Source organism: Maridesulfovibrio pacificus (SeqCode) (assembly GCF_048612815.1).
Classification (GTDB): domain Bacteria; phylum Desulfobacterota; class Desulfovibrionia; order Desulfovibrionales; family Desulfovibrionaceae; genus Maridesulfovibrio; species Maridesulfovibrio pacificus.
On record NZ_JBLZNE010000001.1, the window covers coordinates 1,259,457 to 1,317,127 of the forward strand.

Genomic DNA, 57,671 nt, shown 5'->3' on the forward strand with positions numbered 1-57,671 from the left:
CTTCATTCTGACCTTCGTGAGCATTATCAGCCGCAGCTGTGGCATTATCCGCGGCATCAACAGCGTTCCGGGCCACTTCAAGGGTTGTACTGTTCATTTCTTCCATGGCGGAAGCTGTTTCAGTTATTCGATCGGACTGCAAAGCCGCGCCCTTAGCCGCTTCTTCAATCTGGGAAGCGATCACACTGGCAGCGGTATTAACCTGCCCGGTAATATCCACAAGCTCAGCCGCAACATTAGCGACTCTTTCGGCATTTTCCTGAATTTCACGCTGCTGCTGTTTGACTTCGGTAAGGTCGAAATAAATGGTCAAAGCACCGCACAGTTCATTGTCGAGATCGTAAAAGGGTTCGCCTGAAAACTGTAATTCATGAAGACCGCCATCTCCCTCAAATGAAGTCTCCCCTTCAATCCGGATGCCCTCGCTCACAACACGGTCGGTCCTTGTTTTACGTGAGTTGTCGCCGTAGACATACCCACCGGTAGTTAAACCGTAATAATCTTCGGGCTTCCCGGTTTTACCGGAGATTTTGAAAAGTCTGCTACCGACAAAGTTCACCTTTGCCTCGGCATCACAGGTCATAAAAGGATAAGCCTCAGCTATGGCATTCAGAACCCCTTCTGAAAAACCGATCCTTTTTTTCAATGCATCAATGGTGATGCACACCTGTTCACCAAGTTGGCCGAGATCCCCCTCACAGGATTCAGGCCTATTAGAAACAAAATCCCCTTCTTCAACTCCCTTCAGATACATGGCAATAGCATCCGATTTTTTCGCAGCCCCTCTGCTTACCATCAGGACAGTAACTGTTCCTCCCAACAGAACAATCGTAAAAACAGCCACAGCTGCAATCTGTAACATAAATTTCAAATCAGTTCCGAATTCCGCAGCAGCAAACACTGACAACGCACTCAGAACAGCACACACACCAACCCCAATCAGCAATTTGATCTTCATAGCACCCCCTGCCTCAAAAGGTTCAAAAGAAAATAAATCCACCCCGATAGAATCTGCTTTCAGATGAACATTTATGAACGGCAACGAACACCAAATAAGCGATTCCGAAAAAGTTATTTTCGAAATTACTCAAAGAGACCACTTGAGTCAATAGATTGTGACAATTTTAGCTATCAGAATGTTGCATTGAGAAAAACAAATGAAATTTAAATGTTGCAAAGAACATCAATCACAACAGCAGCCAAAAGGCCAATTAAACCTCAACTAACACAAAACAATGGAATTCTTCCCAAAACTTACAAATAGATCACGAAATATAGGAGTTTTTTCTTGACAGATGAGCACAGTGATGGATAGTAAAACGTTCTGCGCGGGCAATTAGCTCAGTTGGATAGAGTGTCAGCCTCCGGAGCTGAAGGTCACAAGTTCGAATCTTGTATTGCCCGCCAATTATTTCATATAAGAAAAGCCCCTTACACATTTGTGTGAGGGGCTTTTTGTTTTCAGCTGTAAACATCTCCCCCTTTTCTTTTTGGCTTAGCGCGCAAGAATGCAATTGAAATTCATAATCAGCAACAAACAGTTCACCAGATGTTAGAACCAACAAATGAGATTTGCCTATATAAGAACGCGATTTTCAATATATTCTTAATGCTCGAATGTCAGGAGACTCTATGCATAAAATCATCTTTCTTTCTTTTATTGTACAGCTACTGGTGACTGCCCCGGCTATAGGCAGTACGCAGGTTAAAGCTGTACACGAACAAGCCTCCAAAGCTGTGGCAATAGAGGCAAAAGCACAAAAAAAATATCAGGACTGGGCTGACCTCAAGGAACAGAAATCGGATGAGATTCGCGAGATGAAAGCCACAGAAGCTTGGCTGGAATTTCAAAACAGGAAATACATCAGATACGTCAAAAAACAAGAAGGAGTAATCGCAGAACTAAAACGTCGCAAGGAAGAAGCAAAATTAATCAAGATGGAGCTGGAGCCGTTTCTGGAAACTGTTGTCGATCAGCTGGAGCTCTTCGTAAAATCGGACCTACCCTTCCTAAGCGATGAGAGAACTCAGCGTATTCAATTCCTGCGAGAATCTCTGGATGACTATCATTTACAACTCAGCGAAAAACTACGCCGGGTATTCGAAGCTCTGCTTGTTGAAACTGAATACGGCCAAAATGTATCCACTTCCACACAGGAATTAATGATTAACGGGACACATACTCAGGTCACTATCTTCCGCCTCGGACGGGCGGCTCTTTATTATCAGACAACGGACGGCTCAGAAGTCGGAATCTGGGATAAAAACTCAAACAGCTGGAAAACTCTAGCCCCCACATATGCTTTGACCCTGCACCGCGCTAAAGACATGGCGGAACGAAAACGCGCTGTTGAATTATTGGAACTTCCGCTGGGAGTGGCGAAATGAAAATAGTCGTATATTGTCTTTTACTTTGCTTATCGATTCCTTTCTATGCAAGCGCGCAGAGCTGGACTGACACCGCCAAAGCCGTTGACAGCGTTGTTACTGAAGCCAAACAAAACGCCCAAACAACCAAGGGACTCATTGCAAAAGAACGAAGTGAGCTGAAAACTGAAAAACAGCAACTCGACACGAGTATCAACTCTAAACAAAATAAATTTGATGCACTCAAAGCCAGATATGAAGAACTGCTCAAGGAAGAGAAACAGCTCAATAAAGAATTAGCCGAGCAGGCTCAGGAAATACAAACCATCGACGGAACTATTCGAACATCAGCCAAGCAGGCCCGGGATTATTTTCATGAAAGCCTGACCACTCCAGAACACCCGGAAAGATCTGAAGTAATAAAAGAAGTATTGAAAGCTGACACGTTTGCCGGCTTAAGCGGCATCCAAAATCTGCTACGCCTATTTATGGATGAAATGGTTGCATCCGGCGAAATTGACCTACGCAATGGAAAATTCACCGGAACTGACGGAACAGAAAAATCAGGAGAAGTACTCCGCATCGGCTCATTCACCTCGGCCTACCGCCAGCCTGATGGAACTCTTGGTTTTCTGCGCCCTTCTCCAGACGGTGACAGGCTTATAGCGGTAAAGGGTGAGCCGGGTTGGTCCATATCAAAAACCATGAACAGCTTTCTCGATAACAACGGCATTGCTTTTCCTGTGGATATCTCAAACGGAGCATCTTTTGCCCGACTGGCGCAGCAGCAGAAAAGTATACAGGAATGGCTGAGTGCCGGGGGACTACTGGTCTGGCCCATTATTCTTGTCGGAATAGCAGCAATTCTTCTGGTAATCGAACGATTCTATACCCTTAGCAGAATCCGCAGCAACTCAGACCGCAACATGGGAACTATCCTGAAGATGGTTGCCAACAACGAATGGGATCAATGCCGCGCTTTCTGCAATGAACAATCGCAGTACCCCACCTGCCGGATCATCGGACACACTCTGAATTACATGGGACAGGCTCGGGAAATTATTGAAAATGCATTTCAGGAAGGCTTGCTCAAAGAACTCCCGATTCTGGAACGTTCACTGCCTACGCTGAATGTTCTGGCAGCAGTTGCTCCTCTACTGGGTCTGCTGGGTACAGTTACCGGCATGATCAGCACTTTCCAGATCATAACCCTATACGGCACAGGTGATCCCCGGATGATGTCCGGCGGGATATCCGAAGCACTGGTCACCACCCAGTTAGGGCTGGCTGTAGCAGTCCCGATTATGATTCTGCATCATATTCTGGATCGTCGCGTTGATAAGATCATCAGTGACATGGAAGAAAAAGGTGCCGGATTCGCTGTTGCCCTGATGAAAAAAGGAAAACTCAAAAGCAGGGATGAATAATATGCAGCAGTATAACATCATGGAACTTCTGACTGAGCATTTTCAAGCCGGCGGCGACATTATGATTGCGCTTCTGATCCTCTCACTCATCATGTGGACTCTAGCCATTTACAAGAGTCTCCGTTTTTTCCGTGAAAGCAACAAGGAGCTCTCTCCGGCTAAATGCCTGGAAATGTATAAGCGCGAACCGCAATCGTGCAAAATGAAACTCCCTGTATGGCAATTCGATATTCTTTCGGAACATATGGATACGAGCGGCAATGATCCTGACTTAAACAGGGAATTGCTGAAATCAATACGTGTGCGCCATGAATTCACCACCATGTGTAACATCGGTACGATTCTGATTCTTGCGGCTGCAGCTCCACTGCTCGGTCTTCTGGGGACAGTAACCGGTATGATTTCCACCTTTGACGTAATTGCCCAATTCGGGACCGGAAATGCACGCGCGCTGGCTTCGGGTATATCCGAAGCTTTGGTTACCACTCAAAGCGGTCTGGTGGCCGCTGTTCCGGGCCTAATTATCGGGGGCATACTTCTGCGCAAAGGAGAAAAGCTAAAATCCCGCATGGAACTATTTTGCATTTGCCTTCAAGAACAGACCGACAGCCTGAGTACTCAGAAAGGATAGCCAGATGAGAAGTATCCGTCATTCACGCACAAGACGGGGGGGAGGCAGTGAAATCAATATGACTCCCCTCATTGATATGGTTTTCATTTTACTCATCTTTTTCATTGTCACCACTAGCTTCGTACGCGAAGCGGGAGTTGATGTGCAGCGCCCTTCCGCGCAAAGCGCGGAAACCAAGGAAAAGGCCAATGTTATTTTAGGCCTGACCGCGGAGGGACAGATTTTCATTGAAGGAAGACCTTTAGATATCCGTTCGGTTCGGGCTTATATGGAACGTTTTCTTGCAGAAACGCCTGAAGGAGCGGTTGTAATTGTCGCAGACAAAGACAGCATGACCGGGGCTACGGTACAGGTTCTTGATCAATGCCGCCTTGCCGGAGTGCAGAACATCAGTCTCGCGGCGAGGAAAAAATAATGCTCCGGCACACAAGAGGGACTGGAGACTTTGTTGCAGCCTGCCTTGGCTCGGTCATGATTGCAGGGCTGATATATATCGGAGTTGTTCTACTCAACACTGCGGAAAAACCGTCCGTTAATCCGGTAGTTGATGGAGCAATCCGTATTGCACAAGCTCAAAAGGATGATCCGGTAGAACCGCTTGAACGCAAAAAGCTGGAAGATCCTAAGCCACCGAAGCAATTACATAAGACATTCGCATCCAAAACCAACCGTCCCAAAAACATTAAACCCAGAATGGATATCAACACTCCTAATTTCAAGGCCGACATGCATCCCGGCCTGAAAGGAGGAATTTCCATTCCGCGCATGAAATTGGGCGGAGTCGGGTTTGAAATAGATGAAGTCGATGAAGTACCTCAAATCATAAGAAATTATCCTCCGGAATATCCCTATGGCGCAAAACGAAAGAGGATTGAAGGAGATGTAGTGGTACGCATGTTGGTTAACAGCAAAGGAAATCCTGTAAATCTTTCCATATATTCCGCCAGCCCCTCCGGTATTTTTGAGCAGGCAGCTCTCAAGGCTGCAAAGCGGTGGCGATTCAGACCCGGAAAATATCATGGAGAAGATGTGGACACATGGGTCCTTCTTCCATTCAAATTTGAGCTGACACGATGAAAACAATATCCATTTTTACAATTACGCTGCTGGCGATACTCTGCTTTGCCGGAACCAGCTTTGCAAAACTCCCACCGCAAGCCCGTCAGAATCTGTACAAGGCTCAATTGCTTTTGGATGAGGAGAAATATGCTGAAGCTGCCTCCCTGATAAAGCAATATATAGACTCCACCACCGAACCTGTGGATGCACAAGTTTTTCTAGTACTTGGCGGAGCGCATCTGCAAACAGGAGACGATAAACAGGCATACGACATTTTCAAGCAAGGCTTCTCTCTCCACCCGGACAACGTCCACCTCTGCCGCAATACCGCAGTCACTGCGTATAAGCTGGAACGTTACAATGAAGCGGGCAAATTTCTGGAAAAGACCTATGCTCTGCAAAAGCCCGCTGATCCCAAAACATTGTTTCAAGCAGGATCAATGTACTATAAAGGAGACAACTTCAAATCTTCAATCAGCGTATTGCAAAAACTCATAGCCCTGACAAAAACTCCAGATAAGGAATGGATATCTCTAACCGTTCATGCTTTTCTGGAAAATGGACAGCCTGACAAAGCAATATCCATGCTGTTGAAATACTTGGAGCAAGCTCCTGGTGACTCGGCTTATTGGAAGCTTCTTGCCAAACTTCATATGGACAAAGAACAGCTCGAAAAGACGGCAGCAGCACTGGAAATCGCCTATCGCCTAAAACAGCCTTCACAACAGGAACTGGAAAACCTTTCATCTATCTATAGATACAAGGAAACCCCCCTGTTAGCTGCGGCGACATTGGAACGAGCCTACGGATCATCAGTCAACGCCGAGCAGGCCCTCAAGATTGCAGCTCTGTATGCATCCGCCGGTCGAGTAAGTAAAGCGGTGAGCTATATGGACCGCTATTCCAAGAACAATTCTACCGGCTTAAAGAAAGGACTACTCCTCTTTAAAGCCAGACGATTTAATGATGCACACGAAGCTTTTCTACCTGCGCTGGAAACAAAGGATGCGGGCGAAGCACGATTTTATATGGCTCTTTGCGCATGGGAATTAAAAGACTGGCAAAAAGCCAAGCAGGAGCTGAAACAGATCACCGGCGGCAACTTCAAAAAACGCGCTTCCGGCTATCTGGAAGTTCTTGTTGATATCGAGACAGCGCAAATGGAAAGTACAGAATAAACAAAACTAGAATTTTACCCCTGAAAGGCAAAAAGCCCGCGAGTAACTGCCGAATTCCTATATAGGAATCCGGCAGTTACTCGTTCAAGTCCGCAAAGCCCAAAGAACAACACCACCTATTCTAAATATTAAATGACCATCTAATTTCATTAGAAAAGCACATTAACTTTCCCATATGTCCCTGCAAAGACGAACAATTCTCAAGTTGAAAATAAATAATCAGCAGATGTTAGAAATCATGCGTGTAATTACCGTAAACACATCTTGTATAAGTAAAATTCGTCATTTTATATTTTTAGCAAAGGATTGAAAATGAAAATTAAAGGCATTCTCGTAGGATTGTTTATTCTGCTGATGAGTTCACAAGCCTACGCACATTCGCTGTTTATGTCCTTGACCGACATCGACGAAAACACGATTGAGGTTGAAGGAATGTATTCCACAGGAGAAACGGCCGTCAAAACCCCTATAAAAATATACAGAACCAAAGATAACACTTTGCTCTGGCAGGGTGAAACCGATGAACTTGGGACCTGTACTTTTGCACGCCCCACTGAACCGTATGAAGTGGAGCTGGACGCAGGACCGGGACATCAGGTCAGAGAAGACGGAATATAGTTTTTAATAATTACAACGCTTAGGAGAAATAATCTTGTTTAAAAACAAACTCTACACCATGGTCCTCTGCCTATGTGCGCTGATACTTCCTGCACACGCCGCCCACGCTCATTCCTTATGGGTAAACCTGTTTGAATCACATCTGCACGCACCGGGACATGTGCTCACAAGCATAGGATGGGGACATTTTGCTCCCATCGACGACCTGCTATCCACTCCTTCTGCTTCAGCAAATATCGCCAGGTATTACATTACTGCCCCGGATGGAACCGAAGTAGTACTTCCGCTTCCGGAATCAACAGTAAAGACCACATCTGAAACTCCCTATGCGGACATAATCACCGGCGATATAGGAATAAGAAAGATTGCTCTGAAAAAAGACTCTCCCCAAGGCACCTATCAGGTAGCTGCGAGCAGCAAAGTCAGCTTCTTTTCCCGCTACAAAGATAAAAACGGAAAGATGCGCATGGCGGCAAAACCAATGGACCAACTTAAAGATGTTGGAGAAGTGCTGGAAAGCTTCCGCTACTCCCTGAACGCAAAAGCCTTCTACAGCATAGGTAAATGGACCAAACCCAAACCGGCCGGATTTGATCTGGAAATTACTCCCGAAAGTAATCTCTCCAATATGCGCAAGGGAGACATGGTTTCCTTTGATGTTTCTTTCATGGGTAAACCCGTTAACACCGACAGCAACGCAATTAACTACATGACTCTCACTAGTGACACCTTCGGTGGCCCGGACGGTTACTTCCTTTCAGCGTACATCATGAACGGAAAAGCCAAATTCCGGATCCCAACAGCAGGTCACTGGGTAGCCAATGTCTACGTTACACAGCAGACCTCACCCAAAGGCCCCCTATCCAACCTAGCGAAAAAATGCAGCAAAGTTTTCTCGTGTGCAACAGTCAGCTTCACAGCTAAACCTTAAAAACAATATCCCCGCGTAAGCGGGGATATACTTATTCAGGTACCCAGTATGCTTAAAATACAAGAATTAGATGGATTTAATTACGATAACGTTTCCGACTGGCTACTCAAGCAGACACAAGAACAAACTTCGGGAACAATCTGCCCTCGGACTCCTTTGGCTGATCAAGGCTTATCTTCGCTTGAACTATCCAATCTTGCCGCCAAGACCTCGCAGAAATATTCAGTTGAAATTACTACTGCCGATATTTTTTCAAATCCTACTATTCAAGATTTCTCCAAACTGGTTTTGAATCGCAGAACAAATTCTTACATGCCGCCAAAACAACCTCAAAACAACCAATCAGAGGGGCGTATCGCTATTATTGGTATGTCATGCTCATTTCCGGGATGCGGCAGCTCACTCGAAAACTACTGGGATCTAATGAACAGCGGAAATCACGGACTGAGCATCATACCGAATAACCGCTGGAATAAAGGTCTGTTTTACTCTCCTGATTCCGAGAAAGGGAAAAGTTACGTAAACGAAGGCGGATTTATAGATGATATAGAAGCCTTTGATGCAGAGCTGTTCGGTATTTCACCACGAGAAGCAATGGTTATGGACCCACAGCACCGCCTGCTGCTGCAAGCGGCATGGAGAGCCCTTGAACATGCGGGAATGACTCCGCGCAGTCTGGCGAAATCCAATACCGGTGTTTTCATAGGTATTTTCAATAGCGACTACGCAAGCCGGGTAAAGCATTATCGTCAGGATCTTGATATGCACTCGGCTACCGGGATGTTCGGCAGCATGGCCGCCCACAGAATTTCCTACCACCTTGACCTGACCGGCCCCAGCATAGCGGTAGATACAGCATCTTCAGCTTCCCTATCCGCGATCCATATGGCTGTAAAATCTCTAACTGCCGGAGAATGCGATATGGCCCTAGCCGGAGGGGTTAACGTAATACTCTCCCCTGAAATGCATATCATCTGCTCGCAAGCTGGACTTATGGCTCGTGATGCACGGTGCAAAACTTTTGATGATTCCGCTGACGGCTACATCAGATCGGAAGGGCTAGGGATTGTAGCATTAAAACCACTTGATAAAGCAATCAAAGACGGTGATCCCATTCAGGCTATAATCGCCGGAACAGCAGCCAATCAGGATGGTCGAAGCAACGGTATTACGGCTCCCAACGGAGAAGCACAGCAAAGCCTTCTAAAACAGGCATTGGACAACGCAGGCTTAAAGCAGGAACAGATTCAATATATTGAGACACACGGCACCGGAACTCCGCTTGGCGATCCCATTGAAGTCGAGGCAATTTCAGAGGTCTATCAGCGTGAACAGCGTCAGCAGCCGATAATTCTTGGTTCTGTGAAACCTTGCATCGGCCATGCGGAATCTGCAGCAGGTGTAGCCGGACTAATCAAGACAGTCCTATGCATGCAACATGAAGAAATCCCTGCACAGTACGGCTTCGAAAAGCTCAACCATCGTCTGGAAAAATTTAAATCTACATTTTCGTTACCCCGGACCAACACCAGATGGCCTGAAACTGGAAATCAACCCAAGAGGGCCGGAGTCAGCAGTTTCAGCATAGGTGGAGCAAACGCGCATGTACTTCTGGAAGAGCCTCCAAAAACTGAAGGAACAGTCTTCTTCCGAAATAACAATGGGGAATACATACTACCCATCGGTGCTGATACCCCTGAACGTTTGCGAGATAAAACCCTCGCTTATGCGGATTTTCTGGAACAGCAAGGTCCTCAGTTTTTTGAAAATACAGCCTATACAAGTGGACGGGCAGCCAACCATGAACAGGTTGGAACTGTATTCTCCGACCACGATTATGTCGGGCTGATTAAACAGCTGCGAGAATTTTCTGAATCAGAAAATTCCGGTTTAATAAAAAGTAAACCGAGCAAAACCGCGTTCCTTTTTACCGGACAAGGCTCCCAGCATCCGGGCATGGGGCTTAAGCTTTACAATTCCTTTCCCTTTTTCAAGGAACAGATAGATCGTTGCAGTGACATCGCATCTTCTGAGTTGGACGTGAACCTGAAAAACCTTCTTTTCGAATCATCACAGGCAAAACTCAACCAGACCAATTATACCCAGCCCGCTTTATTTGCATATGAATATTCTCTGGCCCGCCTCTGGATGAACTGGGGCATAGAACCGTCAATCATGATGGGCCACAGTGTCGGAGAATATGTCGCCGCCTGCCTTGCCGGAGTATTTTCCCTTGAAGACGGACTCAGATTAGTCATCAAAAGGGGGCAAGCCATACAGAAACTACCTGTTTCAGGCTCTTCTGCCGGAGGCATGTACGCTGTTCTCGCTCCTCAAGAACAAATTCATAACATTCTTAATGAGTATAAAGACCTCGTGGACATTGCCGCGATAAATGGGCCGGAAAACATTGTCATCAGCGGTAATCTGGAACAACTTAAACCTGTAATTTCTAAACTTGAATCGCAAAAAATCAAAACCGTACAGCTTTCGGTCTCCCATGCTTTCCACTCCAAGTTGCTGGAACCTGCCCTAGCGGAGTTTCACAATACTGCGCAGAAAGTATCTTACTCGCCTCCTTCCATTCCCGTAATTTCAAATGTCACAGGTAAAATAGCCAGCGGCTACATGCTGCAAAGTGCTGACTACTGGTGCGCACATATGCGCAAGGGAGTGCAATTTCAAGAGGGCGTAAAAAGTCTGGAAAATTTTGGTGTGGACTGCTTTGCCGAAGCAGGACCTAAACCGATTTTAACAGCAATGGCTAAACGAATCATCCCCGGATTTTCCGGCTCATGGGTCGCTGCTAAACAACTTTCTGATGTAAAAAAGACCGCAACTGAAACGCAGCTATATCCGGCCTCCTTCAGGCAGGACATGCCATTAAATGGAATAAGGTCTTTCCCGAAGGAAGAATTGTTTCGCTTCCTCCCACAAAGTTTAATAAAACAAAATTTCTTTTACCTCCGACGGATTCTGCAAACAAAACACAGCATGGGCAAACAAGTCTTAAGAGACTGCTGAAAGGAACTCAGACCGTAACTTCCAAGCAAAAGAAAAGCGCGGAGCTGTCCGGAAGCGCAAAACTCCTTCTTGGATGGATTGCAGATGAGATGTGGACCAAACCGGAAAACATTCTCATGAACGTCCCGCTTACTTCGCAAGGTATGGATTCCCTGATGGCCTTCCGCATGGTGGAAACCATTGCTTCTAAAACAGGATATAAAATAACTCTGGCCGAAGTCATGCAGGGATCACCCGCTGCTATTCTGGAAAAACTGCCCTCCGTTATCTCCGAAGAATCAGAAAGACAGAAAGAACAGATAAAGTCCGTCCAACTAAAAAGTGATCCTAAAAACCAGAACACCCCTTTCCCTCTTACCGACATCCAGCACGCATACTGGGTTGGACGGGGAGATATGGAATCCGGCGGAGTATCCTGCCACCTCTATCTGGAGCTGGACCTGAACTCCTTTGATAAAGAAAAAGCCGAACTGGCTGTCAATGCGCTGATTGAACGCCATCCTATGCTTCGGACCATCATCAATAAGGACGGACAACAGCAGGTTCTCGAAGAAATCCCAAGATATTCGATAGCCACTGAAGACCTGAGTTCAATGGGTGAAGAACAAGTGGCCGTTGAGCTGGAAACGATCCGCGAATCGATGTCACACGCGGTTCATTCAAGCGACACATGGCCTCTGTTTGCCCTTCGCGCATCCCAAAAACCGGATAAATCCACCCGACTGCACATCAGCTTCGATCTCCTCATCGGCGATGGGATGACCCTACTCATTCTGGCACGAGAACTATCCGCCCTTTACTGCGTTGTTCCTGACCCTTCGCAAAATCTGGAGTATGCAATTAAGCAAACAGCCGCAGGATTCCCGACTCTAAGCCTTACATTCCGCGACTGCGTAATGCATGAGAAACAGGCTGAGAATTCAGAGAATTACAAAGCTGCCAAAGCATATTGGTCTGACAAATTAACTGCCATTGCTCCTGCGCCGGAACTACCTACTGCCTCCCACCAAAATGCAACCGGACGCTTTGTCCGCCGTAGCGCCAAACTTACAGCAGCTCACTGGCGCAATCTCAAGACAATCGCCTCTGAGCACAACCTGACACCCTCCGGGCTGCTTCTGGCGGCTTTTTCAGAAGTGATCGGAACATGGAGTAAATCACCTGATTTCACCCTCACTCTGACTATGTTTAATAGACCTGCGGGACACGATGATATACCCCATCTGGCCGGGGACTTTACCTCCTCCATGCCGCACTCTGTCTCACTAAGGCGTGATACTTTCCTGCAACGTTCACAATCAATTCAGGAAGACCTTTGGCAAAACCTCGAACACCGCTCATACTCCGGTGTAAAAATCCTGAGAAAACTGCGCGCTGCCGGATTGCCTTCCACTATGCCCGTGGTATTCACCAGCCTGCTGCCCATTACCAGAAATGAACCGCAAGGTTTTTTCCCTGAATCCCTACCTGAAGGATTTATTCGCGAAGTACCCTATGGAATCTTCCAGACTCCGCAGGTCCATCTCGACCATCAGGCGTGGGAAGATGCAGGCGACTTGAAATGGAACTGGGATTTCGTGGAAGACCGTTTTCCAGAAGGCATGATTGAGGCCATGTTTGAGAGCTACAGCAAACTGCTGGTAGACCTCGCTGATAGCAGATCAATATGGAATGCTCAAATCGCGGTACGCCTGCCTGAATCACAGCACAGAAGACGCATTGCATCAAATGATACTACCGCCTATCTGCCCTCCGGCCTGCTGCATTCCCCGGTCATGGAAATGATCCTTACTAACCCGGAAAGAACCGCCATCATCAGCGGCAGTGAAAAAATCAGTTATAAACGCCTTGGTGAAGCTGTCGATTCCATCGCCGCGACACTGACAGAGTCAGGTGTAGAGCAAGCGGAACCGGTTGCGGTTCTCATACCTAAGCACTGGCTGCAAACAGCTTCTACCATCGGCATTCTCCAAGCCGGAGGAGCTTACCTGCCTATAGACCCGGATCTGCCCAAAGAAAGAATCTCAGCAATTATTAAGCAGGCTGATCTACGCTCGGTTCTGACATTATCGGAACAGAAAGTAGAATTGCCGAAACATGTGCAGCGAATTGACGTGGACAGGATTTTAGAAGCCGGACCAAAGATATTTTCCGGAACTGAAAGCCCCTGCTCCTCGAAACAGCTGGCCTACATAATCTTTACTTCCGGCTCTACCGGAACACCCAAAGGCGTGGCAATTTCACATGCTGCAGCAAGAAACACCTGCGAAGACATCAACCGCCGCTTCAGGGTTACTTCCGAAGACCGGATTATGGGACTGGCCCGCCTGAACTTCGACTTATCGGTTTATGATATTTTCGGAATTCTCGGAGTCGGGGCGACACTGGTCCTGCCGGCACAGGATGAACTGCGAAACCCGGAAACATGGTTGCAGATCATAGCCGAGCACCGAGTAACCCTTTGGAACTCCGTGCCCGCACAGCTTGAAATGCTGGTAACCACCATAGAAAGCAGACAAAGCCTCAACGAAGCCCCTTCATTGCGACTTGCCATGATCAGTGGAGACTGGATTCCGGTCACCCTGCCGGAGAGAGGCAGGCAGGTTATTCCAGTCATGGAACTTCACAGCCTCGGCGGAGCTACGGAAGCTTCAATCTGGTCTATTCATTATCCGGTAGAACAGGTTAAGCCTGACTGGAAAAGCATTCCATACGGCAAAGCAATGACCAACCAGACCTTCCATGTTCTTTCCCACAATGGAGGAAGCAGACCGGACTGGGCTGTCGGCGATTTATACATCGGCGGTAAAGGACTTGCGGACGGATACTACAATGATCCCGAAAAAACCGCTGCGGCATTCATATCTCATCCCATAACCGGCGAAACCTTGTACAAGACAGGAGACTTGGGACGCTGGCTCCCCTGCGGAAATATTGAATTTCTCGGACGTGACGACTTTCAGGTCAAAATCAGGGGGCACCGCATTGAATTAGGTGAAATTGAAGCCGCAGCCACGAGTGCGCGCGATGTAATTGACGCGGTCGCCGTTGCTGCGACCCGCACCTCGGGTGGCAAGGCATTAGCCCTATTCTTTAGAACCGATTCAGATTCAGGGAAGACTTCGGAAAGAATCATTGAAGCTTGCCAGAAAAGGCTTCCGGACTATATGCACCCGGATGAAATTATTGCAGTGCAGGAATGGCCGACATCCCCCAGTGGAAAAATAGACCGTAAGAAACTGATTATCCCGGAAAGAGCCCTTGATCCTCAGCAAGCAGCAGAACAACAGCATCGCACCACAGAAGAAAAGGTTCTTCAGGAAATCTGGAGCGGTATTCTTGGTACAGCTGCTCCGGCACCAGATTCAGACTTCTTTGCCCTTGGCGGAGATTCCCTGCTGGCTATCAGACTGGCTGCCGCAATCCGCGAAAAAATGGGCAAAGAATTGCCACTGGGTAAAGTTTTTGAACTTTCAACCCTTCGCAAACAGGCGAAATGGATTGAAGAGCAAGCAAAACAACGTCAAGAATTGCCGACACTTATTTCCAGCCGTAAAGAAGCCTACGTCCCCTTCCCCTTGTCTGACATCCAGCAGGCATATTGGATCGGACGCGGGAACCTTTACGCCTTGGGCGGCATTTCTACTCATATCTATCTGGAAATAGGCAGCTGGCTGACTGATGCCGAACGGCTGGAATCAACATGGAACGAGTTGATTAAACGTCACCCCATGTTGCGCGCTATTGTGGATGATGACGGCAGACAGCAGGTACTTGCTGAAACGGACTGGTTAAAATTTCCTTACTCTGATTTACGCAAAGTTTCTGAGCAGGAAAAGCAGGCGCAGCTTGAAATAATCCGCGCTGAGCTTTCACATCAGGTTCTTAATCCGGCTCAGTGGCCCCTGTTTGATATTCGCCTAAACAGAACCGATGACAAGAACATGCGCATCCACATGAGCTTTGATGCTCTTTGTGTGGATATATGGAGCCTGTTTCTGGTTATGGAGGAATGGAAAAAACTATATGACGCGGCAAAGGAAAACAATGAGGCGACCCTCCCCGTACTGGATGTAACTTTCCGTGATTACATCATGGCTGAACGCGAGTTCAGAAAAAGCAAATCCTATGCTCAGGCAAAAGAGTATTGGATGGATAGACTGGAAAACCTGCCAGCAGGCCCCGAACTCCCTCTTGCAAAAAGACCCGAAGAAATTTGGGTGCCCCATTTCTCAAGGCTTGAACACAGTCTCGAACCGCAAATCTGGCAGACAATCAAGCAAAAGGCATCGAACTCAAATATCACTCCATCATCGCTGCTTTGCGCCGCTTATACCAAAATAATCGCCGCATGGAGTAAATCATCAAGATTTTCCATCAACCTGACTCTGTTCAACAGGGCCCCGATCCATAAGGATATCAACAGCATTGTCGGAGACTTTACCTCCCTGACCCTGCTTGAAACACCGGATCACGCTGCAAAGTCACTAGCCGACAATTTCACTGAATACGCAGGTCTTCTTCAGCGCAGACTTTGGAAAGACCTTGACCACCGCCACTTCGGCGGAGTTGAGGTAATGCGCGAAATGGCCCGGATTTCCGGGGATGACCATGCCGTAGTGCCTGTGGTTTTTACCAGCGCTATCGGTTCGGAAGCCCTTGGCAGGGATGCTTCAGTCATAGACACATTCGGTGTCCAGAAATACTGCCTGACCCAGACCCCGCAGATCTGGCTGGACCATCAGGTTTATGAGAACGAGGACACTTTGGTCTTTAACTGGGACTACGTAGCGGAACTATTCCCGCAAGGAATGATTGAAGACATGTTCTCAGCCTATAAAGACCTGCTCTATAGACTAGCGGAGTCTGACGACTGGACTTTTATCGAAGCAGTGCGTCTGCCACAGCCACAGGCAGACAGACGCAAGTCATTTAACAATACGGCAGAGAAGCCCGGTTCCATGCCGGATCAGTCTGCCCCGCAAGGATTCAGGCTCCTCACTGACGGATTCATGCACCATGTTGACCGCCAGCCGGAAGCTCCGGCCCTGACAACCCCTGAAACAACTCTCAATTACGGAGAGCTGTACACAAAAGCCGCAGCAATCGCTTCGGAAATTCAAAAACGGGGTATTGCTCCCGCAAGTGCGGTGGCGGTAATCCTGCCCCGAGGAATTCGTCAGGTTACAGCTGTTCTGGGGACTCTTCTGGCTGACTGCCACTACATCCCCATCTCACCGGAAAGTCCGGCACTGCGCACCTGCAAGATACTCGATAACGCAAACTGCAAGCTAATTATCACCGGACCGGAAGCTGCCGAAAATCTACCAGATTACTATGATTTGCTGACCGAGGAACCGGGAATGCTGGACTACTTTGACTGGGAACGGAAAAGCGCACCATCAGACACAGCCTACTGCATTTATACATCCGGCTCTACTGGTGATCCCAAAGGGGTGGTCTTGAATCACCAAGGCCCCTGCAACACCTTCGATGATTTGAAAACCCGTTTTCAAATCACCCCGAATGATTCGGTTTTAGGACTGGCCAACCTCACCTTCGACCTTTCCGTCTTTGATATTTTCGGAATCCTCGATGCTGGAGGAACACTGGTCATGCCCGAACCGGAAAGGGAAAAAGATCCGTTGCGCTGGCTGGAATTGTTGGAGCAGCAGCAAATAACCATCTGGAACACTGTCCCCATGCTTATGGAAATGCTTGTGGAGTATTGCGAAGCCACGGGCAAAAGACTTCCTTCCTCATTACGCCTGTGCATGATGAGCGGCGATTGGATTCCCCTGACCCTGCCGGACAGAATCCGGGCATTAAGTGCCTGCCAAATTGTTTCACTTGGCGGAGCGACCGAAGCATCAATCTGGTCCATCCTCTACCCGGTCAATAAGCTGGGCAAGCAATGGCAGAGCATCCCCTACGGTTATCCCATGTATAAACAGCAATTCCACGTACTTTCTCATGACCTGTCTCCCAAACCGGAATGGGCTGTGGGTGAATTATATATCGGCGGAGACGGTCTGGCTCTCGAATATCTCGGAGACAAAGGGAAGACTGCTGCCCATTTCATCAGACACCCCCGCAGTGGAGAACGTTTATACCGCACCGGGGACCTCGGCTACTTCCACCCGGACGGAACTATCCGTTTTGTCGGCAGAAATGACAGCCAGATCAAACTGCGCGGTCATCGCATTGAATTAGGTGAGATAGAATCAGCCGCAATCCGCACTCCGCAGGTGATCAATGCCGCAGCGTCCATCATCGGCGAAGGTACTGAAAAACGTCTGGTCATCTATTGTCAGGGTGAAAATGGAAAGAAACAAAACTTAGAAGAAAGCATTGCCGCCAACCTTACCGAGGCTTTGCCCCCGTATATGCTTCCCGATTATCTGGTCCTGCTGGACAAACTGCCGCTGACAGCCAACGGCAAAGTCAACCGCAAAGCACTGCCTAAACCGACAGCTGAGCATTCGATGGCTAAGGCCGCTCCCAGTCGCGATATCGAACCGGCTGAAAAGCCGGCCGCTTCCGTTGCAGAGGATGCAAAGACAACCCGGTCCATAAAAAGAATTGCCGAAACAATTGAAGAAAAGCTCAATGAACTCACCGGAGGAGACTGCTCCGACCACGGTGCCAGCTTCTTTGATCTCGGCGCGAACTCCCTGCACCTGATCCGCTTGCAAAACAGCCTGACCCGAGAACTGGGGCTCTCCCTTGATGCAGTAACAATCTTCGCCAACCCAAGTATTGGCAAGCTTGCTGAAGCACTGCAATCCATGCTCGGTCAACCTTCTGAGAATCAGGAATCAACCGAAGCTTTGGATCAGGACACAACCAGACAGAATACTACCCGAAACAGAAGACGCAACCGCCGAAAAGCCCGCGTCTAACAGAAGAATGGATAAAACGATGAGCGAATACAACACAGCTGACTTTATAGCCATTATTGGCATTGGATGCCGTTTCCCGGGCGCAAAAGATAAAGACGCCTTCTGGAACAACCTTAGAAACGGCGTAGATGTTCTGGTCGACTACACTGATAACGAACTCATGGCCAACGGAGTCCTCCCGAGGACTCTTTCCGATCCTGACTATGTAAAACGAGGCTATCCAATTGATGAGATAGAAAGTTTTGACGCAGACTTCTTCGGCTATTCAGCAGCCGAGGCCCTTCGCATGGACCCACAGCAAAGGATTTTTCTGCAATGCGCATGGGCAGCCCTCGAAGACGGCGGTTTAGCCGGAATTAAGAACACACGAACCGGGGTCTTTGCCGGAGCCAAAATGAGCTCCTACCTTGATACCATGGTCGATCCCAACACAACCGGAACCAGTGCCGCCTTCGGAGCACTCATCGGTAATGACAAAGACTACATTGCAACCCGGACATCCTTTAAACTGAGCCTTACCGGGCCTAGCCTAACCGTCCAGTCGGCCTGCTCAAGTTCCTTTGCTGCGGTTCATTTGGCAGTACAAAGCCTGCTCGCCGGAGAGTGCGACACAGCTCTCGCTGGCGGAGCATCCATCACAGTTCCCCAGCGTATCGGCTATATTTACGAAGAAGGTATGATCTGCTCCCCGGACGCCAAATGCAGGGCATTTGACGAAAATGCGCAGGGCATTTGCGCCGGAAACGGAGTCGGTGTGGTACTCTTAAAACCACTGGAAGATGCCCTGCGCGATAAGGATAACATTTACGCGGTAATACGCGGTTCCGCCATGAATAATGACGGCTCCGACAAAGCCGGATTCACAGCACCCAGCGTATCAGGACAATCCGAAGTTATTCAGGACGCCCTTTCCCTAGCTGACATTTCAGCACGCGATATCAGCTACCTCGAAGCGCACGGAACCGGGACGGCCCTCGGTGATCCCATCGAGATACAGGCCCTGACCAATGCCTATCGCAAACACACCAAAGATTGCGGATATTGCGCTATCGCTTCGGTCAAAACCAACGTGGGACACCTTGATACCGCTGCGGGAGTATGCAGCTTAATCAAAACTGCATTAGCTCTTAAGCACGCTGAAATGCCGCCTTCTCTGCATTTCAGCAAACCGAACCCGCGCATCCCGTTCGAGACCACGCCTTTCCAGCCCATAGCTGAACTGCGCACATGGGATACCGATGATGGCAAAAGATTTGCTGGAGTGAGTTCTTTCGGCGTGGGCGGCTCCAATGTGCATATGATCCTTGAAGGTCCTCCAGCGGAATCCGCCCCCCAACTGACAAAAGAAGACCAATATATCTTGCCTGTCTCCGCTAAAAACGAAGAAAGCCTGTCCGAATTGTGCTCTTCTTTAGCACAGAACCTGAAAGAGAATCCTTCCAGTTCTCCGGCATCCGTCATGCGCACCCTCTGCAAAGGACGTAGACACTTTAATTGTCGAACCGCCGTATTCGGAGAAAATTGTCATGATCTGGCAGCAAAACTTGAATCCCCGGCCATAAATGTCACCACAGGAAAAAATCCAAAAATCGGATTCATGTTCACCGGTCAGGGCAGCCAATATACATGCATGGGGAAAGAGTTATATCAAAGCTCAAAAGTCTTTCGCAAAGCGGTGGATAAAGTAGGGGAAACCATGCAGGACCATCTGGACACTCCCCTTTTCAATATCCTTTTTGATGAAAATGCTGACTATCTTGGAGACACAAAATACGCCCAGCCCGCAATTTTCGCCATTGAATACGGACTATACAAATACTGGTTCTCGCTTGGGATAACTCCGCATGCTGTAATGGGACACAGCATCGGAGAATATGTAGCCGCCTGCGCGGCAGATGTCATGCCGCTTCAAACCGCAGCACGCCTTATCTGCCTAAGGGGTTCTCTGTGCTCCTCACTGCCCGCTGGTGGAGGAATGACGGCCTTCTTTGCTGACCAAAAAGCTCTGGAAAAACTGATCAATAAGAATTCATTCAATGATCTGGATGTAGCGGCTATAAACGGCCCGGAACATACTGTGCTGGCAGGACCGCTTGAGTCTCTCAAGAAATTCGAAAGCATTGCGGAAGAACAGGATGTAATATTCCGACCTCTGGACGTATCCCATGCTTTTCATTCCCACCAGCTGGCCCCGATTATTTCCGATTTTGAACGGGAAGTAAGCACAGTTAACCTCAATACTCCAATCATAAAATTTATTTCCTGCGTTACAGGACAGCAAGAATCAAAACTTGTCACCAATTCCGAATACTGGGCCGACCACCTGCGACAGCCCGTACAATTTACCACGGGGGCCAAAGCTCTTCTGGAAACCGGATGCGACATCGTTCTCGAAGTCGGTCCCCATACAATCCTTGAAGGAATGGCAAAACGCTTTCTGAAACAGGGCACACAGATTCTTAGCAGCATGCGCAAAGGAATCGATCCGAAAACCAGCATCGCCGCCGCAACAGCTGAACTCTATAAACTCGGCTCCACAATCAACTGGACTCCCCTGGTTTCTGAAGATGTGCAGATGCTTTCGCTGCCCACATACGCCTTTAAAAAAGATGTATACTGGGCACCCAGACCCTTGGGAAACAAGGCCCAACAGTCTGGAAAGTTTTCTTCTCAAGAAAATTCAAACCCGGATATATTGAACCACCCTCTGCAATTACGCCGTGAGAATCATCCCCTTCCGACATTCAAGGCAACCATTGACGTTCAACGTATTCCGGCCCTGCAAAATCACATCATCAATGGAAAGCATATGGCTCCCCTAGGAGTGCTGGCAACTCTCATGTCTGATGTCTGGAAGGATTTCAAAAAAGATGGAAAAGCAATAAGCCTTGAGAACATAGAGTTCAAATCCCCGGTGCTGCTTTCCAATGTCACCCCGATATCCGTGCATATTTTTCCCGATGAAAGTGGTGAGATTAAAATCCTTCAGGAAAATGACGGACTATGGCTCACCTGCACAACAGCTGAAATCGGTGCAAGCACCCCGAGCCATGACACCCCTGATGAGATGGAATTGGAGAGTGCTTCATTCTCGCCTGATATGTTTCCGCTCGCTTTGCAGTCCATGAGCAAAGATGCTGAAGGAGCTCCATTGTGGCGGTTTGAAAATATCCGTGTGACTGAAAGTGCTGTTCACGCCGATATCATTCTGGAAAAAGAATTACTTGCTGGCGGTGGGGGTCTGGATGTGCATCCTTCACTTATTGATCCCGGTATCCAGCTATTAGGAGCCTTCCCGGGATTATTCAGTCCGCCCTGCATTCTGGCACCTATCACAGCCCAATCTGTCTCCTTCCATAATTCTCACGGAGAAAGGTTGAAATGCTCTGTGCAATTACATGAAAACAATCCTGAATCCGTACTTTGTGAGATAAGCATGTGGAATCCTGATAAACAGAGAGTCCTGACCATTTCCGGAATGGAGCTGATCAGAATTCCTGAAAATACTGAATTCAGCGACCATGCTTCCCCACGCACACCAAAGCTGACTTTCTTGGACTGGCAGCCGTTTGAAGCGACAACAACAACCCTTAAGACACTTAATAACAAACGACCATTTGCGCTTATCCATTCAGGATTATCTGATTCCTTTTCGCTTGATTCAATCGGATCACACCCGGTCAGAACGATTAAAGCCGAAAACATGACAACTGAAACTCTGGAAAACCTTGAGGAGGAACTTTCCACAGCAGGAAGCAGTTCACACGAACCGCAGTTAGATATTATCTACGTAGCTAAAGCCCCTGATCTGGGCGAGCACGTGCGCTTCTTTTCCGATCTGTCAAAATTCGACAGTGTGCGTTCCATCATTCTTGCGGTATCGGGGGCGGTTTCAGTTGCGGGAGAAAGTACAATACCGGAACAGAGAGCAATCTGGGAACTTGGGCGGGTGTTTGCCGCTGAGAATCCGCAAACCGCTGTTACCTGCATAGACCTGAATAATTGGAACGTCTTTCAAGAGGCTGTTCTAAGTGTACTGGACCAGTCTATCACTTGCGGTCAGTATTCCTACCGGCGCGGCCAACTGCTGACTCCGGTTTTGAAAAGCCTTGATGCTGAAAAATCCATTTCCAAATTCCGCAGCAATATGCTTGCCGTTCCCAAAGGCAAAACCGCATTAATAAGTGGAGCCACAGGCGGACTAGGCCGCTCCCTTATTAAACGGCTTGTACAGAACGGTTGCCGCCATTTCCTGCTGACCTCCAGAAATGAACCGAAATATCCCGTACAGAAAGAATGGGATGACTTGCAAAATCAAAACCTCCAAATCCTTTTTCACGCTACGGACATATCTAACTATGAGGATGTAAACCGATTGCTTGAAAACTGCGGCAAAGCTATCCCTAAGCTTGGCGCAGTTTACCATCTGGCAGGGGAAAGCAGTCACAGCCCGCTGGATACCCTCTCCCCTGCGGAATACCAACGCCGGACCTCAGCGAAAATCAAGGGTGCAAGCCTGCTTCATGAAATGACCAGATCAATGGAACCGGACATTTTCGTGATGTTTTCATCAATTTCCACCCTGCACGGGATTACAAACGCAGGGGCATACAGTGCTGCGAACGGTTACCTTGAAGCCCTTAGTGAGATGCGCCAATCCAAAGGACTGCCATCCACCTGCATAAGCTGGGGACCTTTCAGTGACTGCGGCATGCTCAAGGACGATGTGCAAGGTCATGAACAGCGCGAATCTATAGGCATTCATGCCTTAAATGCTGATAGCGCTCTCAACGTGCTGGAATCAATTCCACAATCAGCGCCGGTGCTGCATGCTACAGCCAATGACTGGCCTTTGTTTTATGACAGAATGAGCATGACAGGTAATGAACCGTGGTTTTCAATCAGCGAACAGATTGCCGCCCAAGAGAACTCAAAGCAACCCTTCGTTAAGGAAGGTTCAGCTAAGACTCCTGATGCTTCCGTAAGCAACGACCTTGAAGCATTCCTCAGGAAATCCGTAACGGATCTTCTTAAGTCGAACAGTTTACCGTCCATAGAAGAAAACCTGCTCATGTCCGGTCTGGACTCTCTACTCTTTCTGCAACTATCTCAAAAGCTTCGTAAAAAACTGGGAGTAAAACTCAGTCCGGCTGAAGTCTTCGCCGAGCCGACCATTAAGAATATCTGCGAACTGGTGCGCAAAAAAACAGGTATCGCGGAAACAGCCAGCCCTGTTCCGCAAAACATAGCTGAAGAACAAACTAAGGACTTCGAACTGACCGATACCCAGTATGCATACTGGGCGGGAAGCAGCAGCAGCCTGCCCTTGGGGGATGTCTCCTGCCACAGCTACGCTGAGTACGATTTTGAAAATCTGGACCGCCAACGCTACTCTGCTAGCTGGGATGAGTTGATCAAACGTCATCCCATGCTGCGCATGACCATCACCACAGACGGAATGCAGCGCACTTCTGCCACAGTTCCCGCATTCGAGATAAAGCATCACGACCTGCGGAAGTTGTCTGAAAAGGCGGGACATCAGAAGATGCTTGAGGTTCGTAACGAACTATCACACAAGGTCCACGACACATCTCAGTGGCCCCTTTATACCGTGCAGACAGTCCGGTTATCTGATGAAGTTACCCGCATATGCGTGAGCATTGACTTACTCCTCGCTGATGCTCGAAGCCTGCAGATAATCATGCGCGAGCTTCGTGATATTTATGACGCTGCCGAAGATAAATCCCCAGAAGAAGCGTGCGGTCAGGGCTTGTTCAAAAATCTAAATTATACCTTTGAACAATACATGGCTGACCATAAGAAATGGCAAAATTCCTTGGAAGGTCAGCAGGCTCTGGAAGCAGCCTCCTCATACTGGGATGAACGTTTACCGGAATTGCCTCATGGTCCCGACCTACCGCTTGCTATTGCACCGGAGACAATTACCAGTCCAAAATTCAAACAACATCTGGCGGTCATACCCGAGGATAAGTGGAGAACACTTAAGGAAAAAGCACAGGCTAAAGGTTTTACTGCTTCTCTTCTGCTAATGGCCGTATATGCTGATGTTCTGGCCCGCTGGAACTGCTCTAATGACTTCTGCCTGAACATCACCCTGTTCAACAGACAACCTTATCACGCTCAGGTTAATGACATAGTCGGGGACTTCACCAGCCTCAGCCTGCTGGAAATCAACCATGATCCGACCAAACCGTTTCAGGAACGCGCGGCAGCAATACAAGATCGCTTCTGGCAGGATATGGAACATTCATCACTCACTGGCGTACAGGTTATCCGCCGACTGACCCGATCCGGACGTATGTCCTTCGGCGAAAGTTATCCGGTGGTATTTACCAGCAACATTTCCGGCGGTTCAGGTCCGAGACTTCTTGAAGCCATGGGAGAACGGGGCTTCAACATCAGTCAGACCCCTCAGGTATGGCTCGATAATCAGGTCCACGAAGAACAGGGAGAACTGGTCATACATTGGGATGCTGTGGAAGAACTGTTCCATGAGTCCATGATCGACGACATGCTTTCTGCATATGTGCAGACTCTTGAATCTCTGGCTGAAAACGAGTCAGCATGGCAGCAGAACTCATTTGAGGTCCTGCCCCGGCGAACAGTTGACCTAATTGAAAATATGAACAAAACAGAGGTGGAATTATCGCCCCATACACTGTTTTCACTCTTTCAAGACGCCAGCCGAACGAATCCGAACGGACCTGCTGTAATCAGCTCAGACGGACTGTTAACCTATGCCCAGCTGAGCCGTCAGGCCGAGGCGATCGCTCAATGGCTTGAGGGAAAAATAATTACCGCCGGAACCCCGGTGGGAATCAGTATTCCCAAAGGAGCTATGCAAATAGCCGCTGTAGTAGGGATATGCGCATCAGGCGCGGCATTTGTACCCATCGATCATGAACTTCCGGAACTACGGCGCGAAACACTGATCAATGAGGCCGGACTGGAAATTGTGCTGACAGAAGACATCGTATCCGGCCTGCAACCTATTCATGAAGAAGATAAACTGCTGCAACGCCCTCCGACACAACCGGACGAACTGGCCTATGTAATCTACACCTCCGGCTCCACCGGAAAACCCAAAGGCGTGGCAATAAGCCATGAAGCTGCAGTCAACACGATTCTGGATATCAACAGAAGATATTCAATCAACCGTAATGACAGAATCTTCGGAGTCTCAAGACTGACCTTCGACTTGTCCGTGTATGACATTTTCGGGGCATTCGCCGCCGGAGCAGCTCTGGTTCTCCCCGATGACAAAGGCCAAAGAGATCCCGCGCACTGGCTTGAGTGCCTGTCTTTCTACCAGTGCACAGTCTGGAACTCGGCACCGGCTCTGCTCCAGTTAGCCATTGAATATGCTGAATCCAGCAATAAATACCTTCCCCTTCTGCGGACTGTTATGCTCAGCGGAGACAAGATTTCACCGGACACTCCTGCCCGGATGAAAAGGATTGCGACCAATTCCGCCATCCATAGCCTTGGCGGAGCCACTGAAGCGGCAATCTGGTCAATCTGCCTACCCATCTCAGACCACAAACCTTCTGACGGCCCCATTCCTTACGGCTATCCTATGGATAACCAGCAATGGCATGTACTCGACGAATCTCTGCAACCCTGCCCTGAACATGTACTGGGAGATCTGTACATCGGCGGTAAAGGTCTGGCTATGGGCTACTACAAAGAAAAAACCAGAACCGACAAGGCATTCATCCACCACCCGGAGACAGGACAACGACTGTACCGTACCGGAGACTTGGGAACCATTACCGCTGAAGGAATTCTGACTATTGCCGGGAGGCGTGATTTTCAAGTCAAGGTCAACGGACACCGGGTTGAACCTACTGAAGTTGAGCATATTCTGGGCGACCATGCCAAAGTCAGCAACCTGTCTGTCGTAGCGCTACGGACAGGGGCCGCAACCAAACTGGTCTGCTATTACATCGGAACAGCCGCGGAAGGGGAACTCAGGGATTACGCATCCAAAATGCTACCCCGCTATATGGTTCCGTCCCATTTCATGCAACTTGAAAAGTTCCCGGTGACTCCAAGCGGAAAAATCGACCGCAAAGCTCTGCCAGAACCCGCGAAAGAGACAAGCGATCCAATGAGCGAAGACACCCCTCTGACTGAAACTGAATTGAAGGTCGCGGGAATCTGGAACTCCCTGCTGAAAAGGGAGAATACACATCCGGAAATGGATTTCTTTTCAGCAGGCGGCGACTCAGTCCTTGCTGCACGCATAACCCTTGAATTGCGTAAAGCCTTTGATACGGAATTTGCCCTGCCCAGATTCTTCGAGTCTCCAACAATACGCGGCCTAGCCAGCTACTTCGGCACTCAGAATGCGGACAGCACGCATTCACCGGAGAGACAGGAGAAAACGAGAGAACCTGAAAAAGTTGTCGATATCCTGCACACATCCGTACTTGCAAAACATCCATCAGCAAACAGCATCGGTTCGCTGGTCCCTGCTGACCTTGCAAAACGCAGCGCGACTATCTCTGCGGAAATCAAGAAACCGTTCATCACCGGAGCAACCGGTTTTGTGGGAAGCCATATTCTTGCTGCGCTTATGAAAAGCCGGGTCGAAAAAGTATTCTGCCTTGTAAGGGCAAAGGACAAAGAAAACGGCCTTGAAAGAATAATGAAGACTGCGTCTGACTATGGTCTTGATTTCCAAAATGACCTGCATAAAATAGAGATAGTTCCCGGCGACCTGTCTGAAGAACGCTACGGACTTTGTCCCGATGAATTCGAGCAACTGGCAGATGAAGCCGACTCCATCTTCCATTCGGGAGCACTGGTTCACTACATCTATTCATACGAAACCCTGCTCGGTCCCAATGTCCGGGGTGTAAGGGAAGCAGTAAGGCTGGCATGCACCGGACGGCTGAAGCACATTCATCACATCTCAACAGTTTCCGTATTCAGTCCCATCAGGGCCGAAACCTCACTCAGGATTTACGAAGAAGAACCCATAGATCAGGATATGCAGGTTTTCGGCGGATACCCTCAGAGCAAATGGATTGCTGAAAAAATTCTCAATCAGGCAGCGGAACACGGTGTCCCGGTCAGCATATATCGGCCCGGGCTGGTTACCGGATCAAGCCGCACCGGAGGCTGGAACAAGGAAGATTTCCTTTATCGTATTGTCAAAGGTTCAATGCAGGCTGGCTGCTTTCCAGACCTTGACCGTACTGAAAACTTTCTGCCTGTCGATGTTGTTGCCGAGGCAATAACCTATATCGCCATGAACAATTCCGATAAACGCTTCTTCAACATTGACGGCTTCAACCCAGTGCAGGCTTCCACACTCATAACGGCAATGCATAAAGCCGGGGCGCAACTCGATGGTGTTCCTTATGGCGAATGGCGTAAACGGATTGATAAACCGGGAAATGCACTGCTTCCGCTACTGCCTATTTTCCCGCAGGAAGTTGATCCGGTAAAAATATCGAAACAACTGATCTTTGATAATACAAATGCAAAGGAGGCTTTGGAGAAAAGTACCGTTGTATTTCCAAAGATAGATGAACTTCTTCCGGTATACCTTCCTACACTGCTGTCATAATACCATTCCAACCAACCTGAATATATTACGCACGAACAAGACCGCCTACATAGAATGGCGGCCTTGTCATTTATTTCATATTATACAAATCTCTATTTGATAATGACTTGCGATATCAAAGCGACAGTGTTATGTTGCCTCTGAATTGGAGGAAACTATGGTTGTAATAAACACAAACAACTGGAAACATTGTGATAATGTTTCAAAGAAATGGCTTCTGGAGTCGCAAGAGGAGGTGGCGTGGGAGGAGTATCAGGTCAGGAGCGGCATCAAGTTAATTGTCCAGAATCTTCCGGCATTGGAAGAAACCGTACAATTTGAATTTAAATCCGATTCCGCCCCGGTTGAATTTATGTACTGCTTGTCAGGGGACACGCGGCTGACGGTTATTGACAAAACTCAAAAACAACATTCAATTAAAACAGAAAGTCAAAAGCTAACACTGTCCTATCTACCTGAAACAAAAGGTATTTCTACAACCCCTAAAGGGGTTCCACTACAATCTGTCGGTCTTCAGATTCATCCGGACACGCTTCTTCATCTTGTAGATGAAGCCGGAGGTACTGTATGCCCGCAGCTTTATGCGAGAATCAAGTCCAATAATCCAAAACCATTCTTTCACGAGACTGAATTGCCGCTGCCAATTCAGATAACAGCACAGCAAATTCTGGAATGCATGCTCAGTGGTTCAATGAAAAAAATATTCCTTGAATACAAAGCACTTGAACTTATGTACACCCAGCTCAGTCTTCTTGATTGTGCGCTGATAAAAACCAAAAAGATCACGGCTTATGAACATCAGGCGGTCATGCGAGCATGCGAAATACTGATGCGGGACATCGCTTCTCCGCCGTCTCTTCTGGATCTGGCTAAACAGGCCGGCATAACCCACACCCGGCTCAACCAGCTTTTTAAATCCATATACGGCAAGACCGTATTCGGAGTTCTAAGGCAGGAAAGACTGGAATGCTCCAGAAGAATGCTTGAAGACGGAAGAAGGAGCGTTGCCGAAGTTGCTTATGAGTGCGGATTCTCAAGCCCCAGCCACCTGTCACGCGCATTTGTTGAACAATACGGCCTTCAACCCAAACGTTATCAGGCGGAACACTTGAAGCAGCAACAGAGAAATACCTCTGGTCTGATAGCTTAAATGTTCTTTTAAAATGAATATCTGACTGTCATATAAAGCGTATCATTCGAATCATACTGTCCCATTGTCCCGGAAGCATCACCTGTCCAGATCATAACCCCGGAAGACAACTTCCAGTTGTCACCAAACTGGTACTCGCTGAAAATATCAGTCAACGTTCCATCATTGCTGGCGTATGCAGAACCGCGTACGCCAGCTTTCAAATCATCATTAAAATACTTGCCGCTTAACTCATAGGTAATGCCATACCTGCTTCTGGGGCTGTTCACTGTGCCGGTCTCCCCAAAGAGGTTGCCCGCAAACAAATCAGCAAAAAACTGAATGTTGAGATAGTAAGCACCTTCATAATCATAATCCACGCCAAGAACACCCTGCCAGAGGTCACGGCGACCAATACCATCACCCTCGATAATAGCCACAGGATAAGAAGGCTTGTAAGCGAACTCGCCCCTCAAGGTGGAAGAATCTCCAAGACTGGAGGCAAAGTTAAACCCGAAAGCAGAAAACCCGGGATACACGGGCGTATAGGAAGGAACTCCGGCAGTTCCGGCACTATATTTATATAATGGAGAATTAATGAAACCGGAGTATGCAATAAATGACAGATCGATCTTGCCCAGAGTTGCTGTAAGCTTTCCCCCGAACTCCATATCACTGAACCACTCATCAGGAACATCCCGCCCCTCAAGGTGCAGCTCACCTTGATCTTCAAGAGTATACAAATCGCGCAACCCTTTGGAGGTCCACGGATTGCCCTGATGCAACTGATCATTTACAGCCCCTCTGGGCAGAAGAATCCCTTCCAGTGACCATGCGCCAACTGTGTATGTTGTACTCATCAAAAAAACCGGAACACGGTTATCAGCATTACCTGCCGCCACAGGGTCCCTGACATCAAGCGGGTTGATCAAGTCCAGCGGGTTTAAACCGTCACCAGTTCCCCAGCGATGGATTTTGCGCCCGATAAACATATCCAGGGACTCAGTATCGTAGGTCAGGTAATACTCTTGGAACTCAAAAGACTTTGCCCTGTTCTCCCCTTCCCAGGTATAGGCTGCTGCTTCGAGATCGGCATCAGTACTGACAAAGGCAGAAAACTCGTTACGTTTCCATCCCCCCTCAAGACGCAACCTCTGACGCAGTGAGATGGGTTCTGCAAAATGAACCAGCGACAACTGGTTTCGCGACTCAAGGTATCCACCGAGCGCAAATTCATTTTCATCATCAAGCGTGGAAAGCTCAGGACTCTCCTCAATCAGAGAATCAAATGAATCTCCTTCAACGGCAAACGGGTCCCCTTGAATTACGCTCGAATCACCTTTCTGAACATGCACGGAGGAGGATACTTCTTCCGCACAGGCAGTAAAGGAAAGACAAGCAACGCCCAACATCGCCAGAATTCCCAGCAATAACAGGTAACAGCTGTTTCTCAACACCAGATCAAGCGACACAAAACTTTTATATGTATGCATTTTTTCAGTCTTGGACAAAATCAATTCCAATATCAGCGCTTCAAATCAGTTTGCTGGAAAATAGCGTCATCAAGACCGGTGTTGTATTCAACGTTCCGGTACTCCATGATAGTTTCAGTGCCGCGGGCGGGAGTTGCCATTTTTTGGCGGGTGGTTGTCCAGATGCCCTGTATCTTTTTGTAGCCACCATACAGGAGCTCCTTGAACATCTCGTTTTTCTTATTGTAATACTCGATTTTTGCGGGCAGCCAGATATCCTTGCGAATCCAGACCAGTCGTTTGGTATAATTGGTCTTTGCAGGTAAGACAGGAACCATTTTAACGAGATAGCAGTCTACACCGAAAAGATTTTCTTCTCCGATCAGAGTGTGCTTATCATCCGCAACTTCCCGCCGGGAAATATCCTCGTTGGCATAATCGCTACGCATGAAAGGACCTTTCTTACCTCCCCCGCTGATCCTGCGCACCAATGATTCCGAGGGCATATAAACCCACATGTCATCTTCAATGCCTACATCCTTGTAGGACCATGTCAGATATGAGGTGCCGCGCACATCTGCTGGTTTTGCAAAGCGGATAACCTGCTTTTCCGAATCATCAAATTTCTTCTTGCGTACGGTCATGACCCGGGACATTTTCTGCTCACCGCGCCTGATCACCATGACCACATCCATCTGACCGCATTTGCTGACATCAACAGCGTCCATACGTTCAGCAACTTCCTGCCCGGTAATGGCCGCAGCCGGGGAGGAGAACAACAGAACCATCATTATCATCATGTAAATTTTCTTAAACATCTAAACTCCTCCTGCCTTAACTTGCAGGCAGATTCCTTCATTTTCCAAAACAGATAAAACATCAGAAGCCTTAACCATGTCCGGGAAAAAGCCCATCACTGACTTTTCAGCCGGAGCCTCGACAATCTTTTGAACCATCAGCCCGGAAGCAAGTCCGGTTCCTGTGTATGAATCAGGAAAATACAACCAATAGGTCTTTGTCTCTTTGATCCCGTCACAAATACCTTTGATTACAGTGCAGAGCATGTAGCCTTTTGGGGGTCTTCTTTTGCCATCCATAGCCGAAGCCCGGCACAACATCTTTGCAGAGCGCTCTATCTGACTGCCGGAACGGTACAATTTGAATAAACGGACAGCACCCAGAGCCAAAAAGAAGGCAGGTCCGGTATTAACCCAAAAACAACGTGATTCATCCGCGCCGATGCCCTTACACACCCTTTGGAATTCCTTAGTGTAAAAAGGCTGAGCCAGACTATTGCCCATTGGTTCCGGAAGTGAGGGAAAATGAATGACTCTTTCGGGAAAAGGCAGCTTCCGCTCTTCGCCTTTACAAATCATGCAGGGGCCGAGCTGACTGAGTTCGTGCATGCCGCAGGTCATGTCGTAAGCAGAGCCATAAGACCAGCTGTCTTCCCCGGCAAAATAACAATCCATAGAATAAATCTCAGTGAAATCGGCTGCTGCCAAAGCAGGAAGAGATGCAGATATTCCGGGAACAATGCCTGCGGCAAAACATATATTAAGAGCTTTCTCAGCAGCCTTATCACGCAGATCTTCAAGTTGATCCAAAACATAATCATATCCGCCGGGATCAACGAAATGCGCACCATTGAGAATTGCAGCCCTTGCCACTACATCGCCGATAAGCGCAGTTGGTCCGGTGCAATTCAGAACTATATCGCACTGCTCACAAAAAGCGGCCAGAGAAGCAGGATCATGAACATCCACACCAATCCCCTGAAACGATTTACCGCTTTCATCCGCACAATTGCTTTCCAGCTCAATAGCGGCATTCAAAGCAGCCCTTTCATTACGTCCGGCAATCAACAATTCAATACCGTCGATTCTGGCCAGATGGTTGGCTGCAACACTTCCAACCTTGCCATACCCGCCTAAAATTCCGATCTTTTTCATAAATGGACACCTACTACTTGTTCTAGATTCAGCATGGTAAGAAAAAATCCGGGTGCTTATGCAAAACCGCCAGTGCTCCCAGACAAGAATCATCCGGTATAAATTCACGCACTGACAATCGGTGCGCAGTGCCCAGATTCACGACAAAAGGCCGCCCATAAAATGATTCTGTTTGATTAGTTCCGGTCATTTCCGGCAAACGAACCTCAAACGAATTAAGTGACATGGAAAGTCCCGTTCCTATGGCCTTTACGCAGGCTTCACGTATGACCCAGCAACGCAAAAAACGTTTCCAGCGCTCCATCCCCTCCACTGCGCTAATCCAGCGCATTTCAATGCTGGAAAAAGAATTTCGAGCGATCTCCACGGCTTCCGGGACCGGTTTTACACGTTCAATATCCACTCCCAGTTCATTGCAGCCGGAGAACGCAGCAACAGCCAGATCGCCCGAATGGGAAATATTAAAAAACACATTTTCGCTACTAAGCCCCGGTTTTCCATAATGATTGTAAGCGAAACATACTTCTTGCGGCCCACTACCGACATACAGAGACAGCAGGCAACGCAGGAAAATACGAAAAGACAAAAAACGGGACTTCAAAAGCGGGTTGGCCATAAGAGAGGCACGCTTCTTTTCATCTTCGGAAAGTAACGCCAGATGTCCGGCAGGGATCGCCAGCCCTTCATTACTGATTTTCCAGATATGAACGGTTTCCTCAGACAGGCAAAAATCAGCACTCCGCGCAGAGGATAGAAATCCGACCAAATCTTCGTAGGAGACTGACTTCACCCGCAATTCAGGAAATAGGGAGGGAACCGGACCTTTCCCCGGTTCTCCTCCCAATTCAGTTTTATACTGCATCACGTAAATAGAATGATTCTTGAGGAGACAATGTCTCTCGGATACATCCGAGAACATCACGCCAAGCTTCAAGGACAAAGAAGTGCTCCCCTTTCACAGAATGCAGGGAGAAAGAGTCGGCAGTATGCCGGCGCCACCCTTCCATTTCCTCAATGGTCGCCTCTTCGTCATCAGTTCCGCAAAAAGCAGTAACAGGGATAGGCAACGGAGGGGCTTCAATAAAGCAATATGTCTCGTCCACAGTAAAATCAGCACGCAGGATGGGCAGAAACAACTCCATCAACTCCCTGTTCTCAAGGATAACCTGCGGGGTTCCGCTGAAACGCTTCAACTCTTCCACAAAGCAGCTGTCATCAAGATGGTGCAATGGTTTCGGTTCCGGGATTTCAGGAGACCTGCTGCCGGAAACAAATAAATGTTCCGGTAGCGGGCAGTTCAGTTGACGAAGCCTGCGCGCGCATTCAAAAGCGACTCTGGCACCAAGGCTGTGTCCAAAAAATGAAAACGGACAATCGCCAAACTTCATAATCTCCCGGACAGCCTCGCTTACAATGTCATCCATACTTTCTAAGGGGCGGTCACCCATTCTGTTTTCCCGTCCGGGAGGCTGTATGGCTATAATCTCAAGATCATCTGAAGATTCACTAAGCCAATTGCGATAAGCAGAGGCACCGCCACCGGCAAAGGGAAAGCAGAACAGCCGTCCCCGCGCTGAATTTTTAATTTCCGGCATAATCCAAGCTGACATTTTCTTCTCCTTATTCTTTCTCAGGTCCGAAAGGCTTAAAGATCAGCACCAGAGCCGGAGCAAAGAATAGATCAGCCAGAAGAGCGCACGAGAATGCATATCCGGCAAGAGCTCCAACCTTGATCCAACCGGTCATTACTGAGAACATCAATGTCGCAAAGCCTAAAGACAAAGCCAGTGTGGTGAACAGCAAAGGCCTACCGGCACCCATTATAGTCGCCCGAACAGCTGATTCATATTTGCCTGAAGCCTCAAATTCCCGGCGGAGACGGATAAAGAAATGAACCGTATCGTCCACAGCGACACCGATAATCATGGCACTGACGCTCATCACAACCGTATCCATGAAAATACCGGCAGCTCCGAGCAGCCCCATAACCATCAAGACAGGGAAAACATTCGGCACCATGCTCAGCAGACCGACCTTGATTGAACGCATGGATAGAATCATCATAATTGTGATGGCTACAAAGGCCATGGCGAAGCTGGTGTTCTGGCCCAATGCGATATTGTCAGTAAGAGCGACAGAAAGGTCCACGGAACCGGTTGTTTCAACCTTCACATTTTCAGGGATGAACTTTGCTGCCTCGGCAATAATTTCTTCACGCAACTGGCGTGCTTCGCGTGTTCCCAAAGCAGAAGTCCTTACATTGATACGGGCAACCGAACCGTCAAAAGACAGCATTTTATCCAGCTGATCACCACCCGACATCTCGTAGAGGAAAAGGTATTCTGAAGCCGCCTTGTCGTTCTCCGGCAAAGCGTAATATGCTTCATCCCCGCCGTGCATAGCCCGGCGCACTTTTCTCAGTGCATCAAGAACACTTGTCGTGTCAGCCACCAGCGGATTCTTTTCAATAATCTGCTCCAGCTCCTGCATATGCTTGAGGAATTCTACTTTTTTAACGCCATCAGGAGTGTTGGTATCCAGAATTACTTCTATGGCCATTGAACCGCCCATGGAAGAGTCCACGTGTTCTATGGCCTGCCGCATGGGAACATCTTTGGTCAGCAAATGTGTGTTGTTTGTCTCAATCTGGACATAAAAAGCCCCGATAAGCCCCATCAACGCTACAATGGAGAAGAAAACCGAAACTTTTTTGGGTGCGGAGAGAACCAGATCAGCGATCTTCCCAAAGACTTTGTCAAAGACATCACTTTTCCGCTTTGTCGGATTCTCAACCATCTTTTTGGGGTGTTTACGCCCGAAAGAAAAGATAAAAGGGACCAGCAGAAAAGTAAGAATCAACGCTGCGAAAACACCGCCGGGAACATACAAAGCCATTTCCCGAAAAGGCTCCATGGGAGCGGTGATAAATGAAAAGAAACCGGCTGCAGTAGTGGCAGTGGTCAGCAGGCAAGGCAGAGCAACCTTGGCAACAGCATTCTTTAAAGCTTCTTTACGGGGAATCCCGGCTCGATATTCAGTATTAAAGGCAACAATGACATGAACGGCATCACCGATACCCACGCAGACCAGAATAACTGGAAGCCCGATGATCAGCAGGTTCAGGTCAAATCCGATCAATCCGATAAGCCCGAACGTCCACATTACACTCAGTACAACCACAAGCAGCGGGGCAATCGAAGAACGGAAAGATCTTGTGAGCAAAGCCAGCAGGATCAACTGCACCAGTATGCAGAGCCCGAAAAGCATGGGAGTTTCCTTACCTGCCAGCACATTGTAATTGAACATGAATGCAGGCTCACCAACCACCCATGTCTTCAACTCTGAGTACTTATCCTTTTTAAGAATTGAGTAGACTTTATACGCGACCATGGATTCGGGGTTTGCGGCTCCCTCAGGATAAGCATCCATTTCGAGGAGAATCCCGGCCACATCACCACCCGATGAAATAAAACGCCCGACAAAATCTTCTTCCGCAAGTGCCCGGCCCCTTCTTTCAAGCATTTCACCGCCGTCTTCAGGAACATCTTCATCAAACAGACGTACGATCTTGATTCCGCCCACCATGGGATCAACTGTCTCAGCATTACCGACCCAGTTCATATCCTTGAGATACGGGACCTCGGCTTCCAGTTCATTTGCCAGATCACGCAGTAGATTTACGGTATCCGGAGTAAAAACATCACCGCCTTCAGCAGGCTCAGCAAGGAGGTACACAAAATGGTCGTTACCGAATTCCTTCTTAAAATCATCAAGTCGCTGCATGGCGGGATCGTCTTCGACAAACCAGACTTTAAGAGATCCGTTAAACTTCAACCCTTGTGACAAGAACACAGCTGATGCGCTGAGAACGATTACAAGGAGAAAGCAAATCCACTTGCGTTTAACCAGCAGCTCTCCCAAGGAGGAAAAAAAGGCGTAAGATCGTTCAGTCATTATATTTCTCTCTGAATAAGGGGAACGTCATACGCCCCCTTATTATTACTTTTTAGGCTTTCACGTTAAAGGTGATGCTGCTGCCGAAATAAACCTTACGGCAGCTGTCGCTTAACACTTTCAGTTCATTGTCAGGGGTGACATCCTGTCTTGAAAAAACGTTGATGAGCCATTGACCGGCTGTGGGCATTTTGATTCTGGCACGTCCATTAACGATATAGGCTGAGAGGAAGAACCCTTCCAACTCGCCTCCGCCCTCTCCTCCAAAGGTGTTGGAGGAAGCAAGGAGGAACTCCATGGATTCCTGAGTGCAGGTGAATGGTTTACCCATAAAATCAACCTGAAATGTGACCCAGTCACCGACATGAACATCGCTGAGGTCCGTCAGCGGGATTATTTCAAGAGCGTGGCCCAAAGCTTCCGGCTTTTTCCACTCTTCATTTTTCAGAAAAGTTTTGGCAAAAGCCTGATACTTCACACTGGTGAGAACATTTTTATCAGCAACTTCGTTAAGGGGTAGATTCGCGGTTTGTACTTTCCCGTCTTCCTCCCAGAGAGCGAAAAACTCCTCTTTGGTAGCAGCGACAACTTGATGGACTCCTTTTTCGGCATCACCATTGAAAGCGATTTTTCGCGGTGCGACATCACCGACACTGACTGTTGCCCCGGCTGCGGAATCAAGGCTTTCCACCTTACCTTCAGGAGGACGCAATGATGTCTTTTTCATTGAAGGGGAAACCAACTCGAATGAATCCAGAGTTAAAGCCGCATCAACAAAATCATCGTTGGGGACGACATGTCCGTAACCGAGACTTACAAAATAATGCCACGGAGGAGTTTCGAGGGATTTATGCAATCCAAAAGATTCATTCATGTTTATCCATAATTTTCTAGCCATTTTATTCTCCTTTGAATCGTCCGGTCCGCGTTAAATGGTACGGACCGGACTATGTATTTTTAAAAGTGATAGCCAATCCGGACACCGTACGATCCCGGTTCGCCCTGCTGAACCAGAGTGCTGCCGGCCCAGTCCCATTCGTTCTCGGTGTAATCTTCGTTGAAAACGTTTTTCGCCCAGAGAAGCACATCGAAGTTTTCACCTTCGTAGCCAATACTCGGGTTAACTAAGAAACGTCCTTCAACTTCATTCAGGTTTTTGGGATCAGTGTAATAGGAACTGAGACCTGTGCAATCCGCACTGACCATGAAGCCGTTATCCCAACGGTAGGTAGCGCCAAAAGAGTAGGTCCAGTCAGGAGAGCCGGGAGTTTTCTTTCCGTCGTAGTCAAAAGGATCTTCAACTGTTTTCCAATCACGCAAACGGCTGTTCACGTAACCGACAGAAGATGTCAGCAACAGTCCATCAATGGGCTTGAACTGAAGTTCGAGCTCTGCACCATAGGACTGGGCTTTAGCGGCGTTTACAATTCGTCTGTTGTCAGGGTTGGTGGCAATAGGCTCCAACTGGGCTACTTGCTTATCGGTAATATCGATATAAAACGCGGCTACGTTTGCAGTCAGGCTTTTCTCAAGCCAACTGGACTTCATGCCTAATTCGTAGTTCATGCTGTATTCAGGATCGTATTTGAATTGCTCATCAGTGACAGAGGTAGCGTAGTCAAAACCACCGGCGAGATATCCCCTGCTAACCTTGGCATAAGAAGTGATATCTGGAGTAATGTTATAAGTAACGGTTGCACTGGGGAGAAATTCAACAGAACTTATGCTGCCTTTGAGAGTGCTTGTCCCCTCACCGAAATCCGTAAGATCAAGATCCTTTTTACCGTCCAAATTAACGTAATCTACACGTGCTCCCAAAGTGAGGTGCCAGTCAGGAGTCATATTCCATGTTCCCTGACCGAATAATGCTGTCCCCCAGTTATCTTGGTCAGTATTATGCTTTCCATATCCGAAATAATCTGTATTCAGATCCTCTTTGTAAGCATAAATTCCGCCAAGCCAGTCGATCACAGCATTTTCATCTTTCTTGGAAGAAAGTCTGAACTCTTCGCTGATAACCTGTACATCGTAAGTACTGCCGGAATCACCAAAGGCTTGAGTACTCATGTCATAATCGTTTACATACTTCTGAAAGTATCCATGACGACCGGTAATGGAAGTAATATCAAAATAGCCTGCATCATATTCCATTTTGATAATCTCAGAATCGGAATAGACTTCGTTTCTATTGCTGCCATCCCATGCAATCTCATTGCGTGGTGTAGAGTATTCGCCGCTTTTAAAACGATAGACCCCAATACCATCATCTTTATTTCTGCCTTCAAAAATAAATGTAATGTTCAGATCATCATTAGGAGTCCAAAGAGCAGTAGCCCTACCTCCAATATGATCTACTTCCATGGCATCATCGTTACTATAAATATTCTTCATCCAGCCCTTGGAATCTTCTTTTTGGAGGCTTACTCTCATATTGAAGACATCTTCTTTCAGAGGAATATTTGCGTTAAAACCCTCTCTAAAAATGAATTTTGAATCATTAGTGTTCCATGCACCAATATCCGCATATAATTTTGCAGAGAATTCATTTGTAGGTTGCTTTGTAATGATACTGACAACACCGGCCTGAGAGTTGCGGCCATATAGAACACCTTGAGGCCCCTTCAGTACTTCAACGCGCTCAATATCGATAAAATCCATGTCCTGCATCTGGTGGATAGGATAGTTGACACCATCCACATAAAAACCCGCAGTAGAGAACAGAGAACTGGCGTAAGAGGAAATACCCCTGATGACGATTTCACTGTCCACACTGTTTTTGCGTAAAAACATGTTTGGGACATACTGGATCAAATCGTCGAACTTATTGATTTCCTTCTCCTCAAGCGTGACATCCGAGAAAGCAGAAATACTTATCGGGACATCCTGAATGTCTTCACCAACCTTCTGAGCGGTGACTGTCATACTTTCGAGTTGATACTCTTTCTTTTCCTCAGCATATGCCGCGGTCGTCAGCAGCAACACAACGACCAGCGTCATAGCTCCATAAATCTTCTTCATCTTCATTCTTTCACTCCTGATAAAGCCCCATAAGTATAATTTTCCTTTGCACCTCATGAGGATTTGGTTATTTCAGGATGTATTTATATTGACTTTCAATATCAATCTTGCATTGTGTGAATTATTCCTTTCATCAACTGAAACGAATCAGGCTGAAATAATTGGTAATACAAAAACAGGAGCAGCGCCTTGACGCGATTAAAGCCGTCCGGGCACTGCTCCTGTTGAGCTAAGTTCAATTCATTAGAATCAACTTTTATATAGCTGAATAGGCTGTTTTGGATTGTATGATCAGGCAGCAGAACGAGCTTTTTCGGCATCTGTTGTCTGTTCATTGAAAAGTTGAGTACTGAAGTAACGCTCAGCCCGGTCCGGGAGGATCGTAGCCACACGCCAGTCAGGGTGTTTTTCCATTATCATTGCGGCGGCTGCGAGATTTGCTCCTGCTGACATTCCAACAAAAACTCCCATTTCACGGGCCAACATCTGGGCATACTTAATGGCCTGCGAATCTGAAATTTCAATAATAGAATCGATTGATTGCGGGTCGACAATTTCCGGCAGAAAACCATCCCCGATACCTTCAATGCTGTGTACCTTAGGTTTATGCCCAAGGAGCGCGGCCGCGCCTTTAGGCTCAACGGCAATCAAGCATACATCGGGATTACGCTCTCTCAGATATGAACCAACGCCCATCAATGTCCCGCCGCTGCCTATTCCATTTATGAAACAATCAATATTACCGTCCGTATCTTCCCAGATTTCCTTTCCTGTTCCATTGTAATGGGCAAGTATATTTTCTTTGTTGCTGAATTGATTGACGAGAAATAGATTGGGATTTGAAACGGCATCAACCTTCAGAGCCTCGACAGCCCCGCCGACGCTCTGATGCGCCGGAGTAAGTATTACATTCGCGCCGAGTATACGCATAATATTCCGACGTTCAACACTCGCAGTCTCGCACATATAAATGGTCACATCATAACCGTAGGCAGCTCCGGTCATTGCCAACGAAATTCCCATGTTACCGCTGGAAGCCTCTGCAATGCACATTCCCGGACGCAAGCTCCCATCCTTGATTGCAAGGTCGATAATTCTTGCTGCTACACGATCCTTCACAGAACCACTTGGATTCATGAATTCAGCCTTGGCATGAACGATACCATTGCCAATATTCAAGCCAAAACATGGCGTATTTCCTACACATTTAAGGACATTCTCTAATATCATTTTACACTCCTATGATGTCTGGGTATTTTATGAAATTAAAATTCATTTTCAACTAAAAGTCTGTAAGAGCTTTGTCAAACAAAGCTGTCGAGACAAAATTATAGTTTAAGATGAATCAATACACAAAACAGCCAGCAAAATAAGACTGTAATTTAGCCGTTTACAGTAGACACACTCGATCTGTCACCGCACAAAAATAGCTGGATAACGTTCGCTAGGTTCAACAATTAGTTCTGCAAGTGATAATTGTGTGTGAGATATGAACCATCCACTATAAAGACTAAATCATAATATCCAGTTTGCTTCTCATACATATACTGCTGTCGTAATATATCCTTCTACTCTTTCCTATTTTTAATTAGTCTATTTTCAACCTACCCATTCTTCTTCAAATACTTACTAACCGCCTGCCGGGTAACTCCGATAAGCTGGGCGGCGGAGGACTGATTACCCTTGGTACGATGCAAGGCTTCATCAATAAGTCTGGCTCGGACCTCTTGCAGGGTCGGTAGGCGGATACCGAAACTAACGCTTTCTTCGGAATCAGAAACCGGAGCAACTTTTTCAAGGGATTCCCCCGGTACTACGAGCAATTTTTTAAAATGCTCAGGCTTAAGTTCTTTGTAGCCGCAGATGCTTGCGGCATCGTGAACCAGATGCTGCAATTCGCGTACATTTCCCGGAAAGGGATAGCTATCCAGAAAAGCAGATAGCTCATGAACATCCGCTTCAACTTCGCTGGAAGTTTCAGCCTGAACCTCATTAAGAAAATGGGAAATAAGCAACGGCAGATCCCCTCTGCGCTCCCTTAGCGGCGGTATGTTCAACATATGCCCGCGCAACCGGAAAAAAAGATCCTTACGGAATTTGCCCTGCTCCTGCATAGCCTTGAAAGATTGGTGGGTGGCGGTAATAATTCTCGCGCTGGAGCGTTTAGCCATGTCAGATCCCAACGGCATGAACTCGTGCTCTTGCAACAATCTCAGCAGCTTGGTCTGGGAGGCCGGACTGAGATCGCCGATTTCATCAAGAAACAGGGTCCCGTTCTTGGCCTTCTCCACCAGACCGATGCGCGCTTCTGAAGCCCCGGTAAAAGCACCTTTCTTATGACCGAAAAGAGTATCGGAAAAAACATTGTCATCCAGTCCGGCAACATTCACGGGGACAAAATCACCCTTTCGACCGCTGGCATTATGCACTGCCAGGGCAACGAGCTCTTTGCCTACTCCAGATTCCCCGGTAACTAAGACCGGCCGGGAAGTCTCGGCAATGGCCTCAATATATTTAAAGATGGAGATCATATCCTTATGGGCGGTGACAATCTCCGAAAAAAGCTCAGGGCGGTCCGGTGAATCCTTGAAAAAACGCTGTTGCAGGGATTTGTTCTCTTGACGCAGCTCGAAAATTTCAATGGCGTGACGGACCCCGGCGATGAGCGTGTTGCGGTCCTCGGTTTTAACGATGAAGTCGAAGGCACCCTTGCGGATGCAATTGACCACGGCCTTGATTTCATTCAGGCCCGAAATGACCAGCACCGGAAGCTCTGGATGCTCTTCCACAATCTGCGGGATAAGTTCTTCTCCGGAAACACCGGGCATCATCAAATCTACGGCTACAGCGCAAAACTGGCGCTGAGCAAGCGTTTGCATAGTCTTTGTGCCGTCACTCAACAGAACAACGTTATCAATACCCTGCGAACGCAGGGTGGCCCGGAAACTCTGCAACCACGAATCCTCATCATCAACCAGCAGTAATGGATACCTTGGTGTCTGCCCTGTACTTTTACTCATCATTTTCCCCGTCAGTGATTACCGGAATTGAAAATTTTGCAATGGTCCCCCCGCCGGGATTAGCTGAAAACTCCAGCCGACCGCCATGTTCCTGCACAATTGTAGATGATACGGACAAGCCCAGACCGGTGCCTCCACTGGTCCGTTTAGTAGTGAAAAATGGATCGGTGATCTTCTTGAAATGCTCCTCGGCAATTCCCACTCCTTCATCCCGGACCTCAATCTCGACCACTTGATCCTTAGTATTAAATCTTGAAGACAGCAAAATACTCTGATTGCGGTCAGTTAAGGCTTCGCAAGAATTAACCAGCAGGTTGATCAACACCTGTGAAATTCGCTGCGAATTGCCACGCACCTTCGGAAGTTTTGTAGCAAGGTCCATTTCAAAACGGGCAGTCTTCTTGCTGATAAGATTTTCCAGCAGCCGCAGGGAGTTATCAACCACGTCTACCAGATCAACTTCCCACATCAATTCTCCGGGTTCAAGCCGGGAATAATCCTTGAGGCTATTTACAATTCCGCTGATACGGCTTGCTCCTTCCTGCATACGAGCCAAGAGGTCAGGCATGAAATTGCGCAACTCACCATATTCCAGACCCCCGGCAAGAAAGTCGCCGTTTTCGTGATAGTAATCCTCAAGAATGGGGGTGATGTCGCGCCATATTTCATCCAACAGAGGCAGATTGAGAGTCATAAAACTGTTGGGATTGTTGATTTCATGGGCCATACCTGAAACCAGAACCCCCAGTGAAACCATTTTATCAGCCTGAATGAGCTGCTGTTGCTTTTCCTTGGCCTGCCGTTCGGATTCTACGCGTTCAGTAATATCGCGGATAGCGCAGACCCCAACCTTTTCGCCCTGAAAAATAATATCCCGCTGCTGAATTTCACAAATGAGCATTCGCCCGTCCCGGCAACGAAAATTCGCATTAAAACGGGTCCTGCGATTGCGGGAAGTATGCAACCGCACGATTTCGCGGTGCTCCGGGTCGGCAAGGTCATCGATATTGAGTCCGGCAAGCTCCTCCTGCGAGTAGCCAAAGAGATGCAGTCCGGCACGGTTGGCGGTCAGAATCTCCCCTTCATGATGAATGAAAATTGCTTCAAAAGTAGACTGCGAAAGCTGACGAAAACGCTCTTCACTCTCACGCAGAGCGACTTCAACAACGCGGCGTCTGGCAATGGCCTGAGCCTGCAAAAAGTTCTTGCGAGCCAGAATGGACATCTGATTGGCAATTAGACAAAGCGCATTGCAGACACTCAAAAACTGATCTCTGGACATGGACGGAACTTCGGCAAGAGCTTCCATCAGCTGATCTTCGTCAGCACCGATTTCGCGGGCATATCGGCGAATGCGGTCATCATTGGTAGGCGGGCAGCGCACCTGACCGATAATCCAGTTGGCGATGTGGCGGTCACCCACATAAAAACTGGTTCCGCCATCCCAGAGCCCGCCGCTGAGGCATGGACGCATGATTGGTTCCAAGGGGCTTTTGGTCCCGAAAGAGGCATCGGAACGCATGCAGTTGGACATGCCCTTATCCGTGCTCCGGATCAAATCGCAGAAGCGGCAGAAACGGCTTGGCTTGGTGATGGGCCGTCCTTCCAGATCGGTAATGACTGAGGCAACCCGCGTGGCTTCAGAAAAAGCATCCTGAATACGCTGAATAGCCTCAACATCGAAATAATCTTCAAAGCGGTGCTGTCTGCTCTCATCCTGTGAATCAGGGATAACCGCATTCAATCTGTAGTTTCCGTTAAAATTCTCACACCGAAAATGGGACTCTTCAAGTTCTGCCACCCTGCCACGCAAAGTGTTCAGCTCTTCAATTAAGTCCTCATGAACATCTAATTTCTTATCTTTTATTTTATCTGCTTCCATTTTGCCCATGCTGCTTTCAGGAAAATAATTTTTTAGCGGTCCCGACCTATTACATCCTGCACAGGTCACAGCATTTTCAATGCCAGCCCCGACACCTACCATTGATTGTCCTAAAACCACGGTAAACACATCCACCACCCAATGCAATCATCCTATTCTTCCCCTGAAGCAGCCCCGGTTGACAACCTTGGTAAACCACGTGTCAACCAAACAAACACCCTCGACATAACACACTTTAAACATTTACTTTTACCCCTCAAAAAGCCTCACATCTTTCATCCTTTGTCAACCTGCGCTGACACCCTGTTTGCAACATTATTATGTTTCAGAAGTCACCAAGCAGGCCTAACCCCTGTAAAAACAAAACAGAACCACACATGGCACGTTTTTCTCTTTAGGGAATCCATAACATGATGGAAGGTGAATGGATTTTATCAAATTTTAACTGAAGGAAAACCGATGCCGGTAACAACAGAAATTGCGCTGCGCATGGTCGCTGCCGCACAGAAGAAAGCGGAAGAAATCGGTGTGCCAATGGTCATCGCCGTGGTTGATCAGGGGGGAAATCTTCTTGCTCAGGTCCGCATGGATGATGCCCTTTTAGTGAGCATCGATCTGTCCCTGAACAAAGCCTACACCGCCGTTGCCGCCAAGATGAGTACCGAAACCCTATGCTCGGTATCTCAGCCCGGAGGAGAACTCTACGGCATCCACAACGCTGACAATGGACGCATTGTCATTTTCGGTGGCGGACTGCCCATTGAAAAAAACGGAAAAGTAATCGGTGGAATAGGTGTCAGTGGTGGAAGTGTTGCGCAGGACACAGCCTGTGCGGAAGCAGGTCTTGCAGCTTTTAAATAAGTTTTTACCAATTTTAAGGAGTGGAAAATGACTAAGAACAAACCCAGCGTTGAAATCCCCAAAACAGTCGGCGCATCCGGCAGAGTAGCTAAGACCCTTGATCGTTTCTTGAATACCGCCCCGGCAGTCTGCGCTGAACGTGCGGTGCTGATCACTGAATCCTACAAGGAAACAGAAGGCCAGCCCATGCCTATCCGCCGTGCCAAGGCTCTGGAAAAAATCCTTTCCGGCATGTCCATTTTCATTCAGGACGATGAACTCATTGTCGGTAACCAGTGCTCCATGCCCCGTTCCGCGCCCATCTTTCCTGAATTCTCCTGCAAATGGGTTGAAGACGAACTGGACCGCCTAGAAAAAAGAACCGCTGACGTATTCCTTATTTCTGAAGACGTAAAAGCCAAGCTGCGCGAAGCCTTCACCTATTGGGACGGCAAGACCGTTAATGAAATTGCATCCCAGCTTATGCCCGCCGAATCTCTCGAAGCGCACAACGATGTTGTCTACACTGTAGGTAACTACTTCTATAACGGCGTAGGACACATCTCCGCCAACTATGAAAAAGTCCTTAACGTCGGCATCAACGCTATCATCAAGCAGGCCGAAGACAAACTGGCTACCCTTGATTTCGCAGACGGTGAACAGCTCAACCAAATGCACTTTCTCAATTCGGTTATAACTGCCAACAAGGCTGTAATCGCTTTTGCAAACCGCTTTGCCGATCTGGCTGAAAAAATGGCTTCCGCCTGCGAAGAGCCTACCCGCAGAATCGAACTGAACGAAATCGCCCGTATCTGCCGCAAGGTTCCTGCACAGCCTGCCGAGAATTTTCAGGAAGCATTGCAGGCCTTCTGGTTCGTACATCTGGTAATTCAAATCGAATCCAACGGCCACTCTATCTCACCCATGCGTTTTGACCAATACATGAACCCCTTCCTGCAGAAAGATGATATCTCCATCGAACAGGCTCAGGAAATGCTGGACATGCTCTGGATCAAATTTGCCGAGCTTAACAAGGTCCGCGACGAAAACTCCACCATGGCCTTTGCCGGTTACCCCATGTTCATGAACCTGATCGTAGGCGGCCAGAAGCGCGACGGTTCCGATGCAACCAACGCCATGTCTTATCTGGTACTTCAGGCCGGAGCCAACACCAAACTTTATGCTCCTTCCCTGTCCATCCGCATCCACGAAGGCACTCCTGATCCGCTGTACAAAAAGGCAGCAGAACTGAGCCGCATGGGTATGGGTTACCCCGCATACTACAACGATAGAGTTATCGTGCCCGCACTGCTGGCCCGTGGCCTTGAGCGTGAAGATGCCCGCGATTACGGTATCATCGGTTGTGTTGAGCCTCAGGTGGGCGGAAAGACTGAAGGCTGGCACGACGCAGCTTTCTACAACATGTCCAAAATCATCGAGCTGGCCCTCAACGATGGTGTTGACCAACGCACCGGAAAGCAGATCGGCCCCAAATCCGGCAAGATGGAAGAGTTCAAATCCTTCGAAGATGTCATGGAAGCATACACCCAGCAGACTTCCTACTTCGTCAAGCTTATGGCTGCCGCTGACAACGCTGTGGATATGACTCACGGCAAGCATTGCCCGCTGCCCTTCCTCTCTTCCCTCGTTGATGATTGCATTGCCGAAGCCAAGTCCTTGCAGGAAGGCGGAGCGCATTACAACTTCACCGGCCCTCAGGGCGTAGGTGTTGCCAACGCAGGTGACTCCCTGACCGCTATCAAGAAACTGGTTTTCGATGAAGAAGCCATCACACTCAAAGACCTGCATGCAGCACTTGCCAACGACTTCGAAGGTCAGGAAGACCTGCGCATGATGCTTGTTAACCGCGCACCAAAATACGGTAACGATGACGATTACGCCGACGAAATCGCCAAGGAAGCCGCACTCATCTACTGCGAAGAAGTAAACAAGTACACCAACCCCCGCGGCGGTAAATTCCAGCCCGGCCTGTACCCCGCTTCCGCAAACGTGCCCCTCGGTTCCGTAGTTATGGCTACCCCTGACGGACGTAAAGCATGGTCACCGCTGGCAGATGGCGTATCGCCTATCTCCGGTTACGATTCCTGCGGCCCCACCGCATCCGTACTTTCGGTTGCCAAACTGGACCACGAAATCGCATCCAACGGTACCCTGCTTAACCAGAAATTCCACCCCTCCGCTATCGAAGGCGAAAAGGGACTGGAAAACCTGAAGGCCGTTACCGAAGCATACTTCCAGAACGGCGGCTTCCACGTGCAGTACAACGTCATCAGCCGGGATACCCTGCTTGATGCTCAGGCCAACCCTGAAAAGCACAAAGGACTCGTTGTCCGCGTAGCTGGATACAGCGCATTCTTCACCGCGCTCGATAAATCCCTGCAGGACGACATCCTCGCCCGTACTGAACAGAACTTCTAAGAATATGACATATAGGCCTCCGGCGGTCCTGCCGGAGGCCTTAAACCCTTTGGAAAGGGTTTAAGAATCCCAAACTTTTTCAATAGGGCTTAGCCACTTTAAGCGGGAAAGTGAGAATAATTTTATGAGATGGAAAGAGCGGCAGCATAAATTTAGTTTAGAAGACAAAAATAAGGCTGATCTTACAGGATTAGTCTTTGATATTCAGCGCTTTGCTGTGCATGACGGTAACGGTATTCGCACATTGGTCTTTTTGAAAGGCTGTCCCTTGCGCTGTAAATGGTGCCAGAACCCGGAATCCATGAGCAGTAAGCCTGAAATCATGCGCATCCCTCACCACTGTATCAGCTGTGTGAAATGCGCTACCCTTTGCCCGGAACAGGCCATTGAATACCGGGAAGACGGGGTATTCATTGATCGTGACAAATGTACCTATTGCGGTGAATGTGTTGAGAAGTGCTATGCCGGGTCTATGACTATTGTCGGTCGCTACCTGACCGTTGAAGAAGTCATGGAAGAAGTTGAGCGCGATCGTCCGTTTTACAATACTTCGGAAGGCGGAGTTACTTTTTCCGGTGGAGAACCGACCATGCAATCTGCGTTTTTGATTGCAGCATTAAAGGACGCAAAAGAACGCGGATTACATACGGCCATTGAATCCTGCTGTTTATGCTCACCAAAAATATTTGCCAGGGTTCTGGATTACACCGATCTGGTGCTCACCGACATCAAACACATGGATTCGGATCGACACAAAGAGCTGACAGGAATGCCCAATGTGCAGATTCTGGAGAACATCCGCATGGCTGCAAGGCTAGGCAAAAAGCTACGTATCCGCATACCGCTCATTCCCGGATGCAATGACTCGGAAGAAAACATAAAAGCCACTGCTAAATTTGTTGAATCGCTGGGTGAGAGTGTCGAAGGGCTGGACATTCTTCCTTACCATCGTCTCGGCGAACCAAAATGGGAACAGCTTGACCGTGAATATTCCCTGAATGGCGTTAAGCCCCCTGAACGTGAACATGTTATGATGCTGAAAGATCTGGTCATACCGCACTGTCCGAATGTTTCAGTGGGGGGTTAGAAAAAACAGAAAATCAACTTCCGATTGAAATAAAAGAACCCGCAATATAATGACAGGGCTCGCCTCCAATACTTGAAGGCAGGCTCTGTCTTTTTTTTAGTCACTTAACACAACCATATCTCGGCACAGAACTAGCAATACCCAAACGATAGAGCCAGCAGCAGACAACAATTAAACAAAATTGCAAAAAAGCAACTAATTTTTCACCAAAAGGAAGCACAATAATGGCAAAAAAAAGAAGTAGAGCGTTTGTTAATTGCAGGCGGAGAAAACAAAGATATCAAGCTGAAGTACAATGCGATTCGAACCAAGGATGAATTTGTATCTACCGCAAACGAAGAGGGGTACACCTTCACCATTGAGGAATTGGACGCGGTACTTCACGAATCCGGAGACGACTTCACAACATTCGGGAACCCACCCGCACGCTCTATCTGGTGGGCATAAGACTGATTTACAGGTTCAATCCTGTACCAACGTCAGACTCAAGACGAACCAAAACAAACATGCGATGTTTCCTGTCATTTGACAACAACACACTACTGGAGAGCTAAAAATGCATAAAATAGACCCTGAAGAATGTCAGTTCTGCGGTGCATGCCAGAGCGCATGCCCTACCGAGGCCATTATTCATGCCGCTGGAACCAATTATTATGAAATAAATGAAAACTGCACTGATTGCGGTGCATGCGAAGCAGAATGTGGCTTTAATGCAATTATTAGTGACGGCGCTGACAGCTAAAGAACAAAGACTCCCCTAAAACATAAGTTTAGGGGAGTCTTTATTTCTTTTATACTTATTCTAAAGCAGGTGTTCAGTCCGAAACCTTATTCACCATTAGTCCATCGTTTGGTCATAAGCTTCCACCCGATTACGACCATTCTCTTTGGCAGCGTAAAGCGCCAGATCCGCATGCTTCAACAAGACATCTACGTCCGTAATGGACTTATCCAGCACAGCAACTCCAAGGCTGACTGTAAAATCTACTATTTCCCCATCTGAGAGCTCAACAAATGCTTCCTTTAAAACAACGCGCAACCGCTCCGCCAGAAGCATGGCACCATGCAAATCCGTTTCAGGAAGTCCAACCGCAAATTCCTCACCGCCGAGACGGCCGATAATATCAACATCACGCAAGACCCCCTTTGCAGTTGTCGCGATTGCCTTGAGCACCATATCACCCACATCATGACCATAAGTGTCATTAACCGCCTTGAACTTGTCGACATCGAACATGATAAGCGAAAGAGGTCTAGGATAACGAGTGCTTCGCTCTATCTCACGTTTGACCAGTTCAATAAAATAGCGGCGATTGTTGAGCTGGGTCATATCATCCGTAGTAGCCATACGCCGCAACTGGTTCTCTTTCGCCCTAGACTCGGTGACGTCCCAATTCACTCCAATCAATAATTCTGATTTGCCATCATCGTCTTTTTCAATCAGTGCTGCCGCCTTAATGCAGTGAACCTCTTCGTTCGGCCAGATCACCCGAAATTCCGACTCCCAAAAACCGGTGTGCTCAATCGAATGCTGTAAAGACTGTTCTACACCATGCAAATCATCAGGGTGCACCCTGGTCTGCCAAACCTCATAGATTCCATCGAATTCTCCGGGTTCCAGACCGTAAAGCCGGAACATCTGGTCGTCCCATGCCAACGCGTTAGTGTGTAAGTTCCATTCCCAGACACCAATGCCTCCTGCTTTTGAAGCTAGGGCTAGGCGATCGGCAGAATGCCGAAGCTTCTGTTCGAGATGTTTACGTTCTGTGATATCTCGCACACTACCGACAGCGAGGTAGGAATCTCCCAGCTTGAAAGATGTGACAGACCTTTCTGCGAGAAAGACTTCTCCATTTCTACGGACCGCAGGCATTTCCTTGACCAGACCAATAAGAGGCCCCTGGCCGGTTCGGGCAAATTGCTTCATGCCGTCGCCTACCTGATGCAGATAATCTTTCGGAGTAATAAGTGGATGAAGCTTCTGACCGATAACTTCTTCAGCCTTCCACCCAAACATCTTTTCAGCTGCTGAGTTCCAAAAAGAAATAACATCATTTTCATCGACAACTATGACAGCATCATAGGACGACTCAGACATCGCTCTCATTTTTTCTTCGCTGGCCCGGAGTTCCTCTTCGGCCAGTGCACGTTCAGTAACATCAAGAACGGTTCCCATAGCATGAGCTGGAGTCTTCCCGCTAAAAAGGCAAACGGTTCCTCCCCTCTCCTGAACATGACGAACTTCTCCGCTAGGACGGATTATCCTATGATCCACCGCATACTCGGAACATGAATCCATTGATGATTGGAATGCATCAAGGACCTTTTTCATATCCTCCGGGTGAACCATGTCTAAAAAGCGTTCAAGAGTAGGGACAAAAGTATCTTTGTCTACTCCAAAAATTCGGTAGGTCTCATCCGACCACCATATTTCTTCATTTATATGGTCCAGTCTCCAACTACCGAGGTGAGCAATAGACTGGGCCTGATTCAGGTTTTGCTGAATTGCCTGAATGGCAAAGTCTCGTTTAGCAGCTCGGTACGCGCCGAAACTGGTAACAGACAAAAGCAGCCCCAAAAGAATGTGCACAATAAATGCTAAAGGGTGACTGCTTGTCCACCCTCCTTGAGGTATAGCAACAAGAACCCAACTTCCTGAAGGAAATGTAACCGGCATTCGCACAGCGTTTTTGGTTGTGAAAAGTTGTGGGGACCCAAAAAAAACCTTGCCGTCCTCACCCAAGCCATCAACACCGCGAATTGCGATATCAAGGCCGTTATCACTTATATCCACGACCTTGAAAAGCTTATCAACATCAATGACCGCAGAGATAATGCCCCAGAACTTTTTTCCTTTTTCAGATTCAACAAATATCGGGGCGCGGCCTATGAGGCCGTACCCTCCCTGAACCAATTTCAAGGGTCCGGCAATGACCATGTCCCCAGTTTCTTGCGCTTTTTTGGCCTGCTCCCACTGGTTTGGCAATTTTCGATAGTCCATACCGACAATAGCGAGATTGCCTTCCAGCGGAGAAACAAAACGCATCACGAAATCAGGTGCAGCAGCAAGATTTTTAAGTAGGTTCTCCCCAGACAACACTACCTTGGCATATCTAGCGAACTTCTCCTGCGATTGATCAGGATCTATTGCAATATAATTAGCAGTGCCTTGGACTAAAAGCAGGTTCTTTGTAATCTCCTTCTCCAGCCGGGCCCTAAGTGCGGCCAATTGCAAAGAAACTTCCAACCTTTGGTCATTAATCTGCTCTCTTGAAAGCTGGCCTGTCAGGAAAATATCTAAAGCTAAAATAAAAATTAAAATTATTACGATTCGGAGCAAGACTCGTTTTTTCAAGATAACCTCCAATCAAGGACCATTACTTCCAGACACAACACATACTCTCCCTGAGAACTTGAAATGGCCACAAAACTATATATTTTTGCCTGAGAAATTCAAAAGAATCACAATACAGTAAAATAGTGTTAAGGATTCTGCAATGCTTGGCAAAGCAAAGTACATAGTTTTTCCGACCAGTGAAATAAACAAGTTCATAAGTAAATAAAGAATCGGCAATACTCTATTTTAGCTTTTTACATGGAACAAAAAATTTGAAAATAGTATTATTACGGCTACTTGATTCCAGCCAGAGCTTACCGCCCATTAGCGAAACCAATTGTTTGGATATTGAGAGCCCAAGACCGGCTCCTCCATACTTTTTTGTCAGATAGTCTTCACCAATGATGAAAGGTTCAAAAATTTTTTCATGTTGCTCTTCGGCAATGCCTATTCCTGTATCTACTATTGTAAAGTACATTTTCACTGTATCATGCCTGTCGGCAACAGCCGAGACCGATATATCGATGGAGCCTTGTTCTGTAAATTGAACCGCGTTATTAAGCAGATTTATCAGAACCTGATTTATCCTCGTGATATCGGCATTGAGAGTGGATGGAAAATCTTCGTTTATACTAAAGTTCAATTTAAGGCCCTTATCTGTAGCCTGTTTACTATAATGAGCAACGACACCTTCAAGACTTTTACGAACATTGAAATCTTTCGGAGCAAGTTTGATCTTTCCAGCTTCGACGCTGGAAAGTTCAAGCAGGTCATTTACCATATCAAGCATGTGTGTCGATGCTTGTTGGGCATATTCAAGAAATTCTTTATTTTCTTTTGATGTGTTAGAGCTGCTAAGGAGCTGCGTCATTCCCATAATTCCATTCAATGGAGTACGCAATTCATGGCTCATATTTGCCAAAAATTTACTTTTAGCCATGTTTGCTGTTACAGCTTCATTTTTGGCTTTTTCAAGTGCCGCTGTCCGCTCTTCGATAAGGTTTTGCAATAGCCTTGTCTGATTATATAGTGCGATATGAGTCTTAACCCTCGCCAGAACAACAGCCGGGTTAAAAGGCTTGACCACATAGTCAACCGCTCCGAATTCAAATCCCTTTTCTTCACTCTGCACTTCGTTTCTCGAAGTTACAAAAATAACAGGAATATGGCGCGAATCTTCATTCTCTTTCAAAATTTTACAGACCTGATACCCATCAATGCCAGGCATCATTATGTCCAACAGGATAAGGTCCGGCATGGGAGAAGTGGTAGCCAATTCAATGGCATCAAATCCATTTAAAGCAACGCTTACGCGGTATTCAGGGGAAAGCACTTCACTTAGCATTTCAATATTCACTGGCATATCATCAACTATCAGCACACGCGCTTTTTCCATACAGCTACTCCTTCCGTTGACCTTGCTCAAAAAGTTGCTCGATAACTTGATGAGCTTTTGCGAAATCGAACTTATCTATAAGACGAGCTAACTCGGCTGTCTTGGCCGGTGCAGCTTCCACCAGCAATGGCTTCAATTCATTGAAAAGAGCTTTAGCTTCCACATCGTGCTGCTGCAGAAGTTCAGCAATTTTCTCCAACTCAATACGTAGACTTTCGATCCTTTTGAAATCAACCGAAGTATCAATTGTCTGACCTGTATCGCTTTGCGGAAAAGCCTTCAGTACCCCCGCTGCGACTCGTCGGAGTTCAGCTTTGAATTCTCTGATTAGCGTTTCTTCAACATTCACTTCCTGTTGGGATAACGCCTCTATTTGCTGAAGAAAATCATGAAGATTATCGATTCCAAGGTTGCCGGATACTCCTTTCATGCTATGTGCCATAGCGCGAGCGTCCACGTAATCTCTTTGTGAAATCATTGTAAGCAATTTATCCTGTTTTGCTTTAACATTTGTTGCAAAGTCAACAAGTAGCCTTTCATACAATTTTGCGTTTCCACGTACTCGATGTAATCCTTGGTCAACGTTGATACCGGGAATACTCGGAAAGTCTACAACCTGAACATTTTGCGGCTGAGTCTTCTTGGGAGCCTCCCCGGAATGGGTATTCCTCGAAGGAAGCCACTTGGAAAGTGTTTCTATGAGAATGTCCGGATCAATAGGTTTTGTTATATGATCATTCATCCCCATAAACAGGCTCTTTTCCTTATCCCCAACTAATGCGTGTGCTGTCATGGCAATGACCGGAATATTTACAAGATGAAGTTGCTCGCGGATGATCTTGACAGCTTGAAAACCGTCCATTTCCGGCATTTGAATGTCCATGAGGATTGCGTCGAAGACCTCCTTCATTAGAGTTTCTACAGCCTCTTTCCCATTGTTAACAATATGAACTCTAATTCCAGCATCCTCCAATATTTCCTGCGCAACTTGTTGGTTAATCTGGTTGTCTTCAGCAAGAAGGACTTTTGCACCGATAATATTTTCAGGAATTTCATTAGGCGACGAAAATTCATTATGTATTTTAGACGAAATTTGCTCTCCGTAAAAAATTTCCATAATGGTATCGAATAAAATTGAACGGTTGAATGGCTTAAGCATAAATCCGTCCAATTCTGTTTGTTTAGCTTGAAAACGTACGTCTTCATAGCTGTAGGCTGTCAACATTATTACTTTCGGTTTGTGCTGTAACTCTTCACTTGTTTTAATCCTGCGAGTTAACTCAAGGCCATTAATATCCGGCACCTTCCAATCAGTAAGAACCAGTCGGAACGGACTATCGCTGTCATTCTCATGGAGTAGCCTTATTGCTTGTTTAGCATTTTCTGCGATTCGCACATCAAATGAAAATGATTTCATAATTTTTGCTACTACGCGTCTGGACGATTTACTGGGATCTACAATCAAAACTCGCATTCCCCGAATGTCATCCGGATAATTGTAAGAATTCTTATAATGATTAGATTGAAGAGCCAATGGAATTGTGAAACTGAAAGTACTTCCTTCGTTTATGACGCTTTCACACTCCAGAGACCCACCCATCAATTCGACCATTTTTTTGCTTATAACCAACCCGAGCCCAGAACCTCCAAATTTACGGGAAATAGAACCGTCAGCCTGACTAAACGGTTGAAATAATCTACCGATCTGGTCCTCAGAAATCCCTATGCCGGAATCCTTAATGGAAATCCTGATTACCGCTATTTTATCGATTTCTTCGACAAGATCGACGGTAACGAGGACTTCACCCTTTTCCGTAAACTTAATTGCATTCCCAATCAGATTAAGCAGAACCTGTCCCAAGCGTAGCGGATCTCCTACAAATAAGCTGGGTACGCTGCTTTTTACCATTAAAAGAAGTTCGATCCCCTTTTCTTCTGCTTTAATACTTAACATACTGGTCAAATTGTTCAGAACGTCATCGATATTAAAATCTATTAAGTCCACTTCCATCTGATTGGCTTCTATCTTCGAAAAATCAAGGATATCATTAATGATTCCCATCAAAGAGTTGGCGGCCATCGATATTTTATTAAGGTAGTCAGACTGCTTTGGGGAAAGATTTGTCTTAAGGGCCAAATGGGTTAAGCCGATAATGGCATTCATGGGGGTTCGTATCTCATGACTCATTTTCGCAAGGAAATCGCTTTTGGCTCTATTGGCGCCTTCTGCTTCATTCTTTGCCTGCCTTAAGTGTTTGCGCGCCAGCTCTCTGCTACGGACAAAGCGCGCACGAGTTACAGCCGCAAACAGAATTACTAAAAATAACGCAGCATAAATTCCGAGGTATTTTCTTAAAATGGAACTATTGTGCGCTTCAATTATGGAGTTCGGATAGATGTTGAGCAACTTCCACGAATGATAACCTGCCGCAGTCGTGCCGGAAGAATCACTGGTAGTCAGTATTGTAGAAAAAGTTAACTCACCTACCGGAGATGAAAATTGACCTCTTTGGGACGGAGAAATCTTAGCCCAAGCGTCCGGATAAGCCGAAGCAAATGAAATGTTCTTTTTGTCTTTATACATAAAAGTCCATTCCAGCTCTTTATCTGGAGCAATTAACCAGTACCCTTCTTTATTCAGCAACATAATTTCAGACTGAACAGACTCTGCCTGCCTGATATCATCCAGCAAATTTTGAGCAAGATAATTCAACAAAGCAATGCCAAGTCGTTTCCCCGTGTCACTATAGATGGGGGTTCCTATACGGATCATTGGTTTAAGCGGCTGTTCTATCACACCATTTTCGATATTAAGATCCAAAGGTGACGTATATATTTCTCCTTGTGCTAAGTTTAACGATTCCTTGAAATAGTAGCGATTGCTTTTATCTTGTAATTGACTCTGTGGAACGACTACTGGGTTACCATTATTGTAGTTGATGCGGACAAGTTCCATTCCATTATTATCAAGTAATCTGGCCTGATCGAACTTTTTACTTGCTTTGCATAAATTGAGTATTTCCGTTTCAAGTTGCTTTCGATTCTCCTGAGTTCTGCTTAACAAGAATTGTTTGGACTCAACGTAGTTGGCAAAAATTCTGAGTTCGATAAACACATCTTTGAGATCTAAGCCGGCTGTTCTGGAAACTATCTCGTTATGCATCTTTTCTTCAGCTCTACGAGTTTGGGTTACAGAACTCACTTCCTGCTGATACAGAACCAACAGCCCCCAGAACAAAAGCCCCGAAAACAGAATAGTTATGGCTAAAAAACTGCGCAAATCAATTGGAAACAAAAATTGTGTCTTTTTCATAAAATTCCCATGTAGGATAAAGTTCATTATAGTATAGCAGAGTAATTAACACAGTGCTATGATTCGGAATAAAATCGATACATTTTAAAAAACAAATAAGAATACCCTATATAAATAAGTAACATGCCCAAACACTGAGCTAAGAAATTCCATGGGGGAGAGATATGAATTCGCGCGAGAAACAAACAGTGTTGATTGTTGATGACGTACCGCAAAACTTAGATATTCTATATGAACTGCTTAAAGACCTTTACAAAGTAAAGGCTGCCTTAAACGGCTATGACGCTTTACGTATCATCTTTTCCAGCGACCCTCCGGACATTGTGTTGCTTGATGTAATGATGCCCGAAATGGACGGCTACGAAGTATGCAAAATAATGAAGGAAGATTTACGCAGCACCAATATTCCTGTGATCTTTGTGACAACTATGGGAGAGGAGCAAGATGAGACATATGGATTCGAAATTGGCGCCGTTGATTATATAACAAAACCAATTAACACTGCCATTGTTCTAGCAAGAGTAAAGACCCAGCTGGCTCTTTATAATCAAAGTTTGCACCTTGAAGAAATGGTTCAGGAAAGGACCAAAGAAATCTATGCAACCCGGCAGGATATTGTTCGCCGACTCGGAATTGCAGCACAATACAAAGACAACGAAACCGGAGCGCATATTATGCGCATGAGCATATATTGTCAGATTCTCGCTAGAAAAATAGGAATGAAGGAGTCTGAAGGAAACATACTGCTTAATGCCGCCCCCATGCACGATATAGGTAAAATCGGCATACCCGACCTCATTCTAACTAAGCCGGGCAAGCTTGATAAGGAAGAATGGGAAATTATGAAGACTCATACAACAATCGGTGGAACAATCCTTGGTAATCATGATTACGATTTAATGAATGTGGCAAAGCGGGTAGCTCTGTGCCACCATGAGAAATGGGACGGTTCAGGATATCCTGCCGGACTGCGGGGAGAGGCCATTCCGATAGAAGGAAGGATTGCGGCTGTGGCTGATGTCTTTGATGCCTTAACCTCAAAAAGACCGTATAAACCAGCCTGGACGGTGGAAGATTCGTATGACTATATTTTAAAA

General features: G+C 47.2%; 32 protein-coding genes, 1 tRNA gene and 1 pseudogene (2 of these 34 cut by a window edge). 19 read left to right on the top strand and 15 right to left on the bottom strand.

Annotation, left to right across the window (positions count from 1 at the left end; genetic code table 11):
• On the bottom strand, positions 1–958 hold the 5' portion of the coding sequence (locus ACNI23_RS06000) for a methyl-accepting chemotaxis protein (protein WP_420247301.1). It extends 608 nt beyond the left edge of the window; only the first 958 of its 1,566 coding nucleotides appear in the window; the start codon lies at positions 956–958; its stop codon lies off the left edge, out of view.
• A 372-nt stretch (positions 959–1,330) separates the two neighbouring features.
• Between ACNI23_RS06000 and ACNI23_RS06005 the strand changes: the two genes are divergently transcribed.
• The 13 genes from ACNI23_RS06005 (at position 1,331) to ACNI23_RS06065 (ending at position 28,885) form a co-directional block, all read left to right on the top strand.
• Positions 1,331–1,407: transfer RNA gene (locus ACNI23_RS06005), tRNA-Arg, on the top strand.
• Positions 1,408–1,632: 225 nt separating this feature from the next.
• Positions 1,633–2,388, top strand: a complete 756-nt coding sequence (locus ACNI23_RS06010; RefSeq protein WP_420247302.1) for a DUF3450 domain-containing protein — start codon at positions 1,633–1,635, stop codon at positions 2,386–2,388.
• The gene (locus tag ACNI23_RS06015; RefSeq protein ID WP_420247303.1) at positions 2,385–3,794 is read left to right on the top strand and encodes a MotA/TolQ/ExbB proton channel family protein; all 1,410 of its coding nucleotides are present in this window, start codon (positions 2,385–2,387) and stop codon (positions 3,792–3,794) included. The genes ACNI23_RS06010 and ACNI23_RS06015 overlap by 4 nt, the downstream gene beginning before the upstream one ends.
• 1 nt (position 3,795) lies before the next feature.
• Complete coding sequence (locus ACNI23_RS06020; RefSeq protein WP_420247304.1) at positions 3,796–4,425, top strand: MotA/TolQ/ExbB proton channel family protein; 630 nt, start codon at positions 3,796–3,798, stop codon at positions 4,423–4,425.
• Between the two features lie 4 nt (positions 4,426–4,429).
• Positions 4,430–4,840 (top strand): ExbD/TolR family protein, encoded by a 411-nt coding sequence (locus ACNI23_RS06025; RefSeq protein ID WP_420247305.1) that lies wholly within the window; start codon positions 4,430–4,432, stop codon positions 4,838–4,840.
• The gene (locus ACNI23_RS06030; protein ID WP_420247306.1) at positions 4,840–5,502 is read left to right on the top strand and encodes an energy transducer TonB; all 663 of its coding nucleotides are present in this window, start codon (positions 4,840–4,842) and stop codon (positions 5,500–5,502) included. The genes ACNI23_RS06025 and ACNI23_RS06030 overlap by 1 nt, the downstream gene beginning before the upstream one ends.
• On the top strand, positions 5,499–6,662 hold the full coding sequence (locus ACNI23_RS06035) for a tetratricopeptide repeat protein (RefSeq protein ID WP_420247307.1): 1,164 nt from the start codon (positions 5,499–5,501) through the stop codon (positions 6,660–6,662). Before ACNI23_RS06030 ends, ACNI23_RS06035 begins: the two co-directional genes overlap by 4 nt.
• Before the next feature lie 312 nt (positions 6,663–6,974).
• A complete protein-coding gene (locus ACNI23_RS06040; RefSeq protein ID WP_420247308.1) occupies positions 6,975–7,280 on the top strand; it encodes a hypothetical protein in 306 nt (101 codons plus the stop codon).
• A gap of 34 nt (positions 7,281–7,314) precedes the next feature.
• Positions 7,315–8,211 (top strand): DUF4198 domain-containing protein, encoded by an 897-nt coding sequence (locus tag ACNI23_RS06045; protein ID WP_420247309.1) that lies wholly within the window; start codon positions 7,315–7,317, stop codon positions 8,209–8,211.
• 48 nt (positions 8,212–8,259) lie between these two features.
• Positions 8,260–11,235 (top strand): beta-ketoacyl synthase N-terminal-like domain-containing protein, encoded by a 2,976-nt coding sequence (locus tag ACNI23_RS06050; protein WP_420247310.1) that lies wholly within the window; start codon positions 8,260–8,262, stop codon positions 11,233–11,235.
• An 89-nt stretch (positions 11,236–11,324) separates the two neighbouring features.
• Positions 11,325–18,137 carry an amino acid adenylation domain-containing protein gene (locus ACNI23_RS06055; RefSeq protein WP_420247311.1) on the top strand — a complete coding sequence of 2,271 codons (6,813 nt, stop codon included), beginning with the start codon at positions 11,325–11,327 and terminating at the stop codon, positions 18,135–18,137.
• Positions 18,138–18,156: 19 nt separating this feature from the next.
• Positions 18,157–27,735 carry an amino acid adenylation domain-containing protein gene (locus ACNI23_RS06060; protein WP_420247312.1) on the top strand — a complete coding sequence of 3,193 codons (9,579 nt, stop codon included), beginning with the start codon at positions 18,157–18,159 and terminating at the stop codon, positions 27,733–27,735.
• 157 nt (positions 27,736–27,892) lie between these two features.
• A complete protein-coding gene (locus tag ACNI23_RS06065; RefSeq protein ID WP_420247313.1) occupies positions 27,893–28,885 on the top strand; it encodes a helix-turn-helix domain-containing protein in 993 nt (330 codons plus the stop codon).
• A gap of 8 nt (positions 28,886–28,893) precedes the next feature.
• On the opposite strand, the gene ACNI23_RS06070 is transcribed toward ACNI23_RS06065, so the two are convergent.
• From ACNI23_RS06070 to ACNI23_RS06120, 11 genes are all read right to left on the bottom strand, one after another.
• Complete coding sequence (locus tag ACNI23_RS06070) at positions 28,894–30,375, bottom strand: hypothetical protein (protein WP_420247314.1); 1,482 nt, start codon at positions 30,373–30,375, stop codon at positions 28,894–28,896.
• A 14-nt stretch (positions 30,376–30,389) separates the two neighbouring features.
• Positions 30,390–31,154, bottom strand: a complete 765-nt coding sequence (locus tag ACNI23_RS06075; RefSeq protein WP_420247315.1) for an outer membrane lipoprotein-sorting protein — start codon at positions 31,152–31,154, stop codon at positions 30,390–30,392.
• Positions 31,155–32,288, bottom strand: a complete 1,134-nt coding sequence (locus ACNI23_RS06080; RefSeq protein WP_420247316.1) for a saccharopine dehydrogenase NADP-binding domain-containing protein — start codon at positions 32,286–32,288, stop codon at positions 31,155–31,157.
• Positions 32,289–32,316: 28 nt separating this feature from the next.
• Entirely contained in the window at positions 32,317–33,150 is an 834-nt protein-coding gene (locus ACNI23_RS06085) for a 4'-phosphopantetheinyl transferase family protein (RefSeq protein WP_420247317.1), read from the bottom strand.
• The gene (locus tag ACNI23_RS06090) at positions 33,140–33,898 is read right to left on the bottom strand and encodes a thioesterase II family protein (protein WP_420247318.1); all 759 of its coding nucleotides are present in this window, start codon (positions 33,896–33,898) and stop codon (positions 33,140–33,142) included. Before ACNI23_RS06090 ends, ACNI23_RS06085 begins: the two co-directional genes overlap by 11 nt.
• 10 nt (positions 33,899–33,908) lie before the next feature.
• Complete coding sequence (locus ACNI23_RS06095; RefSeq protein ID WP_420247319.1) at positions 33,909–36,242, bottom strand: efflux RND transporter permease subunit; 2,334 nt, start codon at positions 36,240–36,242, stop codon at positions 33,909–33,911.
• 52 nt (positions 36,243–36,294) lie between these two features.
• Positions 36,295–37,140 (bottom strand): DUF4198 domain-containing protein, encoded by an 846-nt coding sequence (locus ACNI23_RS06100; RefSeq protein ID WP_420247320.1) that lies wholly within the window; start codon positions 37,138–37,140, stop codon positions 36,295–36,297.
• 59 nt (positions 37,141–37,199) lie between these two features.
• Entirely contained in the window at positions 37,200–39,266 is a 2,067-nt protein-coding gene (locus tag ACNI23_RS06105; RefSeq protein ID WP_420247321.1) for a TonB-dependent receptor, read from the bottom strand.
• 285 nt (positions 39,267–39,551) lie between these two features.
• A complete protein-coding gene (locus ACNI23_RS06110; RefSeq protein ID WP_420247322.1) occupies positions 39,552–40,490 on the bottom strand; it encodes a PLP-dependent cysteine synthase family protein in 939 nt (312 codons plus the stop codon).
• Positions 40,491–40,864: 374 nt separating this feature from the next.
• Positions 40,865–42,280, bottom strand: coding sequence for a sigma-54-dependent transcriptional regulator (locus ACNI23_RS06115; protein WP_420247323.1), 1,416 nt, complete (start codon positions 42,278–42,280; stop codon positions 40,865–40,867).
• Positions 42,273–44,282, bottom strand: a complete 2,010-nt coding sequence (locus ACNI23_RS06120; protein WP_420247324.1) for a PocR ligand-binding domain-containing protein — start codon at positions 44,280–44,282, stop codon at positions 42,273–42,275. Before ACNI23_RS06120 ends, ACNI23_RS06115 begins: the two co-directional genes overlap by 8 nt.
• A gap of 339 nt (positions 44,283–44,621) precedes the next feature.
• Here ACNI23_RS06120 and ACNI23_RS06125 point away from each other — a divergent pair, with 339 nt between their 5' ends.
• From ACNI23_RS06125 to ACNI23_RS06145, 5 genes and pseudogenes are all read left to right on the top strand, one after another.
• Entirely contained in the window at positions 44,622–45,023 is a 402-nt protein-coding gene (locus tag ACNI23_RS06125) for a GlcG/HbpS family heme-binding protein (RefSeq protein ID WP_420247325.1), read from the top strand.
• A 27-nt stretch (positions 45,024–45,050) separates the two neighbouring features.
• The gene (locus ACNI23_RS06130; RefSeq protein ID WP_420247326.1) at positions 45,051–47,441 is read left to right on the top strand and encodes a glycyl radical protein; all 2,391 of its coding nucleotides are present in this window, start codon (positions 45,051–45,053) and stop codon (positions 47,439–47,441) included.
• A gap of 124 nt (positions 47,442–47,565) precedes the next feature.
• Positions 47,566–48,528 (top strand): glycyl-radical enzyme activating protein, encoded by a 963-nt coding sequence (locus ACNI23_RS06135; protein ID WP_420247327.1) that lies wholly within the window; start codon positions 47,566–47,568, stop codon positions 48,526–48,528.
• Between the two features lie 243 nt (positions 48,529–48,771).
• Positions 48,772–48,975 (top strand): annotated as a pseudogene (locus ACNI23_RS06140) (Nif11-like leader peptide family natural product precursor); the annotation flags it as partial.
• A gap of 109 nt (positions 48,976–49,084) precedes the next feature.
• Positions 49,085–49,270: an ATP-binding protein gene (locus ACNI23_RS06145; RefSeq protein WP_420247328.1), complete on the top strand. Its 186-nt coding sequence runs from the start codon at positions 49,085–49,087 to the stop codon at positions 49,268–49,270.
• Positions 49,271–49,366: 96 nt separating this feature from the next.
• Here ACNI23_RS06145 and ACNI23_RS06150 read toward each other — a convergent pair whose 3' ends face one another.
• From ACNI23_RS06150 to ACNI23_RS06160, 3 genes are all read right to left on the bottom strand, one after another.
• Positions 49,367–51,883 (bottom strand): diguanylate cyclase, encoded by a 2,517-nt coding sequence (locus ACNI23_RS06150; RefSeq protein WP_420247329.1) that lies wholly within the window; start codon positions 51,881–51,883, stop codon positions 49,367–49,369.
• Positions 51,884–52,106: 223 nt separating this feature from the next.
• Entirely contained in the window at positions 52,107–53,261 is a 1,155-nt protein-coding gene (locus ACNI23_RS06155; RefSeq protein ID WP_420247330.1) for an ATP-binding response regulator, read from the bottom strand.
• A 4-nt stretch (positions 53,262–53,265) separates the two neighbouring features.
• Entirely contained in the window at positions 53,266–56,574 is a 3,309-nt protein-coding gene (locus tag ACNI23_RS06160) for a response regulator (RefSeq protein ID WP_420247331.1), read from the bottom strand.
• 164 nt (positions 56,575–56,738) lie between these two features.
• On the opposite strand from ACNI23_RS06160, the gene ACNI23_RS06165 reads away from it, so the two are divergent.
• Positions 56,739–57,671, top strand: the 5' portion of a protein-coding gene (locus ACNI23_RS06165) for an HD domain-containing phosphohydrolase (RefSeq protein WP_420247332.1). Its footprint extends 99 nt past the window's final position; 933 of the gene's 1,032 nt are visible here — the first part of the coding sequence; the start codon lies at positions 56,739–56,741; its stop codon lies beyond the right edge, outside the window.

Bases quoted from the DNA above. Each gene is read 5' to 3' on its own strand.
- ACNI23_RS06010 (WP_420247302.1), top strand. From the start codon at position 1,633: ATGCATAAAATCATCTTTCTTTCTTTTATTGTACAGCTACTGGTGACT.
- ACNI23_RS06015 (WP_420247303.1), top strand. From the start codon at position 2,385: ATGAAAATAGTCGTATATTGTCTTTTACTTTGCTTATCGATTCCTTTC.
- ACNI23_RS06020 (WP_420247304.1), top strand. From the start codon at position 3,796: ATGCAGCAGTATAACATCATGGAACTTCTGACTGAGCATTTTCAAGCC.
- ACNI23_RS06025 (WP_420247305.1), top strand. From the start codon at position 4,430: ATGAGAAGTATCCGTCATTCACGCACAAGACGGGGGGGAGGCAGTGAA.
- ACNI23_RS06030 (WP_420247306.1), top strand. From the start codon at position 4,840: ATGCTCCGGCACACAAGAGGGACTGGAGACTTTGTTGCAGCCTGCCTT.
- ACNI23_RS06035 (WP_420247307.1), top strand. From the start codon at position 5,499: ATGAAAACAATATCCATTTTTACAATTACGCTGCTGGCGATACTCTGC.
- ACNI23_RS06040 (WP_420247308.1), top strand. From the start codon at position 6,975: ATGAAAATTAAAGGCATTCTCGTAGGATTGTTTATTCTGCTGATGAGT.
- ACNI23_RS06050 (WP_420247310.1), top strand. From the start codon at position 8,260: ATGCTTAAAATACAAGAATTAGATGGATTTAATTACGATAACGTTTCC.
- ACNI23_RS06055 (WP_420247311.1), top strand. From the start codon at position 11,325: ATGTGGACCAAACCGGAAAACATTCTCATGAACGTCCCGCTTACTTCG.
- ACNI23_RS06060 (WP_420247312.1), top strand. From the start codon at position 18,157: ATGAGCGAATACAACACAGCTGACTTTATAGCCATTATTGGCATTGGA.
- ACNI23_RS06065 (WP_420247313.1), top strand. From the start codon at position 27,893: ATGGTTGTAATAAACACAAACAACTGGAAACATTGTGATAATGTTTCA.
- ACNI23_RS06075 (WP_420247315.1), bottom strand. From the start codon at position 31,154: ATGTTTAAGAAAATTTACATGATGATAATGATGGTTCTGTTGTTCTCC.
- ACNI23_RS06080 (WP_420247316.1), bottom strand. From the start codon at position 32,288: ATGAAAAAGATCGGAATTTTAGGCGGGTATGGCAAGGTTGGAAGTGTT.
- ACNI23_RS06085 (WP_420247317.1), bottom strand. From the start codon at position 33,150: ATGCAGTATAAAACTGAATTGGGAGGAGAACCGGGGAAAGGTCCGGTT.
- ACNI23_RS06090 (WP_420247318.1), bottom strand. From the start codon at position 33,898: ATGTCAGCTTGGATTATGCCGGAAATTAAAAATTCAGCGCGGGGACGG.
- ACNI23_RS06095 (WP_420247319.1), bottom strand. From the start codon at position 36,242: ATGACTGAACGATCTTACGCCTTTTTTTCCTCCTTGGGAGAGCTGCTG.
- ACNI23_RS06100 (WP_420247320.1), bottom strand. From the start codon at position 37,140: ATGGCTAGAAAATTATGGATAAACATGAATGAATCTTTTGGATTGCAT.
- ACNI23_RS06105 (WP_420247321.1), bottom strand. From the start codon at position 39,266: ATGAAGATGAAGAAGATTTATGGAGCTATGACGCTGGTCGTTGTGTTG.
- ACNI23_RS06110 (WP_420247322.1), bottom strand. From the start codon at position 40,490: ATGATATTAGAGAATGTCCTTAAATGTGTAGGAAATACGCCATGTTTT.
- ACNI23_RS06115 (WP_420247323.1), bottom strand. From the start codon at position 42,280: ATGAGTAAAAGTACAGGGCAGACACCAAGGTATCCATTACTGCTGGTT.
- ACNI23_RS06125 (WP_420247325.1), top strand. From the start codon at position 44,622: ATGCCGGTAACAACAGAAATTGCGCTGCGCATGGTCGCTGCCGCACAG.
- ACNI23_RS06130 (WP_420247326.1), top strand. From the start codon at position 45,051: ATGACTAAGAACAAACCCAGCGTTGAAATCCCCAAAACAGTCGGCGCA.
- ACNI23_RS06135 (WP_420247327.1), top strand. From the start codon at position 47,566: ATGAGATGGAAAGAGCGGCAGCATAAATTTAGTTTAGAAGACAAAAAT.
- ACNI23_RS06145 (WP_420247328.1), top strand. From the start codon at position 49,085: ATGCATAAAATAGACCCTGAAGAATGTCAGTTCTGCGGTGCATGCCAG.
- ACNI23_RS06155 (WP_420247330.1), bottom strand. From the start codon at position 53,261: ATGGAAAAAGCGCGTGTGCTGATAGTTGATGATATGCCAGTGAATATT.
- ACNI23_RS06160 (WP_420247331.1), bottom strand. From the start codon at position 56,574: ATGAAAAAGACACAATTTTTGTTTCCAATTGATTTGCGCAGTTTTTTA.